64 protein-coding genes (2 of these 64 cut by a window edge) are annotated in these 55626 nt (G+C 49.4%); 37 read left to right on the top strand and 27 right to left on the bottom strand.

Annotated features, from left to right (window positions below):
- Positions 1-459, bottom strand: the 5' end (the start) of a protein-coding gene (pckA, locus tag CCE91_RS01600; RefSeq protein ID WP_086433514.1) for a phosphoenolpyruvate carboxykinase (ATP). It extends 1143 nt beyond the left edge of the window; only the first 459 of its 1602 coding nucleotides appear in the window; its start codon is at positions 457-459; the stop codon falls past the left edge of the window.
- A gap of 202 nt (positions 460-661) precedes the next feature.
- Between pckA and CCE91_RS01595 the strand changes: the two genes are divergently transcribed.
- A complete protein-coding gene (locus CCE91_RS01595) occupies positions 662-2002 on the top strand; it encodes a sodium-dependent transporter (RefSeq protein ID WP_198677993.1) in 1341 nt (446 codons plus the stop codon).
- A 14-nt stretch (positions 2003-2016) separates the two neighbouring features.
- On the opposite strand, the gene coaD is transcribed toward CCE91_RS01595, so the two are convergent.
- Complete coding sequence (gene coaD / locus CCE91_RS01590) at positions 2017-2502, bottom strand: pantetheine-phosphate adenylyltransferase (RefSeq protein WP_086433512.1); 486 nt, start codon at positions 2500-2502, stop codon at positions 2017-2019.
- 101 nt (positions 2503-2603) lie between these two features.
- On the opposite strand from coaD, the gene CCE91_RS01585 reads away from it, so the two are divergent.
- Genes CCE91_RS01585 through CCE91_RS01570 form a run of 4 tightly spaced genes read left to right on the top strand, consistent with a single transcriptional unit; the run spans position 2604 to position 6023 of the window.
- Positions 2604-3797 (top strand): glycine C-acetyltransferase, encoded by a 1194-nt coding sequence (locus CCE91_RS01585; RefSeq protein WP_086433511.1) that lies wholly within the window; start codon positions 2604-2606, stop codon positions 3795-3797.
- 32 nt (positions 3798-3829) lie between these two features.
- Positions 3830-4861, top strand: a complete 1032-nt coding sequence (gene tdh, locus CCE91_RS01580) for an L-threonine 3-dehydrogenase (protein ID WP_086433510.1) — start codon at positions 3830-3832, stop codon at positions 4859-4861.
- Positions 4858-5181: a thiosulfate sulfurtransferase GlpE gene (glpE, locus tag CCE91_RS01575; RefSeq protein ID WP_086433509.1), complete on the top strand. Its 324-nt coding sequence runs from the start codon at positions 4858-4860 to the stop codon at positions 5179-5181. Before tdh ends, glpE begins: the two co-directional genes overlap by 4 nt.
- Positions 5181-6023: a rhomboid family intramembrane serine protease gene (locus CCE91_RS01570; RefSeq protein ID WP_086433508.1), complete on the top strand. Its 843-nt coding sequence runs from the start codon at positions 5181-5183 to the stop codon at positions 6021-6023. Before glpE ends, CCE91_RS01570 begins: the two co-directional genes overlap by 1 nt.
- Positions 6024-6042: 19 nt before the next feature.
- Here the strand turns inward: CCE91_RS01570 and CCE91_RS01565 are convergent, their stop codons facing one another.
- A complete protein-coding gene (locus CCE91_RS01565) occupies positions 6043-6456 on the bottom strand; it encodes a flagellar basal body-associated protein FliL (RefSeq protein WP_234996233.1) in 414 nt (137 codons plus the stop codon).
- 174 nt (positions 6457-6630) lie between these two features.
- Between CCE91_RS01565 and CCE91_RS01560 the strand changes: the two genes are divergently transcribed.
- Complete coding sequence (locus tag CCE91_RS01560) at positions 6631-7197, top strand: chorismate--pyruvate lyase family protein (RefSeq protein WP_086433506.1); 567 nt, start codon at positions 6631-6633, stop codon at positions 7195-7197.
- A 5-nt stretch (positions 7198-7202) separates the two neighbouring features.
- Complete coding sequence (gene ubiA / locus CCE91_RS01555; protein ID WP_086433505.1) at positions 7203-8057, top strand: 4-hydroxybenzoate octaprenyltransferase; 855 nt, start codon at positions 7203-7205, stop codon at positions 8055-8057.
- A gap of 15 nt (positions 8058-8072) precedes the next feature.
- Here the strand turns inward: ubiA and plsB are convergent, their stop codons facing one another.
- Positions 8073-10508 carry a glycerol-3-phosphate 1-O-acyltransferase PlsB gene (gene plsB, locus CCE91_RS01550; RefSeq protein ID WP_198677994.1) on the bottom strand — a complete coding sequence of 812 codons (2436 nt, stop codon included), beginning with the start codon at positions 10506-10508 and terminating at the stop codon, positions 8073-8075.
- A gap of 160 nt (positions 10509-10668) precedes the next feature.
- On the opposite strand from plsB, the gene lexA reads away from it, so the two are divergent.
- The 6 genes from lexA (at position 10669) to CCE91_RS01520 (ending at position 16242) form a co-directional block, all read left to right on the top strand.
- Positions 10669-11286, top strand: a complete 618-nt coding sequence (gene lexA / locus CCE91_RS01545; RefSeq protein ID WP_086433504.1) for a transcriptional repressor LexA — start codon at positions 10669-10671, stop codon at positions 11284-11286.
- Positions 11283-11696 (top strand): hypothetical protein, encoded by a 414-nt coding sequence (locus CCE91_RS01540; RefSeq protein ID WP_086433503.1) that lies wholly within the window; start codon positions 11283-11285, stop codon positions 11694-11696. Before lexA ends, CCE91_RS01540 begins: the two co-directional genes overlap by 4 nt.
- A 325-nt stretch (positions 11697-12021) precedes the next feature.
- Positions 12022-13143, top strand: a complete 1122-nt coding sequence (coxB, locus tag CCE91_RS01535) for a cytochrome c oxidase subunit II (protein WP_086433502.1) — start codon at positions 12022-12024, stop codon at positions 13141-13143.
- A gap of 12 nt (positions 13144-13155) precedes the next feature.
- Positions 13156-14754: a cytochrome c oxidase subunit I gene (gene ctaD, locus CCE91_RS01530; protein WP_126797184.1), complete on the top strand. Its 1599-nt coding sequence runs from the start codon at positions 13156-13158 to the stop codon at positions 14752-14754.
- 21 nt (positions 14755-14775) lie between these two features.
- Positions 14776-15354, top strand: a complete 579-nt coding sequence (locus tag CCE91_RS01525; protein ID WP_086433501.1) for a cytochrome c oxidase assembly protein — start codon at positions 14776-14778, stop codon at positions 15352-15354.
- A 9-nt stretch (positions 15355-15363) separates the two neighbouring features.
- Complete coding sequence (locus CCE91_RS01520) at positions 15364-16242, top strand: cytochrome c oxidase subunit 3 (protein ID WP_086433500.1); 879 nt, start codon at positions 15364-15366, stop codon at positions 16240-16242.
- A 35-nt stretch (positions 16243-16277) separates the two neighbouring features.
- Here the strand turns inward: CCE91_RS01520 and CCE91_RS01515 are convergent, their stop codons facing one another.
- Positions 16278-16493 (bottom strand): DUF2909 domain-containing protein, encoded by a 216-nt coding sequence (locus CCE91_RS01515; RefSeq protein WP_086433499.1) that lies wholly within the window; start codon positions 16491-16493, stop codon positions 16278-16280.
- A gap of 14 nt (positions 16494-16507) precedes the next feature.
- Here CCE91_RS01515 and CCE91_RS01510 point away from each other — a divergent pair, with 14 nt between their 5' ends.
- Genes CCE91_RS01510 through CCE91_RS01490 form a run of 5 tightly spaced genes read left to right on the top strand, consistent with a single transcriptional unit; the run spans position 16508 to position 20394 of the window.
- Positions 16508-17248 carry an SURF1 family protein gene (locus CCE91_RS01510; protein WP_086433498.1) on the top strand — a complete coding sequence of 247 codons (741 nt, stop codon included), beginning with the start codon at positions 16508-16510 and terminating at the stop codon, positions 17246-17248.
- Between the two features lie 2 nt (positions 17249-17250).
- Complete coding sequence (locus CCE91_RS01505; RefSeq protein ID WP_086433497.1) at positions 17251-17796, top strand: hypothetical protein; 546 nt, start codon at positions 17251-17253, stop codon at positions 17794-17796.
- Positions 17797-17804: 8 nt separating this feature from the next.
- Positions 17805-18788, top strand: coding sequence for a COX15/CtaA family protein (locus CCE91_RS01500; protein WP_086433496.1), 984 nt, complete (start codon positions 17805-17807; stop codon positions 18786-18788).
- A gap of 20 nt (positions 18789-18808) precedes the next feature.
- Positions 18809-19729 carry a heme o synthase gene (gene cyoE, locus CCE91_RS01495; protein WP_086433495.1) on the top strand — a complete coding sequence of 307 codons (921 nt, stop codon included), beginning with the start codon at positions 18809-18811 and terminating at the stop codon, positions 19727-19729.
- A 35-nt stretch (positions 19730-19764) separates the two neighbouring features.
- Entirely contained in the window at positions 19765-20394 is a 630-nt protein-coding gene (locus CCE91_RS01490) for an SCO family protein (RefSeq protein ID WP_086433494.1), read from the top strand.
- Here the strand turns inward: CCE91_RS01490 and CCE91_RS01485 are convergent.
- Positions 20391-21467 (bottom strand): polysaccharide deacetylase family protein, encoded by a 1077-nt coding sequence (locus CCE91_RS01485; protein ID WP_086433493.1) that lies wholly within the window; start codon positions 21465-21467, stop codon positions 20391-20393. The genes CCE91_RS01490 and CCE91_RS01485 overlap by 4 nt on opposite strands.
- A 45-nt stretch (positions 21468-21512) precedes the next feature.
- Here CCE91_RS01485 and CCE91_RS01480 point away from each other — a divergent pair, with 45 nt between their 5' ends.
- Positions 21513-22817 carry an MATE family efflux transporter gene (locus CCE91_RS01480; RefSeq protein ID WP_086433492.1) on the top strand — a complete coding sequence of 435 codons (1305 nt, stop codon included), beginning with the start codon at positions 21513-21515 and terminating at the stop codon, positions 22815-22817.
- A gap of 26 nt (positions 22818-22843) precedes the next feature.
- On the opposite strand, the gene nfuA is transcribed toward CCE91_RS01480, so the two are convergent.
- Positions 22844-23422 carry a Fe-S biogenesis protein NfuA gene (gene nfuA / locus CCE91_RS01475; RefSeq protein WP_086433491.1) on the bottom strand — a complete coding sequence of 193 codons (579 nt, stop codon included), beginning with the start codon at positions 23420-23422 and terminating at the stop codon, positions 22844-22846.
- A gap of 139 nt (positions 23423-23561) precedes the next feature.
- On the opposite strand from nfuA, the gene CCE91_RS01470 reads away from it, so the two are divergent.
- Positions 23562-26183, top strand: coding sequence for a M14 family zinc carboxypeptidase (locus CCE91_RS01470; protein WP_086433490.1), 2622 nt, complete (start codon positions 23562-23564; stop codon positions 26181-26183).
- A 3-nt stretch (positions 26184-26186) separates the two neighbouring features.
- Here the strand turns inward: CCE91_RS01470 and CCE91_RS01465 are convergent, their stop codons facing one another.
- Entirely contained in the window at positions 26187-26894 is a 708-nt protein-coding gene (locus tag CCE91_RS01465; protein WP_086433489.1) for a ComF family protein, read from the bottom strand.
- A gap of 31 nt (positions 26895-26925) precedes the next feature.
- On the opposite strand from CCE91_RS01465, the gene bioH reads away from it, so the two are divergent.
- Complete coding sequence (bioH, locus tag CCE91_RS01460) at positions 26926-27702, top strand: pimeloyl-ACP methyl ester esterase BioH (protein ID WP_086433488.1); 777 nt, start codon at positions 26926-26928, stop codon at positions 27700-27702.
- A 9-nt stretch (positions 27703-27711) separates the two neighbouring features.
- Here bioH and mutM read toward each other — a convergent pair whose 3' ends face one another.
- Both mutM and CCE91_RS01450 read right to left on the bottom strand, forming a co-directional pair.
- Positions 27712-28527 carry a bifunctional DNA-formamidopyrimidine glycosylase/DNA-(apurinic or apyrimidinic site) lyase gene (gene mutM, locus CCE91_RS01455; RefSeq protein WP_086433487.1) on the bottom strand — a complete coding sequence of 272 codons (816 nt, stop codon included), beginning with the start codon at positions 28525-28527 and terminating at the stop codon, positions 27712-27714.
- Positions 28528-28558: 31 nt separating this feature from the next.
- Positions 28559-29143 (bottom strand): hypothetical protein, encoded by a 585-nt coding sequence (locus tag CCE91_RS01450; protein WP_086433486.1) that lies wholly within the window; start codon positions 29141-29143, stop codon positions 28559-28561.
- 75 nt (positions 29144-29218) lie between these two features.
- On the opposite strand from CCE91_RS01450, the gene CCE91_RS01445 reads away from it, so the two are divergent.
- Complete coding sequence (locus CCE91_RS01445) at positions 29219-29878, top strand: 2OG-Fe(II) oxygenase (protein WP_086433485.1); 660 nt, start codon at positions 29219-29221, stop codon at positions 29876-29878.
- 89 nt (positions 29879-29967) lie between these two features.
- On the opposite strand, the gene rpmG is transcribed toward CCE91_RS01445, so the two are convergent.
- The 3 genes from rpmG to radC form a co-directional block, all read right to left on the bottom strand.
- Positions 29968-30123, bottom strand: a complete 156-nt coding sequence (gene rpmG / locus CCE91_RS01440; protein WP_086433484.1) for a 50S ribosomal protein L33 — start codon at positions 30121-30123, stop codon at positions 29968-29970.
- Positions 30124-30134: 11 nt separating this feature from the next.
- Positions 30135-30371 carry a 50S ribosomal protein L28 gene (gene rpmB, locus CCE91_RS01435; RefSeq protein WP_086433483.1) on the bottom strand — a complete coding sequence of 79 codons (237 nt, stop codon included), beginning with the start codon at positions 30369-30371 and terminating at the stop codon, positions 30135-30137.
- Between the two features lie 346 nt (positions 30372-30717).
- Complete coding sequence (gene radC, locus CCE91_RS01430; RefSeq protein ID WP_086433482.1) at positions 30718-31425, bottom strand: RadC family protein; 708 nt, start codon at positions 31423-31425, stop codon at positions 30718-30720.
- 213 nt (positions 31426-31638) lie between these two features.
- Between radC and coaBC the strand changes: the two genes are divergently transcribed.
- Genes coaBC through slmA form a run of 3 tightly spaced genes read left to right on the top strand, consistent with a single transcriptional unit; the run spans position 31639 to position 34006 of the window.
- A complete protein-coding gene (gene coaBC, locus CCE91_RS01425) occupies positions 31639-32901 on the top strand; it encodes a bifunctional phosphopantothenoylcysteine decarboxylase/phosphopantothenate--cysteine ligase CoaBC (protein WP_086433481.1) in 1263 nt (420 codons plus the stop codon).
- A gap of 44 nt (positions 32902-32945) precedes the next feature.
- Positions 32946-33401: a dUTP diphosphatase gene (gene dut / locus CCE91_RS01420; RefSeq protein WP_086433480.1), complete on the top strand. Its 456-nt coding sequence runs from the start codon at positions 32946-32948 to the stop codon at positions 33399-33401.
- A gap of 17 nt (positions 33402-33418) precedes the next feature.
- Entirely contained in the window at positions 33419-34006 is a 588-nt protein-coding gene (slmA, locus tag CCE91_RS01415; RefSeq protein ID WP_086433479.1) for a nucleoid occlusion factor SlmA, read from the top strand.
- A gap of 59 nt (positions 34007-34065) precedes the next feature.
- On the opposite strand, the gene gpsA is transcribed toward slmA, so the two are convergent.
- From gpsA to CCE91_RS01400, 3 genes are read right to left on the bottom strand one after another with little or no spacing between them, the layout of a single operon-like run.
- Positions 34066-35067 carry an NAD(P)H-dependent glycerol-3-phosphate dehydrogenase gene (gpsA, locus tag CCE91_RS01410; protein ID WP_086433478.1) on the bottom strand — a complete coding sequence of 334 codons (1002 nt, stop codon included), beginning with the start codon at positions 35065-35067 and terminating at the stop codon, positions 34066-34068.
- Positions 35068-35086: 19 nt separating this feature from the next.
- Complete coding sequence (gene secB, locus CCE91_RS01405; RefSeq protein WP_086433477.1) at positions 35087-35584, bottom strand: protein-export chaperone SecB; 498 nt, start codon at positions 35582-35584, stop codon at positions 35087-35089.
- A 25-nt stretch (positions 35585-35609) separates the two neighbouring features.
- Positions 35610-36038, bottom strand: coding sequence for a rhodanese-like domain-containing protein (locus CCE91_RS01400; RefSeq protein WP_086433476.1), 429 nt, complete (start codon positions 36036-36038; stop codon positions 35610-35612).
- A 198-nt stretch (positions 36039-36236) separates the two neighbouring features.
- Here CCE91_RS01400 and gpmI point away from each other — a divergent pair, with 198 nt between their 5' ends.
- Genes gpmI through CCE91_RS01385 form a run of 3 tightly spaced genes read left to right on the top strand, consistent with a single transcriptional unit; the run spans position 36237 to position 39735 of the window.
- Positions 36237-37784, top strand: a complete 1548-nt coding sequence (gene gpmI, locus CCE91_RS01395) for a 2,3-bisphosphoglycerate-independent phosphoglycerate mutase (protein WP_086433475.1) — start codon at positions 36237-36239, stop codon at positions 37782-37784.
- Between the two features lie 2 nt (positions 37785-37786).
- Positions 37787-38944 carry a murein hydrolase activator EnvC family protein gene (locus CCE91_RS01390; RefSeq protein ID WP_234996232.1) on the top strand — a complete coding sequence of 386 codons (1158 nt, stop codon included), beginning with the start codon at positions 37787-37789 and terminating at the stop codon, positions 38942-38944.
- Complete coding sequence (locus CCE91_RS01385; protein WP_086433473.1) at positions 38944-39735, top strand: divergent polysaccharide deacetylase family protein; 792 nt, start codon at positions 38944-38946, stop codon at positions 39733-39735. The genes CCE91_RS01390 and CCE91_RS01385 overlap by 1 nt, the downstream gene beginning before the upstream one ends.
- On the opposite strand, the gene CCE91_RS01380 is transcribed toward CCE91_RS01385, so the two are convergent.
- From CCE91_RS01380 to ftsY, 5 genes are all read right to left on the bottom strand, one after another.
- The gene (locus tag CCE91_RS01380) at positions 39707-39958 is read right to left on the bottom strand and encodes a YkgJ family cysteine cluster protein (protein ID WP_086433472.1); all 252 of its coding nucleotides are present in this window, start codon (positions 39956-39958) and stop codon (positions 39707-39709) included. The two genes, CCE91_RS01385 and CCE91_RS01380, sit on opposite strands and share 29 nt — an antisense overlap.
- Complete coding sequence (rpoH, locus tag CCE91_RS01375; RefSeq protein WP_086433471.1) at positions 39958-40821, bottom strand: RNA polymerase sigma factor RpoH; 864 nt, start codon at positions 40819-40821, stop codon at positions 39958-39960. Before rpoH ends, CCE91_RS01380 begins: the two co-directional genes overlap by 1 nt.
- A 163-nt stretch (positions 40822-40984) precedes the next feature.
- The gene (ftsX, locus tag CCE91_RS01370) at positions 40985-41983 is read right to left on the bottom strand and encodes a permease-like cell division protein FtsX (protein ID WP_086433470.1); all 999 of its coding nucleotides are present in this window, start codon (positions 41981-41983) and stop codon (positions 40985-40987) included.
- Positions 41980-42657, bottom strand: coding sequence for a cell division ATP-binding protein FtsE (gene ftsE / locus CCE91_RS01365; RefSeq protein ID WP_086433469.1), 678 nt, complete (start codon positions 42655-42657; stop codon positions 41980-41982). The genes ftsX and ftsE overlap by 4 nt, the downstream gene beginning before the upstream one ends.
- A 27-nt stretch (positions 42658-42684) precedes the next feature.
- Entirely contained in the window at positions 42685-43962 is a 1278-nt protein-coding gene (gene ftsY, locus CCE91_RS01360) for a signal recognition particle-docking protein FtsY (RefSeq protein ID WP_086433468.1), read from the bottom strand.
- 125 nt (positions 43963-44087) lie between these two features.
- On the opposite strand from ftsY, the gene rsmD reads away from it, so the two are divergent.
- Complete coding sequence (gene rsmD / locus CCE91_RS01355; protein WP_086433467.1) at positions 44088-44663, top strand: 16S rRNA (guanine(966)-N(2))-methyltransferase RsmD; 576 nt, start codon at positions 44088-44090, stop codon at positions 44661-44663.
- A 7-nt stretch (positions 44664-44670) separates the two neighbouring features.
- A complete protein-coding gene (locus CCE91_RS01350) occupies positions 44671-44940 on the top strand; it encodes a DUF1145 domain-containing protein (protein WP_086433466.1) in 270 nt (89 codons plus the stop codon).
- A gap of 10 nt (positions 44941-44950) precedes the next feature.
- Here CCE91_RS01350 and CCE91_RS01345 read toward each other — a convergent pair whose 3' ends face one another.
- Complete coding sequence (locus CCE91_RS01345) at positions 44951-45595, bottom strand: YjaG family protein (protein ID WP_086433465.1); 645 nt, start codon at positions 45593-45595, stop codon at positions 44951-44953.
- A gap of 159 nt (positions 45596-45754) precedes the next feature.
- Between CCE91_RS01345 and CCE91_RS01340 the strand changes: the two genes are divergently transcribed.
- Entirely contained in the window at positions 45755-46717 is a 963-nt protein-coding gene (locus CCE91_RS01340) for a threonine ammonia-lyase (RefSeq protein WP_086433464.1), read from the top strand.
- Here the strand turns inward: CCE91_RS01340 and CCE91_RS01335 are convergent.
- From CCE91_RS01335 to CCE91_RS01320, 4 genes are all read right to left on the bottom strand, one after another.
- Positions 46694-47119 (bottom strand): VOC family protein, encoded by a 426-nt coding sequence (locus tag CCE91_RS01335; RefSeq protein WP_086433463.1) that lies wholly within the window; start codon positions 47117-47119, stop codon positions 46694-46696. The genes CCE91_RS01340 and CCE91_RS01335 overlap by 24 nt on opposite strands.
- Positions 47120-47143: 24 nt before the next feature.
- Positions 47144-47353 (bottom strand): hypothetical protein, encoded by a 210-nt coding sequence (locus tag CCE91_RS01330; RefSeq protein WP_086433462.1) that lies wholly within the window; start codon positions 47351-47353, stop codon positions 47144-47146.
- 93 nt (positions 47354-47446) lie between these two features.
- Complete coding sequence (locus CCE91_RS01325) at positions 47447-48610, bottom strand: cystathionine gamma-synthase (protein WP_086433461.1); 1164 nt, start codon at positions 48608-48610, stop codon at positions 47447-47449.
- 3 nt (positions 48611-48613) lie between these two features.
- Positions 48614-49588 carry a PLP-dependent cysteine synthase family protein gene (locus CCE91_RS01320; RefSeq protein ID WP_086433460.1) on the bottom strand — a complete coding sequence of 325 codons (975 nt, stop codon included), beginning with the start codon at positions 49586-49588 and terminating at the stop codon, positions 48614-48616.
- Positions 49589-49784: 196 nt separating this feature from the next.
- On the opposite strand from CCE91_RS01320, the gene CCE91_RS01315 reads away from it, so the two are divergent.
- The 3 genes from CCE91_RS01315 (at position 49785) to CCE91_RS01305 (ending at position 51867) form a co-directional block, all read left to right on the top strand.
- Positions 49785-50417 carry a hypothetical protein gene (locus tag CCE91_RS01315; RefSeq protein WP_086434793.1) on the top strand — a complete coding sequence of 211 codons (633 nt, stop codon included), beginning with the start codon at positions 49785-49787 and terminating at the stop codon, positions 50415-50417.
- Positions 50398-51453, top strand: a complete 1056-nt coding sequence (ltaE, locus tag CCE91_RS01310; protein WP_234996231.1) for a low-specificity L-threonine aldolase — start codon at positions 50398-50400, stop codon at positions 51451-51453. Before CCE91_RS01315 ends, ltaE begins: the two co-directional genes overlap by 20 nt.
- A gap of 99 nt (positions 51454-51552) precedes the next feature.
- Entirely contained in the window at positions 51553-51867 is a 315-nt protein-coding gene (locus CCE91_RS01305) for a hypothetical protein (RefSeq protein ID WP_086433458.1), read from the top strand.
- A gap of 11 nt (positions 51868-51878) precedes the next feature.
- Here CCE91_RS01305 and CCE91_RS01300 read toward each other — a convergent pair whose 3' ends face one another.
- Positions 51879-52562 carry an ATP-binding protein gene (locus tag CCE91_RS01300; RefSeq protein WP_234996230.1) on the bottom strand — a complete coding sequence of 228 codons (684 nt, stop codon included), beginning with the start codon at positions 52560-52562 and terminating at the stop codon, positions 51879-51881.
- A 251-nt stretch (positions 52563-52813) separates the two neighbouring features.
- On the opposite strand from CCE91_RS01300, the gene CCE91_RS01295 reads away from it, so the two are divergent.
- The 3 genes in view from CCE91_RS01295 to CCE91_RS01285 are tightly spaced (at most 6 nt apart) and all read left to right on the top strand, a layout consistent with a single transcriptional unit that may run on beyond the window.
- A complete protein-coding gene (locus tag CCE91_RS01295) occupies positions 52814-53359 on the top strand; it encodes a TnsA endonuclease N-terminal domain-containing protein (protein ID WP_086433456.1) in 546 nt (181 codons plus the stop codon).
- Positions 53352-55268: a Mu transposase C-terminal domain-containing protein gene (locus CCE91_RS01290; RefSeq protein ID WP_086433455.1), complete on the top strand. Its 1917-nt coding sequence runs from the start codon at positions 53352-53354 to the stop codon at positions 55266-55268. The genes CCE91_RS01295 and CCE91_RS01290 overlap by 8 nt, the downstream gene beginning before the upstream one ends.
- A 6-nt stretch (positions 55269-55274) precedes the next feature.
- Positions 55275-55626, top strand: the beginning of a protein-coding gene (locus CCE91_RS01285) for a TniB family NTP-binding protein (protein ID WP_086433454.1). It continues 539 nt past the right edge of the window; only the first 352 of its 891 coding nucleotides appear in the window; the start codon lies at positions 55275-55277; its stop codon lies off the right edge, out of view.

The raw sequence follows: 55626 nt of genomic DNA, 5'->3' as shown, positions 1-55626 counted from the left end.
TTGCAGTTCTTCGTCGCTTGGACGAATAAACATATTTTTTACGAAATGCGCTTGCCACGCCACTTCGGTAATGAAACGCACAGCCAGACGAGTATCTGCATTAGCACCACAAAAAGTATCAACCACAAACAAACGTTTGCCGGATAACTGCTTAGTCACCAGGCCTTTTAAATCAGACCATACTGCTGGTGAAATCGCTTTGTTGTCGTTTTTCCCTTGATCAGACCACCACAGTGTATCTTCGGTGGTTTCATCACGAACGATGTATTTATCTTTCGGAGAACGACCAGTGAAAATACCGGTATCAACCGCAACTGCACCCAGGTCGGTCACAGTTCCTTTTTCATACCCTTCCAGCTCAGGACGAGTTTCTTCCTCAAACAACTGCTCATAAGATGGGTTATGAACAACTTCGGCGACGTCTGTGATGCCATATTGGCGCAGATCCAGATCAGTCATACTATTGACTCCTGCGGGTCTTCTCGGTGCGTATAAGGCGCTAACAACAAAGTAGCAACTATGAAATTTGGGCGGCGATAATAACTCGAAATCCTCGAAAAAGATAGAGTTTCGGGGCTTACATCGGCTAAAATGCGCGCACTTTTTTCGACTGCGAAAAGCCGGCTCCAAGCAGGTACTTCGCCACCAACAAAGCGACTGAGTGATTCCTATGCGTGATTCGTTTCGTACCCGACTGGGTTTTATTCTTGCTGCTGCAGGCTCGGCCGTTGGCCTGGGCAACATTTGGGGCTTTCCAACGCAGGTTGCCAACCATGGTGGTGCCGCGTTTTTAATGGTGTATTTGGTAGTCGTCGTGATTTTGGCTATTCCTGCGCTCTATACCGAACTGAGCATTGGTCATCAGGCTCAGGCCAACCCGGTAGCAGCACTGGGTAAGCTTGCGCAGCGTCCGCATCGTGTTGGTGCCGGTTTAGGGAAAAGTGTCGGCTTGCTCAATGTTGGCGGCGCCGTGTTAATGCTCAGTTTCTATCACATCATTGCCGGCTGGATGTTAGCTCATGCCTTGGGTTCGTTAGCCTTGGCGATGCAGTGGCCAGAAGCGCATTTGGCGTTAACAACAAGCTCATTGTGGCGTGATCTGGTGTTTGTAGCAGTATTCTTAGTTGGCACCGGCACTATTGTTGTGCGTGGCGTCAGCAATGGTATTGAAGTGTGGTCGCGGCGGTTAATGCCGTTGCTGGTGGTGTTGCTGGTGGTACTGATTGGCTACATAGCCATGCAACCGGGGGCCGGCGCTGGTTTCGCCAGGTATCTACAGCCCAGCTTTGCCGGCTTTAGCGACCCGAACCTGGTGGTTGCCGCCATGGGGCAAGCTTTTTTCTCATTGTCTATCGGTCTTGGTGGCATGATGATTTACGGCTCTTATTTAGACCGCAATGCTAACATTGGCCAGCTCGCAGTGTCCGTTGCCGCGCTGGATACCCTGATTGCATTTCTGGCCGGACTGTTAATTATTCCTGCGCTTTACGTAGCCATGGGGCAAGGCATGCAGGTATCCGAAAATGGTCAGCTCATTGGCGAAGCCCAGCTTATTTTCAATGTATTACCGGAATTATTTGAACGCATGGGCGCCGCTGGCCCCTGGCTTGGATTTTTCTTCTTTATGTTACTGAGCATTGCCGCCTTAACCAGCACCATCTCACTAGCAGAAGTACCCATTGCCTATTTGTTGGAATCGCGCCAACACAGCCGCCGCCGGGCTACTACTCTGGTTATTGCCGTGATTGCGGTATTTGCGTTAGCGCTGGTGATTTGGTTTGTCCCGCTATTCGCCTGGACGGTGGCCTACGTAACCAAATTCCAATTACCATTGTCCGGCCTGTTCTACTTTATCGTGCTGGGCTGGTTGTGGAGTCGCAGTAACAAGCTAAAAGAGAAAGCGCGTGAGCAGTGGCGCTTTCGTTTGTTGTTCTGGCATTTGCGATTAGTGTGCCCACTCTTATTACTGTGGGTATTTGTTGATGTGGCTTTCGCCGGCTAAGCGGCGCTAAGTAGTTAGCGCCCGGCCAATTTATTTTGCAATGCCTGGGCAACTCGCGCATCACAGAACTGGCGTACGTCGCCGTTATGTAGCGCAACTTCTTTTACCAGCGTTGACGAAATAAAGGAGTTTTCCTCTGCCGGCGTTAAGAATACGCTCTCAAGGCCGGGGTGCAGCCGACGATTCATGTTAGCCAGCTGGAACTCATACTCAAAGTCAGATACCGCGCGCAGGCCACGAATTAACACCGTGGCTTGCTGATCTTTTGCAAAATCAACCAGCAGCCCTTCAAACCCCACTACCCGCACATTGTCTAAACCTTCGGTAACCTGCTGTACTAAAGCCACTCGCTCTTCCAGGGTAAACAAAGGTTTTTTACTGGGGCTGGCGGCAACGCCTACAATAATTTCAGTGAATAAGTTTGATGCCCGCTCGATTAAGTCGGCATGACCGTTGGTAATAGGGTCAAAGGTACCCGGGTATATGGCAAATTTATGCATATCAGACTCCGCTGCGAGCAAGACAAATCAGAATGGGGGTGCGTATTACCCCCTGAATCAGGTAAAATACCTTCATTAAGCTTATTGGCTCGGAGAATTACATGACGAACGCATTTTATCAACAGCTCAATGAACAGCTGGAAGACGTAAAAAACGAAGGTTTGTACAAAAAAGAACGCATTATTCTGGGCGAGCAAAGCTCGGAAATTCAAGTGGGTAGCGGGAAACCGGTACTTAACTTCTGTGCGAACAATTATTTGGGTTTAGCGAATCATCCGGATTTGATTGCGGCGGCTAAAGCCGGTTTGGACAGTCACGGCTTCGGTACTGCCTCAGTGCGCTTTATTTGTGGTACGCAAGATATTCACAAACAGCTAGAGAAGAAGCTGAGCGACTTTTTAGGCACCGAAGACACTATTCTTTACTCTTCTTGCTTTGATGCCAACGGCGGTTTATTCGAAACGCTGATGGGTCCGGAAGATGCCATTATTAGTGATGAACTGAACCATGCGAGCATTATTGACGGTATTCGCTTAAGCAAATCTAAGCGCTATCGTTACAAGAACAACGATATGGCTGACTTGGAAGCTCAGTTAAAACAAGCCAAAGCTGACAACGCCCGCCATATTCTCATTGCCACCGATGGTGTGTTTTCAATGGACGGCGTTATTGCCAACTTGAAAGGCATTTGTGACCTGGCCGACCAATATGGTGCCTTAGTGATGATGGATGACTGTCATGCTACCGGTTTCCTGGGTGCGAAAGGCCGTGGTACGCACGAGTACTGTGACGTTTTAGGTCGCGTAGATATTATTACCGGTACTTTAGGTAAGGCACTTGGTGGTGCTTCCGGTGGTTATACCTCGGGTAAGAAAGAAGTCGTTGATTGGTTACGTCAGCGCTCACGCCCGTACTTATTCTCAAATTCCGTAGCGCCGGCTATTGTGCAGGCCTCTATTAAAGTGCTGGATATGCTGGCCGAAGGCGATGAGCTACGTCAGCAGTTATGGGACAACGCCAGTTACTTCCGTAATAAAATGACCGACGCCGGCTTTACCTTAAGTGGCGCCGATCACGCGATTATTCCAGTGATGATTGGGGATGCCAAAAAAGCCTCTGAAATGTCAGACCGTCTGCTTGAAGCAGGCATTTATGTGGTCGGCTTTTCGTTCCCGGTGGTACCAAAAGGCAAAGCACGAATTCGTACACAAATGTCAGCCGCTCATACTCGCGAACAACTGGATAAAACCATTGACGCGTTTACCCGTATAGGAAAAGAGCTGGGCGTTATTTAAGTCACCTCACGCAACGCAGAGGATTAGTGACAATGAAAGCATTAGCGAAGTTACATTCAGAACCCGGCATTTGGATGACAGATGCTGAGATGCCTGAATATGGCTACAACGATTTATTAATTAAAATTCGCAAAACCGCCATTTGTGGCACCGACGTGCACATTTATAAGTGGGACGAATGGTCACAGAAAACCATTCCGGTACCTATGGTTGTTGGCCACGAATACGTGGGCGAAGTAGCCGCTATGGGTGAAGGTGTGCGTGGTTTTGAAAAAGGTGACCGGGTTTCTGGTGAAGGCCACATTACTTGTGGTCATTGCCGTAACTGCCGTGCCGGCCGACGCCACCTGTGTCGTAACACCGTAGGCGTAGGCGTAAACCGCCCGGGTGCTTTTGCCGAATATCTGGTCATTCCAGCCGACAACGCCTTTAAGTTACCTGATGATATTACCGACGAAATGGCCGCTATTTTTGACCCCTTCGGTAACGCCGTACACACCGCACTTGCCTTTGATTTGGTTGGTGAAGACGTGCTTATCACTGGTGCCGGACCTATAGGTATTATGGCGGCAGCAGTAGCGCGACATGTTGGCGCTCGCCACGTGGTAATTACCGACGTAAACCCTTACCGACTAGAACTTGCCGTAAAAATGGGTGCCACCCGCGCGGTAGACGTAAGCAAAGAAAACCTTCGTGATGTAATGACCGAACTGGGTATGAAAGAAGGCTTTGACGTCGGTTTGGAAATGTCGGGCGTACCTTCGGCCTTCCGGCAAATGCTGGACACCATTAATCATGGCGGCAAAATCGCCATGCTGGGCATACCGCCGGAAAGCGTTGCCATAGACTGGAATCAGGTAATATTTAAAGGCCTGACCATTAAAGGTATTTACGGCCGCGAAATGTTCGAAACCTGGTACAAAATGGCTAGCCTGTTGCAATCCGGTTTAGATTTAAGCCCGATTCTGACGCATCAGTTACCTATTGATAAATTTCAGGAAGGCTTCGACATTATGTGCTCCGGTGAATCGGGCAAAGTAGTATTGGACTGGACCAGCAAATGAGTGAGTTCAAGCGCATTCCGTTACACGACGCGCACCAACAGTGGGCCGCGGGTTCTGCCAAAGTGGCAGACATTCGCGACCCACAGGCTTTTGCTATGGGTCACATTCCCGGTGCCTTTCATTTAACCGATGCCAGCCTGAATGATTTTTTACAGCAAGTAGAAGATGATGATGCGGTATTGGTGGTATGTTATCACGGCATAAGTAGCCAGGGCGCCGCCCAGTACTTGCTGCAACAAGGGCTTACCAATGTTGCCAGCATGGACGGTGGCTTTACCGCCTGGGCCCACGAATTTCCTGACGCAATAGAGCACAGCTGATGAAAAAAATGTTCACCACGCGTAAGCCCGAAACCATGGCCTCCCTGCACAGTTTCTTAACCCAGCAGGGAATACCAGTTACGGTAAACGAGCGCGGTGAACAACTTGAGCTCTGGGTAACTCAAACCAGCTACTATGCCATTGCCAAACAGCAAATTGATGTATTTAAAGACAACCCGGAGCTGGCTGCGCAAGCGCAAGCCGAGCAGCAAGTTCAGCAGCCTTCCCGGCAAAGTAACTCGATTAAACCACTACTGCACAAAATCAGAGCTCAAGCCGGTAATTTTACTGTTGCCGTAGCCATTTTGGTTACGCTTGTTTATTTGCTGCTACAGACGCCGTTGCAAGAGTTCATTTTTGCCAGCTTGCGCATTGGTGACTACTTCGCTGAAATGCCAGGCATACAAGCCTGGCGGTTTGTCACTCCGGTGCTGTTGCACTTTAGCCTCATGCATTTTGTGTTTAACTTGTTCTGGTGGTGGTATCTGGGTGGGCGTATTGAGTTATCCATCGGCTGGCCTGTGCTGCTAGCACTGTTCATTGGTAGTGCCGTAGTTTCAAATCTGGCTCAGCTTTACAGCACCGGCCCCTACTTTGGCGGGTTGTCTGGCGTGGTGTATGCTCTCTTTGGTTTCTGCGCGGTGCTCAGCTTTAACAAACCACGGCATCCACTGTACCTGCCACCGGGGCTACTGGTGTTTATGATTGGCTGGTTGCTGCTAGGGTATACCGATTTACTCTGGGTGGCGGTTGCCAACGAGGCGCATTTGGCTGGTTTAGTCAGTGGTTTGGTGGGTGCAGCTTTATATCTGTTGGTACCAAAAGCGAAACGCCGTTTTTAAGCCACGGCGCAATTCAACTTTAATGATAAATATACTTGGTAAACAGCACATCTCGAATGATGGGTTCGCCAGTTTCCCGCCGCATTAAACGCTGCGCTTCTTCTAAGCATTGCATGCGCAAATCATCACGGCCCGTTAACGATTTAATTTGCTGCTCAGACGCTTTACTGAAAATTCGGATAAACGCATTTCGCAATAACGGTGCGTGGTACTCAATAGTACTCAAATCACCAGTGTCAGGAACCATCACCTCTACTGCCACACGTATGTAACCCATGCGAAAGTGGTCTTCGGTACGCACGTAGTTAGTCGTAATGTCGGGCTCAAAGCCGTAATAAGCGGGCTCCGACTGGGCATATGCAGGTTTTACCAGCACCAGCATAGCAGCCAGTAACACCGCTACTGACAGACCAGCGATTGATATATGATTCATTTTCATGTGTTCCATTGCCCTCATTCGCCGAGCCACGACACATCCGGTGTCGCCTCTTGTGTTAGTTATCGACCAATTACGCGAAACGTTTACCTAAATTCGGGTTCGTTAGATGCTGGTTACACTAATTTTTGCTATGCTCCAGCCATTATGACTCTTGTTTGAAACTAAATCATGCATGTTTTAACAAATACCATTGGCGAATTTCCACTGGGTTGCGCTGGCAACTGGCAAACCGCCGACCACTATAGTCTGACACCAGTTCAGAGCGATTGGTTGCTGGACCCGGAATCATTGACCGCGAAATTGAAAGCCCAGGCAACGCAGTTTCGAGTTAGCCTGTTGGGTCAGCAGCCCGCCCCTATTTTGCCCGACGAACAAAAATGGCTGGACGAACATGCCGCCGGAACCGTACGCGAAGTCATTCTATGGTGTGATCAAAAGCCGTGGGTATTCGCCCGCAGTGTATTCCCGCAACCCGCCCTGCACGATGAGCAATTAAATTTGAGCCACTTGGGCGAACGCCCGCTGGGTGAACACTTATTCCGGCAACCGGATTTAAGCCGCGGCCCTATTGAAATAGCCCAATTCGCACCCGACACCGTACTGGGGAATTTGCATCAGCAGTTGGGCTTTGCGTCGCAGCCACTGTGGGGGCGTCGCAGTTGTTTCCGAGCCGCCGGACAACAAGTACTGGTGGCTGAAGTATTTATTGGTGCCGCAGCTATTTATCAGGAGTGACCGTGATGCTCGATAAGCTAAAGCCATACTGGTTGTTGATGCGCGCCGACAAGCCTATTGGCACCTGGCTACTAGCCTGGCCCACCTTGTGGGCTTTGCTTATTGCCGGAGTTGGCGAGCCACCGCTGCGTATTGTCGTTATTTTTATGCTGGGAGTGTTTTTAATGCGCTCCGCCGGCTGCGTTATTAACGACTATGCCGATCGCAAGTTAGATGGGAAAGTAACCCGCACCCGCAACCGCCCGCTGGCAACTGGTGCGGTGCAACCCTGGCAAGCACTGACCCTGTTCGCGGCTCTGGTGCTGCTGGCTTTTCTACTGGTGCTGCAGCTAAATTTGCAAACCATATTGCTAAGTGTTGTCGCCGTAGCCGTTGCGGCGCTTTACCCATTTTGTAAACGCTTTACCCAACTGCCCCAACTAGTGCTTGGCGTAGCCTTTAGTATGGGTATGCTGATGGCGTTTACGGCACTGGAGCAAGGCCTGCCCTGGTATGCCTGGGTGTTATTTGCAGCCAATTTGCTGTGGACAGTTGCCTACGACACCGAATACGCCATGGCCGACCGTGCTGATGATCTGAAAGTAGGGATTAAATCTACCGCTATTCTATTCGGCAAATGGGATCGGCTTATTATAGGCTTGCTGCAGCTGGCTACGCTTGGCCTGCTCAGTTGGATAGGCGTGGCGTTGAATCTCAGCTTATGGTTTTTCGGAGCCTTAGTTCTAAGTGCCTTACTGTTTGTGTATCAGCACCGCGAAATTGCCGGCCGCGACCCACAGCGATGTTTTCATGCCTTTTTACATAATCATTATGTAGGTATGGCTATCACTGTTGGTCTGGCGGCCCATTTCTGGCTCTAACGCTTACTGAACACCTTAGTCCAGTAAGCGTCGCACTGACTGTCGGATGGTTTGCAACACGGCGGTGTCGAGCATTTCATCAACCTTGTCGCTCAGTATGCCAACCCGTTCGTCAGCGGCAAGATCACCCTCTTCGGTCACCACTATGTAGTCGAGCGCTTTTAAGGTCGCCACAAAAGTACTCAGCACTTTCTTGTCAAAGAACTCTGGCGCACTAATACCATGCATGTCGCTCAAACGTTCCGCTAATGTAGTCGAATGCTGCTCCAGGTCATGGCGGGAAATCGGCTGCGCCTGCTGTAATAACTCCAGTACAATGGCATAGCGTTGCAAGGTCTCACTACTACCTCGCGCCAGCAGTCGTAACTGGAAGTAGGCCCGGCTTTCGCGCTCAGCCACCTGCCAGCCGCCGCTATGCGCTTCAATTAATTGTTGCGCAGCAAACTCTTCAAGTAAGGCCGCTACCCACACTTGCACATCGTCTTGTTCGTGACTAATGAACAGCTCCGCTTTTAGCATAGGTAACAGTTCGGCAATAAAGTCAGCCGCTGCGGCGGTGGTAAAACGTTTATTCGCTATGGCAAAGCTAGCTACTAACGCGGGCACAATCATCATATGAATAATGTTGTTGCGGTAGTAGGTCATGGCAATAGCGTTGGCACCGTCAACGTGCACAACCTCGCCCATGCTGTCGCTTTTCACACTGAACTTATCTATGGTTTGCGCTAATTCCCACAAGCGCTCACCGTCACCTTCAAGCACTGTCGCGGTCTCGCTATATGGAACCTCACGTAACAAGCTGGTGTACAAACTAAGTTGCGCTACTAACTCTTCTTTTGTTAGCGCATGATGCTCGGCACTTAACAGTGCAAGCGCGGTTAAGTTCACGCTATTTAAGGCACCGGCATCGTTAATACGCTGCATAATGTGCTCTGCCAACACATTTACCGTAGGCGTTAGCCATTTCGGCCGCGCCGGCTCTTCGGCGCCGCGGGTCATACAATCGCGCCACTGCGGCTGAATTTGATCTAGCGCATCACCTAAGTTCAGTGGCTCACCGAAGTTAACGTAGCCATGCCCAAAGTTACGTAATTTACGCACCGTTTTCAGTACCTGGAACATTGACTCTTTTTCTTTGGTTTTACCCTGTAACTCTTTTAAGTAAGTGTTCACTTCCATTACGTGTTCGTAACCAAGGTACACCGGCACTATGGAAACCGGACGCTGCTGATCGCGCAGCATCCCCTGCACCGTCATGGCTATCATGCCGGTTTTCGGCTGCAACAAGCGGCCGGTGCGACTGCGGCCACCCTCGGTAAAGTACTTAACCGGGTAGCCTTTTTGGAATAATCGACACAGGTATTCGCGGAACACAGCGGAATAGAGTTTGTTGCCTCGGAAGCTACGCCGAATAAAGAAAGCGCCACCACGGCGGAACAGGCTTCCTACCGGGAAGAAATTCAGGTTTACGCCGGCTGCAATGTGCGGCGGTACCAACCCTTCTTTATAGATCACGTAACTAAGCAGCAAGTAGTCCATGTGGCTACGATGACAGGGAACGTAAATAACTTCATGACCAGCCTGCGCCAACTTGCGCAAGGTATCACCCCCGCTCACTTCAATACCGTTATAAATACGGCTCCACATCCAGGACATGAAGCGGTCGAGTACCCGCACCAGGGTTTCACTATAATTTGCGGCTATTTCGCGCAAGTATTTTTCAGCGGTTTTGGTTGCTTCTTGCTGACTCACTTTGCGGCTTTTCGCTTCTTCCCGAATGGCCTTCTGTAAAGCCGGAGTTGCCAGCAACTCTCGAATAACCTGATCGCGACCGGTTAGCTTAGGACCCGCAACGGCATGACGCATGCGACTAAAGTGCACGCGCGCAACCCGGGTAAGCTTTTGAGCAATGCGGCGGTCGCTGCCAAAATCGTCGGTCATACGACGCAAACTTACCGGGCGACTCACGCGGACCAGAATGTTGCGGCCGGAAAACAGAACTAAAAGGAATTTGCGCCACATGCCGGGGTTATCAACATCGGCAACCATGGTCTGGCCTTCGCGACGCTCCTGACCGGGCTTACGCCCCCAGAACAAACCTAGTGGTAGTACTTGAATATTGCAGTCAGGATGCTGGCGATGAAATTCAAGTAACTGATGGAACTCGTCTATGGCCTGCCGGGACGAATCTGGCTCGGCTTCGGCTAACAACATCACCCGGGGTAACTCGGTGTTGCCAATGCGCAGCGGTGACCTGGGGTCGGCGAGCCCTTTTTTCTCCAGTGCTCGTTGTGCCACTAATAAGTCGGCTACTGAGTTCGACCGCATGACATAAACAGTGTCAGTGGCCTTAGTTTCAGCATCTTCCGGAGCATCAACAATAACCTCAAATCGCGTTAACCACCGAACGGGCCAGCGCAATAGCGAATACCAGAACCCTCTCAAATTCATGTTGTTACCCTAAATCACAGACGGGTTCCTAGCATAGCACTGAGGCTTTGTTTTGTCCTCATTGTCCTGTCGTTGATCACTGCCGATGAAAAAAATATTTGTACATTTGAAATACCTGTATATACTCACAGTGTACTGTATAGATAAACAGGTATCTCAAATGAAGCCATTAACACCAAGACAGCAAGAAATTTTTGATTTAATCAAAGATAATATTGATGCGACCGGTATGCCGCCAACTCGCGCAGAAATTGCAAAGCGACTCGGTTTTCGTTCCGCCAACTCAGCGGAAGATCACTTGAAAGCGTTGGCCAAGAAGGGCGTCATTGAGATGCTACCAGGAATGTCACGCGGCATCCGTCTGGTTGGCGTTGAAGATCCTCTCCCGGAAGGCTTGCCCTTAATCGGTCGAGTAGCCGCAGGAGAACCTATTCTTGCGCAAGAGCACGTCGAGAGTCATTACCGTATCGATGAAAACCTATTTCACCCGCACGCCGACTTCCTCTTGCGGGTAAATGGCATGAGCATGAAGGATATCGGCATTCTAGACGGCGACTTGCTGGCTGTACATAAAACCATAGAAGCTCGCAATGGCCAGATTATAGTGGCTCGCGTTGATGAAGACGTGACCGTGAAACGCTTTGAAAAACAGGGCAGCAAAATTCTGCTGCATCCCGAAAACGATGAATTCTCCACCATTACCGTAGACCTTACGCAGCAATATTTCACGATTGAAGGGTTAGCGGTTGGTATTGTTCGAAATGGAGCATGGTTATGATGATTACAAATGTAGCAACAGAACAAAACCCAGCCTTGGTTACCAATCAAGTTGCAGATATACATGCAGACAGTACTCAAGATTTGGCTGCGGTATTACCTACAGTAGTTGCCCAGGCAATGAAAACTCACAAATGGGTAACGGTAATTGGCGCCAGCCGGGAGCAAATTGAAAGCCTGGCCGATCAAGGAATCAGTCGCGGCCGCATTCGCTGGATTCAGGGCAAAGACAACGATCAGCGCGAATGGGCTACTGAGCAAGCCATACTAGCTGGTACCAGTGGTGTTGTTATTAGTTGGCTGGAAGGTGTGTCGCCACGTACCCAACAACGCATAAAAATGGCCAGTCGGGTTAGCCAAACCACCAGCTTTATCTTTTCAGAATTGACTCTGCGTACCCCACTCCACTAATCCTCAGGCAGAGTCTTTTGTTCGAGGGCTGCCCTGCGCAGCCCTTTTTTTATACGATTAGTTGAAAAAATAGCTCGTAACCTCTTTCCAATTTTGTTAACTTTTGCGATGTCTTTTTCGTCAGCCCATGCTACATTGGCTGCGATTTTAACTGCTAACGCACTACTAACTATATTTTTATAACAATAACCATAACAAAGGGTTAGCGGGGAAAGCGATTTCTTGGGGAAAGTTGTTCCTTTTTCTGCTTACCTCTTTGTTCTTCAGACTCGCACTTCGGTGTATTCGTGGCTTGCCGCGTCAGAAGAATGAGAGGAGTTGTCGCGTGAAAACGAGACTAATACTAGCGTTAACAGCATTGTTCAGTTCATCTGCCCTTGCTGAATCGCAACTTAACCTTACCCGTGGGGTAACGGATATAAGTTCGCGTGTTTATGACCTGCACATGACGATTTTTTATATCTGTTGTGTGATAGGTGTTGTCGTATTTGGTGCCATGTTCTGGTCCATGTTCGTACACCGTCGTTCGAAAGGTGCTAAACCTGCTACTTTCCACGAGAATGTCAAAGTGGAAATTGTGTGGACCGTCGTTCCTTTCCTGATCCTTATTGGTATGGCTATTCCGGCCACCACTACCCTGATTGCAATGGAAGATACATCAGATGCTGATGTTACCGTTCAAGTCACGGGCTCGCAGTGGAAATGGCACTACAAATATTTCGACAACGAAGTTGAGTATTTCAGTCTGTTAGCCACGCGCCAGGATCAAATAAACAACCGTCTGGATAAAGGTGAAAACTACTTGCTGGAAGTTGACCGCCCGTTGGTGGTTCCTACCGGTCAGAAGATTCGCTTTTTGATTACCTCAGATGACGTTATTCACTCATGGTGGGTACCGGATTTTGCAGTGAAAAAAGACGCTAACCCTGGCTTTATAAACGAAGCCTGGACTCGCATTGATGAGCCTGGCATTTATCGTGGCCAATGTGCGGAGCTTTGCGGTAAAGATCATGGCTTCATGCCAGTGGTCGTTATTGCCAAAGAACCGGCTGAATACGAAGAATGGATTGCTGCTGAAGAAGAGCGCCAACTTAAAGCCAAAGAAGAAGAACAACGCCTGATGTCTATGGAAATGAGCATGGACGAGTTAATGGATCTTGGCGAAAGCGTTTATCTTGGTTCTTGTGCTGCTTGTCACCAGGCAAATGGTGAAGGTGTTCCGGGTGTATTCCCGGCTCTGAAAGGCAGTGACATGGCACTTAATGACATACCTGCGCATATTGATGTGGTCGTAAACGGCGCATCAGGTACTGCTATGCAAGCCTTTGGTAATCAGTTAAGCCTGCGTGAGCTCGCGGCGGTCATTACTTATGAGCGAAATGCTTGGGGTAACGACACCGGTGAGCGGGTTCAAGCCGCTGATGTTAACGAATATATGAATCAATAAGGGGAGCTAGCTATGAGTACTGCAGGCGAAGCTATTCAAGATCACGATCATGATCACGAGCATCATGATCACAAAGCCACCGGCGTAACCCGTTGGCTATTTACCACCAACCATAAAGATATTGGTTCCCTTTATTTGTGGTTCAGTTTCATTATGTTCTTGGTGGGCGGCGCAATGGCGATGGTTATTCGCGCTGAGCTATTTCAACCGGGTTTACAGTTAGTTGACCCGCATTTCTTTAACCAAATGACCACTGTTCATGGTCTTATCATGGTTTTCGGTGCTGTTATGCCAGCCTTTACCGGCTTGGCTAACTGGATGATTCCAATGATGATTGGTGCGCCGGATATGGCGCTGCCACGCATGAACAACTGGAGCTTCTGGATCTTACCTTTCGCTTTCGCGATTTTATTAGGTTCATTATTTATGGAAGGTGGCGGACCGGCATTCGGTTGGACTTTCTATGCTCCACTATCAACTACCTACAGCAGTGACTCCACCGCGTTGTTCGTGTTCTCGGTGCACATTATGGGTATTTCTTCCATTATGGGCGCTATCAACGTGATTGTGACCATTATGAACATGCGCGCACCTGGCATGAGTTATATGAAGATGCCACTGTTCGTTTGGACCTGGTTCATTACTGCGTTCCTGCTGATTGCCGTGATGCCGGTTCTGGCCGGTGCAGTAACCATGGTATTAACCGATAAGTACTTCGGCACCAGCTTCTTTGACGCCGCCGGTGGTGGTGACCCCGTTATGTTCCAGCATATATTCTGGTTCTTCGGTCACCCAGAGGTGTACATTATGATACTGCCTTCATTTGGTATCATTTCCGCCATCATTCCAGCCTTCACACGAAAACCTCTATTTGGTTATGCCTCTATGGTATACGCCACTGCTGCCATTGCCGTGTTGTCGTTCCTGGTTTGGGCACACCACATGTTCACCACAGGTATGCCGGTATTTGCTGAACTGTTCTTTATGTACTGCACCATGCTTATTGCAGTACCTACGGGCGTGAAGATATTTAACTGGGTTGCCACTATGTGGCGTGGCTCAATGACCTTTGAAACTCCAATGCTATTTGCCCTGGCGTTCGTCATTTTGTTCACCATTGGCGGGTTCTCCGGCTTAATGCTGGCAATTACCCCGGTTGACTTCCAATACCACGATACCTACTTCGTAGTGGCGCATTTCCACTATGTACTGGTAACAGGTGCTATCTTCTCCATTATGGCTGCCGCTTACTACTGGCTGCCGAAATGGACTGGCAACATGTACGACGAAACGCTGGCAAAATGGCACTTCTGGTTGTCCCTTATTTCGGTCAACGTGCTGTTCTTCCCAATGCATTTCGCAGGTTTAGCCGGTATGCCGCGCCGAATCCCTGATTACGCGTTGCAGTTTGCCGACATTAATCAAATCGTTAGTATCGGTGGCTTTGCCTTCGGTCTGACCCAGTTAATGTTCCTGTGGATTGTGATTAAGTGTTGTCGTGGCGGCGAGAAAGCCCTGGCGAAACCTTGGGACGGTGCTGAAGGTTTAGAATGGACAGTGCCTTCGCCTGCGCCATACCACACCTTTGAAACACCACCTGAAATCAAATAGTAGAGTTTGGAGGACATCGCGATGACCGAACAAAATACACAACGCCCTGATAATGGCCGCATCGTAAAACGGCTATTAGTTACCGTGGTCTGTATGTTCGCCTTTGGTTTCGCGCTGGTGCCACTTTACGACGTGTTTTGTGATATCACTGGCTTTAACGGTCGCACTAAAAACGAACAAGCGGTCGTTTCAGCTGGTGAAATCGATAAATCACGGGTGGTACGCGTCCAGTTCATTACCCGGAACAATAAAGGTATGCCGTGGGATTTTGGGCCTGAATTAAAAGAAGTAAAAGTACACCCGGGGGAAACTCGCGTGGTTAACTTTTTGGCCCATAACCGCACACCAAACAACATGGTTGCTCAGGCAATTCCTTCAGTAGCTCCAGGCGAAGCCGCGCTTTACCTGAATAAAACTGAGTGTTTTTGCTTTAATCAGCAGCCGTTGCAGGCGAATTCCGATACCGTCATGCCAATGCAGTTTTACTTAGATCCGGATATTCCTGAACACATTACGACCTTAACGTTGTCATATACGCTCTATGATATGACGGCTAATGCTACTGCAGACGTGCTGGCTCAAATGAGCAGCGCAGAATAAGGAATAGTTATGGCAGAACAACAACAAAAATATTACGTTCCGGCCTCCAGTCCATGGCCAATCGTTGGTGCTATAGGGCTTGGCCTTATCGCCTTTGGTGCCGGTCATGCGGTAATTGATATGAGCAAGGAACAAAGCGGCTTCGGCATGAACGTTCTGTTCGCTGGTATCGCCGTTATTCTGGTAATGCTATTTGGTTGGTTCCGTGACCAAATCAACGAATCCATGCAAGGCCTTTACAGCGATCAATTAGGCAACTCTTACCGTCAGGGTATGAGCTGGTTTATCTTCTCTGAAGTGATGTTCTTCGCAGCATTCTTCGGTGCGCTGTTTTACGCCCGCGTTATTGCCGTGGAATGGCTTGGTGGTGCGAGTAACAACGCCATGACCAATGAAGTTCTATGGCCTGATTTTAGTGCCATGTGGCCGCTCACCGAAACTCCGGGCGGTACCACAACGCAGGCCATGGGTTGGGCTGGTTTACCACTGTACAACACCATTTTATTGGTGCTGTCGTCGGTGACCTGTCATTTTGCTCACGTTGGCTTGGAAAAGAATAAGCGTGGCCAGTTAAAAGTCATGCTGGGTATTACCATTGTGCTGGGTCTTATCTTCCTGTATCTGCAAGGCGCTGAGTATGTTCACGCTTACAACGATTTAGGCTTGAAGCTGGATTCTGGTGTATACGGCAATACTTTCTATATGCTCACAGGCTTCCACGGAATGCACGTGACGCTAGGAACCATCATGTTAATTGTGATGTTCCTGCGCGTATTAAAAGGCCACTTCACGCCAGAGAGTCACTTTGCCTTTCAAGCAACAAGTTGGTACTGGCACTTTGTTGACGTAGTTTGGGTATGTCTATTCTTCGTAGTTTACGTATTCTAACTTCCCGATTCAGTGTTCGAACCCCGAGCCGTACGTTAGTACGGCCGCGGGTTTGGTTGCAGTACCCCGGTAGCCATTAGCACCAGCACTATAATAATAGCTAGTACTGATAAGCCTACCCGACGCCCAAGAAAATGTGACATTGAAGGTTTTGTAGGGTCATTGCGCAGCATTGCAAACAATGCTTTGAACAGATTCACTAAAGTAAATATCAGCAGTAGTGCTAGTATGATTTTAGCAACAAGTAACATGGGTCTTCCTTTTTATGAGTAAATACGAACTGAACTGGGGCCCGTTCTCGTTCAAGCTATTTCCGACCCTTGTCACTTTGCTGGCAATCACCTTATTGGTCAAGCTTGGTTTTTGGCAACTTGAACGCGCCGAACAAAAACAACAGCTATTTGACGATTTTGGTGGCAGCGAACAAGTACGTTTACAACCACTTCCGACGATACAAAACGATCAACTACCGCCACGGTACACTGAAGTTCAGGTACATGGTGAATTTGACCCTGAGCGTTACTTTTTACGCGACAATCAGATCTTTAATGGCGTGGTTGGCTACCACGTTATTGGTTTGCTCACGCATCCAGAGTTAGCTGACAAAGTTCCCGTCAATTTAGGTTGGGTTGCGGCGCCGGTAGATCGCAGTGAGCTGCCCGAGGTAAACCTGCCGAGTGGACAGCAAAACTTCAACGGACTTATTTATTATCCGGATCAGGCGGCGTTTCAACTGTCTGAACAAAGTTTTAGCAACATCAGTTGGCCGCTACGAGTACAACAATTTGAGTTTAAGCGCCTGGAAGCCGCTACAGGCATTCCACTGCAACCCTATATGGTGCTACTCTCTGAATCATCAGAACTGGGCTACCCACGGCAGTGGGAACCTCAGGTAATGGCCCCAACGAAACACCAGGCTTATGCCTTACAATGGTTTTCGCTGGCGCTGGCCTGCGCACTGGTATTCTTGTTCGCCAGTCGCACAACTAATAAATCAGAGGAGTGAGCATGAGCTCCCAATTCCGCGCTCGCATTGCCCTAGTGGCCGTTATTATAGCCTTCGCAATACCAGTAATTATTGCCAAAGTGGTGCTTGATAACCACTGGTACCAGGGCGGTGTTACCAATGAAGGCACTATGCTGGTACCGCCTATCGAACTTGGCGATACCCTGAATCAAACCCTGCCGGCGCAGTGGCGCATTGGCTACGTGGTTCACGGTAACTGCGAAGCACAGTGTCAGCAAGCACTGTACGCGCTAAATCAAACCGACATTGCACTTGGTCGCGAATCAGACCGCGTGCAACCGATTGTGGTGAGCAGTGGCGACATTGAGTTTTCACTTGAGCAAGTACCTATGGTGCAACATCTAACCAACGCCGAGCTTATTGACGCATTGGCCGACTTGCCGCCGCACCGCATATTTATTAGTGACCCGCTTGGAAACGTTATTCTTCATTACGAAACTTTTGCTGACGAGACAGCAATGCGCGCCGAAGCCAAGAGTATGCTGTCGGATTTACGTAAACTGCTTAAGCTTTCAAAAATTGGTTAGGTGACCCCATGCGTACGCTCGTCAAATTTAGTCTGATGTTTGCAGTGATTGTTATTGTTTTAGGTGCTTACACACGCCTTACGGATGCAGGCCTTGGGTGTCCAGACTGGCCTGGTTGTTACGGCTTCCTAAGTGTTCCACAAAGTGCAGAAAGTGTTGATATGGCTGCCAGCGCTTTTCCCGATGCGCCCTTTGAATCGGACAAAGCCTGGAATGAAATGGTACACAGGTATGCCGCAGGTATTCTGGGATTATTAATTCTGGCCATTGCGGTAGTTGCGTATCGGCAACGTCACGCGATTCCGCGCAAACCGCTGAAGCTACCCATATTATTGCTGGCGTTAGTGATATTTCAAGCCGCCCTGGGTATGTGGACAGTAACCATGAATTTACAACCGGTAGTGGTTATGGGCCATCTACTGGGCGGCTTTAGTACTATTTCATTGCTCTTTTTATTATCGCTACGACTTAACCGCCATCAGTTAATGGGCGTTGATACCGCCATGCGCCGCCTTGGTGGAATAGCGGCTTTTGCCCTTATCGTTGTTATTGGCCAAATTGCGTTAGGTGGCTGGGTAGCAGCTAATTATGCCGCGTTAGCCTGTACCGAACTGCCTATATGTGAAGGAAACTGGAGCGAACGGCTGGACATTTTAGGCGCGTTTTCGGTGCCTGCCGCAGACAGTTATCAATACGGCGCCCACGACTATGCTGAACGCATGACAATGCACGTTGCCCATCGCGTAGGTGCTATTGTTACCTTACTGGTAGTCGGCTATTTACTAATTAAAGGCTGGCGTAATGCGCAGTCACGATTAATGAAAGCCAATCTGAATATGATTGCGCTGTTACTAGTAGTGCAAATTGCATTAGGTATTAGTAATGTGGTGTTCATGTTACCGCTAGGAATTGCTGTTGCACACAATGCGGTTGGAGCACTATTGCTGCTGTCGCTGGTTGCATTAAATTATAATATCGCGCGAAAAGCGTGAAGCCCGGGGGAGAAGTAGTGATGTCAGATCCCACAACATCAACAGTTACAGAACATCAGTCGAACGAACATAAACGCCACGTAAGCTGGCGTGACTATTTGGAATTAACCAAACCGAGGGTGGTTGCCTTACTGCTACTGACCGCCGTAGTTGGCATGTGTTTGGCTACTCCAACGTTACCAAGCTGGTCCATTATCATTCCAGCCTTTATTGGTATTGGCTTAATGGCTGGGTCAGCCGCTGCCATTAACCATCTGGTTGATCGCCACATTGACGCGAAAATGGCGCGCACACTGCGCCGCCCGTTACCATCCGGAACCTTGTCACCGAAGCGAGTACTTACTTTCTCGGCAGCCATTGGTACTATTGGCTACATAGTTCTTGCGGTGTGGGTAAATACGCTCACCGCTGTATTAACCTTAGCCAGCCTGGTTGGCTACGCCATTATTTATACCATGTATTTGAAGCGGGCCACGCCGCAGAACATAGTAATTGGCGGCCTGGCCGGCGCTGCACCGCCATTACTGGGCTGGACAGCGGTAACCAATGAGCTGCATGCCCATGCGATATTGCTGGTCATGATTGTGTTCACCTGGACTCCACCACATTTTTGGGCGTTAGCCGTTCATCGCGCCAAAGACTACGCCAAAGCTGACATTCCGATGCTACCTGTTACCCATGGCGTGGCCTTCACCAAAACCTGTATTTTGCTTTATACCGTATTACTGGCTGTGGTGTGTATGCTGCCGTATCTGGTGGGCATGTCAGGCGTGATTTATCTGGTTGGCGTTACTATTTTAAACCTGACCTTTCTGGGTTACGCCTGGAAGCTAAAATTCGCCCCAACGAAAAAGACAGCTTATGCCATGTTTACCTTCTCGATTTGGCATCTTATGGTGTTGTTCGTGGTGTTATTGGCAGACCATTACATTAAGCTTTAATTAACATGCAGCAAGGCTGCTGCAGGAGTGCTGTGATGCAAAAATTTATTATCGCGGTAATAGCTATAGCAGCCGCTGCTATTGGAATTATTAGTTACCAGCAGTTTGGTGAGCAGGAGCCCACCACCGCGTTGGTATATGAACCACCTCGCGCACTTGCTGACTTCACGCTGGCAAGCACCGCCGCCGACCAGGTCGGTCCTGAGGATTTAAAAGGCCAATGGACCTTGTTGTTCACCGGCTACACCTTTTGCCCTGATATTTGCCCCACCACTATGGCGCAACTGCGTGATTTGCTGCCCAAACTTCAGGAAGTAGCCTCAGCACCGGTGAAAGTATGGTTAATTTCAGTAGACCCGCAGCGCGACGACATTAAACGCCTGACTGATTACACGGGATTTTTTGGTGAGGATTTTGAAGGTGTACGTGCAGAACACAAAGACTTGTTCCCCTTTGTGCGAGGCCTTGGCCTTATGTATTCAATTCCCGACGAAGGCGAGAGCGATTACTTAGTGAATCACAGTGCCGCTATTATTCTGGTTAACCCCGACGGTAACCGCCACGCCATCTTCAATGCTGAACATGTGCGCGGCGAAATTCCTACCGTAGATATGGATAGCCTGGAACGCGATTTCGCAATTTTAGCTGACCGCTACCAGGATTAATCCGGCCATCGCCCCTGCTCATTGGGGCGAACCCATGGCTGCGAATACCAATAATAACGTCCACCGGCCGAGATACTTGGCACCGTACAATTATAGCGTGAGCGGCCAATATTAATGGCTGCCGACGCTTGCACTGAAAAGGTTTTCCCATCCCACTCAGGTTTTACCACTTCACCACCAATAAAGCATTGCATGCTGCTACGGTAAAAATCGTCGGTACTGTCCACAGTTGCAGTTAGTTTAGGTTTGGTTTCCTGCGGATCAAGAATCATATTCTTGTTTGCTACTTCAGTAACCGGCAAGGGTAAGCTGGTAAGTTTTGCCCGCAGCCCTTCCACACTGGCGTAATTACCTGACGCTGGAAAACGTGGAACGCCAGTTAGCGGTGAGTGCTCACCCCATGGGCCAGAGTGCTGGCCGAAAGCAATATAGCCCAAGTCTTCCAGGATGGTTTCCAGAGCAGGATTGTATTCACCATAAGGATACGCAAATAGCCGTGGTTGCTCGCCAAGTTCTTTTTCCAATAGCTCCTGAGCACCCTCAATGTCGTTCATCATGCGTTGACGCCATTGGCTCTCTGATTCACCATCGCGCCGCCAGGTCATATGATCGTGGCTGTTCGAATGGTTCGCAATAGTTGCACCTTCAGCGGCAACTTCGCGCAGTTGGTCCCAGGTCATATACAATCGCGGTGTTTCTTCCATTAACGCCGGATTAACGAAAATGGTGTACGGCATATTAAACTCACGCAAAATCGGCACACCCTGCTCGTATACATTGCGCCAGCCATCATCAAAAGTCAGCACTACGGCTTTGTCTGGTAGCTCACCCTTGCCTTTAATAGCGGCCACTGCATCAGGCATACTTATGACCTGAAAGTTGTTGTCTTCCAGGTGCTGCAACTGGGCACGCAGCTCGTCTGCGGTTAACGAGGTTACTCGCGGGGTGTCGTCACCCACGTGGTGATATTGCAGAATAACCACACCTTTAGGTGCTGCATGCGCAGGTGCACTGGCAAACACAAAGCTGCCGATAAGCAAAAAAACCGTTACAATCACTGACATAGTACGCATTGCTAAAACCTCTTCGTCATCCAATCTGGACCCATGGAGTTCGCTGTGACAGCTTTGTTCGGCTTTTCACGACACAATCATATGCGTGTGTTCGCCATCGCTATACCCATGATTTTATCGAACATTGCAGCGCCGCTATTGGGCCTGGTCGATACCGCCATAATAGGCCATTTACCGCAATCCATCTACCTAAGTGCAGTAGCGCTGGGCGCAATGATTGTCAGCTTTATTTACTTGCTGGCGATATTTTTACGCATGACCACTACCGGCGTTATAGCGCAGGCATTTGGTGCTCGCGACCGGGCAGCGCAGCTACAACTTACCAATCATGCCATTTGGTTTGCTATTGGCCTTGGTATTGTCGTTATCGTGCTAAGTCCCTGGCTCATGGAGCTTGCCTGGTTCCTCACTACCCCTGGCGCTGAACTTAAGACCTTCGCCAACAGCTACATTCAAATTCGCCTTTATGCCGCCCCTGCTGCACTTATTAACCTGGTTGTACTCGGAGTGTTGCTGGGTTGTCAGCAGAGTCGCCTGGCCATGATTCTGGTGGTGTTTACCAATGCCGTGAATGTAGCCGCTGACCTCATACTTATAGTGGGCTTGGACATGAACGTTGCCGGTGCCGCCTGGGCTTCGGTGACCGCCGAAGTTTCAACCGCCGCACTTGGCCTTTATTTCCTGCACCGGGTGCTTGGCTATCGACTGCAATTTCGACTCGATAAACAGCTATTATTTCGATTAATGGGCATGAATCGGGACGTATTTATTCGCAGTCTGGTGCTGCAATTATGCCTGGCCACCATGACCGGCTATGCCACCCGCTATGGGCATACTGTGGTGGCTGCTAATGCGGTACTGATGCAGTTTTTGTTATTGATCTCGCTGGGATTAGACGGTATTGCCTACGCCATAGAGGCATTGGTGGGCGCCGCTAAGGGGCAAGGGCAACCACGCCGAATACGCTACTGGTGTAACTTAACCTTACTCTGGTCCGTGCTATTTGCTTGTGTTTATAGCTTGGTATTTGCGTTATTTGGTAGCCAAATTATTGGGCTGTTAACCGATTTACCCGAAGTCATTCGTACCGCTGAAGCCTATTTACCCTGGCTCATTGTGCTGCCTTTGCTAGCGCATTGGAGCTACTTCTATGATGGCATTTTTATTGGGCTAGGCTTAACTGCGGCCATGCGCAACACTATGCTGGCGGCGGCCGTGCTGGTGTTTGTGCCGTTGTGGTGGATTGGACAAAGTTACGCCAACCACGGGCTGTGGTTGGCGTTAGCAGGGTTCTTAACTGCCCGCGGCGTGGCGCAGGCAGTTTGGTTGCGGATATATAAACCCTACTGACCTCAACCTGAACTATGTTTTATTTATTAATAGTACGAATGTTCGCCAGGTTGATGTTCAGTCACATCACGCACACCACTTAATTCTTCCGGGAAGTGCGACAACAACTGCTTTTCAATCCCTTCTTTAAGCGTTACATCTACCATGCTACAGCCATTGCAGCCACCGCCGAATTGCAATACCGCAAAACCGTCATCGGTTATTTGCGTTACTGACACCCGGCCACCGTGACTTGCTAGCTGCGGATTTATTTCAGCTTGTATAAGGTATTCAACACGTTCAATCAAAGGCGCATCATCAGCTACTTTGCGTGCTTTTGCGTTTGGCGCTTTCAAGGTCAACTGTGAGCCAAGCTCTTGCTGCTGAAAATCAATTTCAGCATCTTCTAAAAATGGCGCGCTACCAGAATCCACCACGGCGTCGAAGCCGCTAAATGGCAATATCTGGTCGTCGCTTTCAACGGCGTCTGGCGGGCAATAAGAAACCCCACATTCGGCACCGGCAGTACCCGGGTTCACAACAAACACCCGAATATTAGTGCCATCTGGCTGATCAGCCAGCAATTTACAAAAGTGCGCCTGCGCATTTTCAGTAATACGGATCATAACGAAATCACCTCAACGTTATACTTGAGTATTTTAGTAGGGTATATCTTATCGCAAATTATGCGCATTGCATAGTAATGCACTTGGGCGTGACTGTGCCTTTTGTTAGGCTGAAGAAAATTCAAATTGAGGATAACTTATGCTTCGTTCATTGATGATCGGTGTTCTACTGCCGCTGGTATGGCTTGCATCAGCCCTGCCGGCAAAAGCAGTTGAGCTTGAAGACTACTTGCCGCAAGACGTAACTTACAACCCTGACATTCCAACTCCCGAAGAAGTGTTGGGTTATCAGGTTGGCGAATGGCATGTGCGTCACGACCAGCTAGTGCGCTACATGGAAGTGTTAGCTCAACACAGTGACCGCTTCGAGCTGGAAGTTGCAGGCCGCACCCATGAGCAACGCCCGCTTCTGCTAGTACGTATCACTACACCAGAAAATCAAAAGAACATTGAGAACCTTCGTCAGGCTCACTTAGCCGTTGCCGATCCTAGTCAGAACGCTGACCCTGCTACTGCACCTTTAGTGTATTACATGGGCTACAGCATTCACGGTGACGAGCCAAGCGGCAGTAACGCCAGCTTGTTATTCGCCTACTATCTGGCGGCTGCACAAAGCGAGCAACTGGAGCAGGTACTGAACGACTCTATTATTCTGCTGGATCCAAGTTTGAATCCGGACGGTTTAGCCCGGTTTGCGCAATGGGCAAATCAGCATAAGTCACAAAATTTAGTAGCAGATCCACAGCATCGTGAACATGTTCAGGACATGCCGCGCGGCCGTGTTAACCATTACTGGTTCGACTTAAACCGCGACTGGTTATTGCTGCAACACCCAGAATCACGAGCGCGCATTGCCAACTTCCAAAAATGGAAGCCAAATGTGCTTACTGACTTTCACGAAATGGGTACCAACAGTACCTTCTTCTTCCAGCCAGGTATTCCAACGCGTCGGAACCCGCACACTCCGGAAGAAAACGTGACTTTAACTTCGGTTTTAGCTGAGCGTCACGCCAGCGCATTAGATGAACAAGGCCGCTTATATTTCACCGAAGAAGCTTTCGATGATTTTTATATCGGCAAAGGTTCTACCTATCCAGACGTGCACGGCGCTATCGGTATTTTGTTTGAACAAGCGTCAAGCCGAGGTCATTTGCAAGACTCTATTAATGGTGAAGTGAGCTTCCCGTTCACTATTCAGAACCAGTTAACCACCTCGCTCACTACTTTATATGGTACCCATGACAACAAAGAGCGCTTCTTAGACTACCAACAGCGTTTCTTTAAAGATGCCATGGCTGCCGCCGACGACGCTGACTTTGACGGCTACCTGCTACAGGAAACAAGTGATCCGGAACGTTTAAACGGTTTACTGAGTATTTTGCATCAGCACGGTATTAAAGCGTACCCATTAGAGCGCGACTTAGAAGCCAACGACACCGAGTATAAAGCTGGAAAAGCCTACTTTGTGCCATTAGCACAGCCTCAGTACACACTGATTCGGGCTATTTTCACCACTCGCCAGAACTTCCTGGATAACACCTTTTATGATGTGTCCGGCTGGACTCTGCCAATGGCCTTTAATGTACAATTCGATAGCTACAACGGTCGTAACCCACGCCTTGCCGATACGGCCTGGGAACCAGTGCCGTCAACGCGCATCGTGTTAACCGATGAAGCTTATGCGTACGCCTTCAGTTGGGATAATTACTTTGCCCCACGGGCATTGCAAGCCTTGCTGGAAGCAGACGTTCACGTGCGTCAGAGCTACGGCGAATTCACGGCTAAAACAACCGCCGGTGACACCAACTTTAAGCCGGGCGCCGTGGTAGTAACTAAAGCTTATCAGGAGCAGGACTGGGCTGAAGTTCAGCGCATTCTGGCGTCCGTTGCCAGTGACAACAGCCTGGAAGTTAGTGCTATTACTTCAGGCCTCACACCAAGCGGTATGGACTTAGGCAGCCGGAACTTACGCCCGGTAGATCCGGTGAAAGTACTGATGCTAGTTGGCCCCGGTGCAAGCATGTATGAAGCTGGTGAAGCTTGGTATTACCTGGATCGCCACGTAGGCATTCCAGTAAGTATGATTGATACTGACCGCCTGGCACGCTCAGATATTTCCCGTTACACCCATATTCTTATGGTTGACGGCAGCTTCTCACCCATGAAAAAAGGCGCTGCTAAGCGTCTGGATAAATGGGTTCGCGAAGGCGGCACTATTATTGGTCAACAAGGTGGAGCACGCTGGTTAGCCGAGCACGACATTCTTGCCGCAGACTTTATTGAGCAAGATGAGTTTGCTGAGAAGTTTGATACCAGCGCATTAACCTTTGACGATATGGACAGCCACTATGGTAAACGCCGCGTTGCGGGCGCTATTTTCGGTTTGGAACTAGACACTAGCCATCCATTGGCGTTTGGTTTTCCACGTCAGCAATTGCCTATCTTCAAAGATAGCCTAAATGCAATGCAGGTATCTGATACACCCTTTATTACTGCTGCACGTTACGCCGACACCCCGCTGCTAAGTGGCTATGCGGCCGAAGAAAACCGTGAAGTACTGGCCAGTAAAGCAGCTATTGTTGCGCATCGCCACGGCTCCGGTCGGGTGATTGGTTTTGCCGACAACGTAAACTTCAGAGCTTTCTTCTGGGGTTCAGCGAAACTATTAAGCAACGCTATTTTTGTAGCGCCAGCGATAACCCCAAGTGCCAGTGACGAAGAAAATGCAGCCGCAGAAGAAGCTGCTGCAGAAGCTCACTAAGCACTAATCCCGTTGCGGCGGCAAGGTATAAGCGAAGGTCCAGGCATCAACCTTCGCGGCACCTCGCCGCCGCAATGCTGTTGCTACCGCGGTAACTGAAGCTCCCGTGGTAAGTACGTCATCAACCACCGCAATAGTCTCGCCCTGTAATTGAACCGTACAATGCACCCCTGTTTCCAGGTTCTGCCAGCGCTGCTGCGCGGATGATTTATGCTGCTCACTCTGATGTTGCAACCGTCGTAACATACCGGGCCAATAGCTCACGGGTAGCAAGCTCGCCAGGTTAGCTGCCAATAACCCCGCCTGATTGTAGCCCCGGTTGCGCCAGCGGCTAGCGGTTTGCGGCATGGCCACAATGTAGTCCGGCAACGGCTGCTGGTGGTGCTGATAGCAACGCGTGACATGCGCCGCCAACAAAGGAGCCAGTACCTGAGCCAGTTCAGGCTGACGGGAGAATTTGAATTGCTGAATTAAATAGGTTGCTGAGCTATGCCAGGGTAAAGCGCAAAACCAATATCGGCAAGCATCAGTGCGTTCATCGGCCGGCGCCCAGTGGCGAATTGACTGCGGCGGCAAACGCGGTAAATCTGCCAAACAAACCGCACAGAAATGTACTTCGGCTACCGCTAACGGTAATTGGCATAAATAACAGCAGCCCGGCTGTATTTGCCCGGGCAAACTCTTGGCAAGCCCCCACAGCCAAGCTACCATAGCGCTATTCCCCGGTCACAAAGAGAACATAATGGTAACCAAGATCTGGCAGCAAAGCAGTGGCGCAGGCGCGGATTTAGTTGTACTCCATGGCTGGGGACTGAACGCCAGAGTATGGCAACCACTCTTACCTTTTTTAACCCCCCACTTTCGGGTGCATTGCATCGACTTACCAGGCTTTGGCGACTCGCCCTGGCCGGCTGAAACTGAAGTTTCCTTGGCCAACTACGTTAAGTTGCTCCTACCGGAATTACCGGATTCGTTTCACCTGCTGGGCTGGTCTATGGGCGGTTTAATTGCCACTGAGTTAGCGTTGCAGGCGCCGGACCGGGTGAAAACGCTTACCACTATGGCTACCTCACCGCGGTTTTTAGAAGATGACAATTGGCCGGGCATGAAGGCGTCGGTGTTAGGGTTATTCCAGCGCCAGTTGAAAGACGACTTTGAGCAAACCGTGGCGCGGTTTTTGGCCATTCAGGCCATGGGCAGCCCCAACGTCCGGGCCGACACCAAACTTATCAAAGAATTGGTATTTGAGAAGCCGTTGCCAGAGCTAGTTGCGCTACGCGGGGGGCTAAAGATTCTGGCCGACACTGATTTACGTAGTCGCTTACCGCACTTGCAGTGTCCGCTGTGGCGGGTATATGGCGAACGCGATACCTTAGTGCCGGTAAGCGCAGCTAAGGCCATTCAGCAGCTAGTGCCTGATTCACCCCAGTGGGTGGTGGAACAAGCCTCTCACGCGCCATTCATTGCGCATGGGCAAGAGCTTAGTGAACGCTTACTAACTTTTATAAACCAACACTAACCTACTGCTTTAACGTTGGCATTGTGGGCAATAAACGGTGCTGCGCTGGCCCAGCCTGATTTCCCGCAAGCGGGTTTTACAGGTCATGCACATTTTGCCGCCGCGCCCATAAACCAATAAGTGTTGCTTAAAGTAACCCGGTTGACCGTCTACCTGAGTAAAGTCCTGCAAAGTGGTGCCACCTTGTTCTATGGCTGCGAGCAGAGTTTCCTTAATCAGGGCAACCAAGCGTTGATATCTGGCTTTGCTGATTCTGCCGGCGGCGCGTTTCGGATGAATTCCGGCTTTAAACAAGGCTTCATTGGCATAAATGTTACCAACGCCAACCACCACATGATTATCCATAATGAAGGTTTTTACCGCCTGAGTTCGGCCTTTTGCCTGCTCAATCACATAGTCAGCATGAAAGGCTTCCGTTAATGGCTCTGGCCCCAGCTTATGCAGCAGCGGATGCTGCGCTAGCTCCTCACGCTGACTAAACAACACCGCGCCAAAACGACGCGGATCATTCAGCCGCAGGGTCTGACCATTCTGCAACTTCAGCTCCACATGGTCATGCTTCACCAAAGTGGTACTAGCCGGTACCACCCGCAGTTTACCGGACATACCCAAGTGCATAATCAGCACACCCTTAGTAGTGTCTATCAGCAAATACTTTGCACGCCGTTCAACCCTGTTTATTAAGGCGCCCGCTAACTGCTGAACCGTGTCGGGCACTGGCCAGCGCAGCCGTGAATCATGCACCACAACTTGGTTTATGTGCTGACCTTCAAGGTGCGGTGAAATTCCTAACCGGCTAACTTCAACTTCAGGTAATTCAGGCATAACTACTTAGTTCTCACGGCTGCTAGTGCGGTTAATTGGGGTCCGGCAGGCTTAAATTAGCCCCGGTTAACTGACTGTAAGTTATTTGATGTGCCCGGTAGCGGGTATCATCACCGGGTAGTTGAATAATTGGCACAGGTTGCTCATACAACGCCAATACTATAAGTGGCCGCCCGTCAGCCAAACGCACCATGATTTCCTTAGCAACACCTTGCGGTTGCTGCTCGGTCACGCTCACCTGAAGTGTTTGCCAGCGCTCAATTAAATGTTCCGCACCGGCCTGATCGGCCACTACTTGATCGTTATAAAGCCAACCCTGGTCGCTTTGCTCCAGCCTTAATACCGGCGTTGCTAATTCGACAATAGCAACATCAGGGAACAACGCCGTCGCGTTCGCGGCGGCATCCGATTCCAACACGCTCTCCGCCTCATTCTTCACCTCACTCTCATCTGCAACCGCAGTTGGCGCGTTAGTGGTATCGGCGTCCTCGTGCACCGGGAATACCTTCCAAAACAACAGGGCAATAGCCAGAATCACGTAAATAAGTACGTTATTCCAACCCCGGCGTGTTAAATTTATACCCAGAATGCCCTGTTTTTCATTGCGCTGAACCATAAGGTTCCCCTATATTTCGCGCTATAGTGATATAGCTGTAATTACCTGATAACCACTTCTACCTGAGGAATACTCATGGTGTCCCTTGTGGAGCCGATTAGCAAGCTAGAGAATCACCCTGTGGTTGATAACGCTATTGATGAACTAGCAAGCAAAGGCTATGCAATTGTACCTAACTTTATAAATCCAGAGAATGCGGATTACTTATACCGCTATGCGCTGGGTTTAAAGGATTCCGACTGGCAACAAGCCGGGGTTGGTCGCGCTGACAATTACACCACCAATACGCAGGTTCGACGTGACAGGATCCGTTGGTTGCAAGCCCAGGACGCGGTTGAGCGCGCTTATTTAGACACCATGGCCACCCTGCAGCAACAACTTAATCGCCAGTTATTTATGGGCTTATTCGATTATGAGTCACATTTGGCCCACTATCCACCCGGAGCCTTTTACCGCAAACATTTGGATGCCTTTAAAGGCCGCAGTAATCGCATTCTGACCACTGTGGTGTATTTAAATCCTGACTGGCAAGTGCACGATGGTGGCGAACTAGTGATGTATGACGACCAACATCAGGTGCTGCAAACAGTGCTACCTAAGGCCGGCACTCTGGTGTTGTTTTTAAGTGACACTTTTGTTCATGAGGTTCGGGAAGGACACCGCGATCGCTATAGTATTACCGGCTGGTTCCGCCACAACACCAGCATTAATGGCGTTATTGATCCCACCCGCTAGTTCCCCGGTATTTAGCCGAAAAACAGACAAAAAAACACCCACTCGAAGGCGGGTGTTTTTGTAGCAGTTAAACGGCTATTGCCATTTAATTACTTGATTTTAGCTTCTTTGAAAATCACGTGTTTACGAACCACTGGATCGAACTTTTTGATTTCCATTTTTTCAGGCATGGTGCGCTTGTTTTTATCTGTAGTATAGAAAAAACCAGTTCCTGCTGAAGATACTAAACGAATTTTATCGCGCATGATCTAGTTCCTTATACCTTAACGCCACGGCCGCGGAGATCCGCTAATACCGAGTCGATACCATTTTTATCGATAATGCGCATACCTTTAGTGGTGATACGCAGCTTAACCCAACGCTTCTCTGATTCTACCCAGAAACGGTGAGATTGCAGGTTCGGCAGGAAACGACGCTTGGTCGCATTGCGCGCGTGCGAACGGTTATTACCTGAAACCGGACGCTTTCCTGTAACTTGACATACTCGTGACATCGTTTTTACTCCAAAAATTGCTTCAAGCTCGCCTGTCGCCCATCGCGGCCTTGCCTTGAAATCCGAGGGCGCATTTTATACAGCAAATAGGCTCGGCAATCAAGTCATCACGGCGTTTTTTTGATCTTTATGATCATGCATATGAGTTATCTGATCCACGTTTAACCCTTGTCACACCAGCTTTGCAGCGATGCGAAACCAAGCAAATGGAAAAACCATTTGTGGTGCAGTCAAACAATGGTGCGCTACTATACAAGACAGAGCAATAAAGCGCCAGTGTTTCGGCCGATCATTTTGTACTTTGCGCGCATTTCAACCAACTGCGCATAGTGTTTTACACCAAGGCTCACAGCAAGCCTCGCTCAGCGAAGGACACGGGCTTGCCGGCACCAATCACAAAATGATCCAACAAACTCACATCGATCATCGTTAGCGCATTTTTTAGTCGTTCGGTAACCCGTTGGTCGGCCTGAGAGGGTTCCGCCACCCCTGACGGGTGATTATGCGCCAAAATTACCGCCGCTGCGTTATGCTCCAATACCAGTTTCACAATTTCACGCGGATATACCGGGGCCGCATTAATGGTGCCCTGAAACAGCTCACAGTATTTCAGTAACCGGTGCTGACTGTCTAACAACAACACCACAAAAACCTCGCGCGGCTGGTCACGTAATTTGGTGGTTAAATAGTCACGCACCATGGTTGGATCGGTAAAGCCGTCGCTACGGCTTAATTGCCAGGCCAGATAACGCCTGGCCAGCTCCATGACCACCAGCAACTGATTAGCACGCGCCGGCCCCACGCCTTTTTGCTGCAGTAACTTACTACGCGAGGCGGCGAACACCCCGCCGATACCTTCAAATGCGCCCAGTAAATCGCGTGCAAAAGACACTACGTCTTGCCCCCGGGCGCCGGTACCAAATAGAATTGCCAGTAGTTCAGCGTCGCTTAAGGCGCCGCTTCCCAGTTGCTGCAGCTTCTCGCGGGGCCGCTCATTGTGCGGCCATTGTTTAAACGACGACTTCGGTCTTTCAGATTGTTTTACCGCACTCACCAGCGCTTGCCTCCGGGCTCATGTAACAAGCCCATAGTTTAGCGCCGAACCAGTGCGCCGTATTGCCGGCCAAAGCTGATTCTGCTGTCGGTAATAAGCCATTGCTACAACTCGCCAAAGCCTTGCTGCTCATGCTATCTTTAGGGCATTAACATGGCTTTACAGTGGTCTGCTTTGGGCAGGCGCTGAACCCATAAGGATAGGTAACCGCTTATGTCCGCAGGACAAACTCAGGCTTCCTTAGCCAATAAGAATATTCTGCTTGGTGTTAGTGGCGGTATCGCCGCTTACAAAACACCAGATTTGGTGCGTCGATTGCGTGAGCAAGGTGCGAATGTGCGCGTGGTAATGACTCAGGGCGCAGTTGCCTTCATTACGCCGCTCACCCTGCAGGCCGTATCCGGTGAACCAGTGAGTCAGGACTTACTGGACCCCGCCGCCGAAGCCGCCATGGGTCACATTGAGCTGGCCAAGTGGGCCGATGCCATTTTAATTGCGCCAGCCAGTGCGAACACCATGGCCAGACTGGCGCATGGCTTCGCCGATGACTTACTCAGCACCTTATGTCTGGCCACAGCGGCGCCGCTAGCTATAGCACCTGCTATGAACCAACAAATGTGGGCGGCACCTGCGGTAACCGCCAACCTGGCGCTGTTACAGCAACGTGGTGTGGCTGTGTTCGGTCCGGGCAGTGGCAGTCAGGCTTGTGGTGATATTGGCGCAGGTCGCATGTTAGAGCCGCTGGAGCTGGTACAACAGTTAACTGAGCTGCTTGGCAATCAATCAGCAGCCACCACGACACCAGCGCTACTAAGCGGCAAACATATTTTAATTACCGCAGGCCCTACTCGCGAAGCTATTGACCCGGTTCGTTATTTGTCCAATGACAGCTCCGGAAAAATGGGCTTTGCCCTGGCTGGTCAGGCCGCGGCTATGGGCGCTCGCGTTACTTTAGTGGCAGGCCCTTGCCCACTGCCCACTCCGGCTGGAGTTGATCGCATTGATGTTGTTTCCACCAAAGACATGCACCAGGCGGTAATGCGTCAGGTAGCAGCGGCGGATATTTTTATTGGTTGCGCAGCGGTAGCCGATTATCGCCCTGCCGAAGTTGCTCATGAAAAGCTGAAGAAACAGCAACAAAACGAATTCACCCTGCAGTTGGTGCGCAACCCGGATATTCTTGCCGAAGTTGCAGCACTGGAAAATCCGCCGGTAACTATAGGTTTCGCCGCGGAAACCAACAATGTGGAAAGCTATGCGGTAGATAAATTGAAGCGCAAACAGCTGACCATGATTGCAGCCAACGATGTGAGTGATACAAGTATTGGCTTTAACAGCGACAATAATGCGGTAACTCTGTACTGGCACAATAGTAAACAACAGTTACAGCAACACGAGTTTACCAGTATGCCGAAAACGCAGCTGGCACAGGCAATGCTGGAGCGAATAGCCGGGCAGTTGCCAAACAATTCCTGATAGTTCTATCCATTTAATAATTCAAACTATGGACATGCAGCAACATGACAACCATTGATGTAAAAATTTTAGATGCTCGTGTGGGCGACACCATTGCCCTACCTGAATACGCCACCCCTGGTTCAGCCGGATTAGATTTACGCGCCTGCCTGGATGCCCCGTTAACTATCGAGCCGGGCGAGACCCACTTGCTCGGCACTGGCATAGCTATTCACATTGGCGATCCGGGTCTGGCCGCCACTATCCTACCCCGCTCTGGCCTTGGCCATAAACACGGTATTGTACTGGGTAATCTGGTGGGTCTGATTGATTCAGATTATCAGGGCGAGCTGAAAGTATCCTGCTGGAACCGTTCGACTACGGCCTTTACTATCGAGCCGGGCGACCGTATTGCGCAACTGGTAATTTTGCCGGTAGTGCAAGCGCAGTTTCAGGTGGTTGATAACTTCACCGAAAGCGATCGGGGTGAAGGCGGTTTCGGCCACTCAGGTAAACAGTAAAACAAGGATAGTTAACCATGACAGCACAAAAGCGTAATCGTCGCGAAGAGATTCTGCAAAGCCTGGCTACCATGTTACAAACCAGGCCTGGCCAGCGCATTACTACTGCACGTTTGGCTGCTGAATTAAGTGTTTCAGAAGCTGCGTTGTATCGTCATTTCCCTTCTAAAGCACGTATGTTTGAAGGGCTTATTGAGTTTACCGAAGACACTATTTTGTCGCGTATTAATCAGATTCTGGAAGTTGAGAAAGACACGCTCACCCGTTGTCAGGTAATTTTGAAGCTGGTGCTAACCTTTGCTGAACGCAACCCGGGCATTAGCCGTATTCTGACCGGTGACGCACTGATGGGCGAGCACGAACGCCTGCGCACCCGCGTAGAACTTTTATTTGAGAAAATAGAAAGTCAGGTAAAACAAGCACTGCGCGAACGCAAACTGCGTGAACAGGCCAGTTTCAGTTTAGATGAGGGCGTACTGGCGAACTTATTACTGGCCTATGTTGACGGCAAAGTCAGTCAATTTGTACGGTCAGATTTCAAACGCTTACCCACCACCCACTTTGATGAGCAGTGGCAGGCGATTGAACAACAGCTACTAAGCTAAACAAAAAACGCCGGTTAGGATTAAACCTAACCGGCGTTTTCAAATGATTCTGGTTGAAATTACTCTGAGGTACGAGCGCGACTAAGCAGGTTAATAGCGGCTTGCTGAGGCGTGGTGTCACCGTATAAAACATCGTACAGCTGTTCGCAAATCGGCATTTCAACGTCGTTCCGACGCGCCAGCGCAACCACTTCTTTGGTGTTGCGATAACCTTCTACCGCCTGACCAATAGATTGCATAGCTTCATCAACCGACTTGCCTTTGCCCAACGCCAAGCCGAACCGTCGGTTACGTGACTGGTTGTCGGTACAGGTAAGAATTAAATCACCAAGCCCGGCCATACCAGTAAAGGTTTCCGGTTTCGCACCTAGCTTCAAACCCAGACGGGTGAGTTCGGCTAAACCACGAGTGATTAACGCCGTACGCGCATTCGCACCAAAACCGATACCGTCGGCCATGCCAGCGCCAATGGCGATAACATTTTTCACCGCACCACCTAACTGCACACCAATAAAGTCGTCGTTGGTATACACCCGGAAGCTGCGATCACAATGCAACATATCGGACAATTCGGTGACAAACTCGGGATCGTTTGACGACATTGAAATAGCGGTAGGAAGACCTTTCGCCATTTCCAGCGCAAAGGTTGGCCCCGACAGCACTGCCAGCGAACGGCTTTCACCCAGAATGTCTTTGGCTACATCCAGTAACAGGCGGCCAGTGTCTGGCTCAAGCCCTTTGGTGGCCCAGGCAATACGAGCATTCTTTTGAAGTAATGGGCTAGCCTCAGCCAGTACTGACGAAAATGCACTACTGGGTACCACCACAACAACATTGCGCGCATCTTTTAAGGTAGCGGCAAGATCACTGGTAGCAGTTAAACAATCGGGGAATTTACAATCAGGCAGATAGCGCTGGTTCTCGCGCTCGCGTTGCATAGTGGCCATATGCTCAGCATTACGACCCCAGAGCAGGGTTTCAACGCCTTTGCGGGCAAAGCATAAAGCAAGGGCGGTCCCGTAAGATCCCGCCCCCAGAATTGTGACTTTTTGGTCACTCATATTAGTGCAGCTGTGCTTTTCAGGCGTCAGCTTGTTCTTGCGCACGCTTCTGTTGCTGTTCCATGTGCTGTGCGAAAACAGCATCAAAGTTCACTGGAGCCAGGTTCAGTTGCGGGAAGGTTGCACGGCCTACCAGGCTTGATACAACTTCACGAGCGTACGGGAACAAGATGTTTGGACAGAATGCGGCCAGCATGTGAGCGCGTTGACCTTCTTCCACCTGATCACCAATAGTGAAAATACCAGCCTGCTGCACTTCACATAAGAAAGCTACGTCGTCATCAATTTTGCTGGTAACGGTAAGCTTCAATACAACTTCGTACAGGTTGTCTTCGATTTTTTCATTCTTAACGTTTAAGTCAAGATTCAAATCAGACTTCCATTCTCTACGGAAGATTTGCGGCGAATTCGGTGCTTCAAAAGAAACATCTTTGGTGTAAACACGTTGAATTGCGAATGCTTGTTGTTGCTGTTCTTGCTCTGCGGCAGCGCCGTTTGCTTGCTGTTCTTCAGCCATGCGAAAAATTCCTATATTGATACGTTTATTTTTTAGTCATTGGGAAACTGGCACTTTGCCACGCTGATATCCCGCCTTGCATTACTGCAGCCTGACTAAACCCTGCTTTCTGTAATTGTGCTGCTACAGCTTTTGAGGTTAATCCGGTTGCACATACCACCACGATGGGGGCATCTTTAAATTTTTCAAGGCTAGCGGTGTCGTTATTCTTAACGCGTTCCGCTGTCAGGTGGATAGCACCTTGTATGTGCGCCTTCCGATATTCCTCTACTGAACGAATATCCAGAAACGCGCCGTCTTGACGATTAACCAGTAACGTAGCTTGTTGCGGCGTGTAAGTTTTTACATTTGATAACTTCGACTGCACCAAAGTGACAACCAAAGCTAATAGCAAACCTACCCACAACAGCGACATCAGGTAATGATCACCGGCAAACTCAATGAGTTGCTCCATACTGCTAAAACTCCTGTTGCTGCAGCTTAAAAACAGGCCACAGAGTATACCGATTAAGCATCGAGTTGCCAGCAAAATATGGTGCTTTCGTTATCTTCGGTCATTCCATCGGAATGTAGCCGCTAAAGATGCGTTCTTGGCTAAGATCACTTAAAATGGGTTTAACTTTTTGATTCTATTTAAAACACTGAGGTTGCCATGACGACGAATCGGACACCATTGGCCCTGTTAATTTTAGACGGTTGGGGCCACCGTGAAGCGGCTCCCGACAATGCTATTACCGCAGCCAACACCCCTAATCTGGATGCACTGTGGGATAAATACCCACACACGCTGGTGAATGGTTCCGGCGAAGCTGTTGGCTTACCAGACGGGCAAATGGGTAACTCTGAAGTTGGTCATGTGAACCTTGGTGCCGGGCGCGTGGTGTACCAAGATTTAACGCGTATTAGTAAAGCGATTGCCGACGGCGAGTTCCGCAACAACCCAGTGTTAACTGACGCTGTTGACGCTGCTATTAGTAACGACAAGGCCATTCATATTATGGGCTTGCTGTCGCCAGGCGGCGTGCACAGTCACGAAGATCATATTCTGGCCATGGTTGATTTGGCCGCTGAAAAAGGCGCCAAAACCATTTATGTGCATGGTTTCTTAGATGGCCGCGACACCCCGCCGCGCTCAGCCAAGCCAACTCTGGAGCGTTTTGAAAATCGTTTTGCTCAAGCCGGTACCGGACGCTTTGCCAGTATTTGTGGCCGTTATTTTGCGATGGACAGAGACCAACGCTGGGATCGCATTGAACAAGCCTGGCAACTGCTGGTTGACGGCAAAGGTAAACATCAGTACGACTCATCAGAAGATGCACTTGCCAATGCCTACGAGCGGGGCGAACGCGATGAATTTGTAGCGCCTACAATAATTGGCGACGCCGCACCTATTAATGATGGCGATGCGGTGTTCTTTATGAATTTCCGGGCCGACCGCGCACGTCAGCTTAGTCACGCATTTTTAGACGAAAACTTTGACGGGTTTAAACGGAACCGCAAGCCAAAGCTAAGCCAGTTCGTTATGTTGACTGAATACGATGCCCAGTTAACCGGCGGCGCGGTTGCCTATGCAGCGGAAAGTTTAAACAACGTGCTGGGCGAATGGCTGGCCAAGCATGACAAAACCCAGTTACGCATTTCGGAAACCGAGAAGTATGCACACGTTACCTTTTTCTTCAGCGGTGGTCGTGAACAAGAATTCAAAGGCGAGAAGCGTGTACTAGTGCCCTCCCCTGACGTTGCTACCTATGATTTAAAGCCAGAAATGAGTTCGGAAGAGTTAACCGACAAGCTGGTAGATGCCATTCAAAGTGGCAGCTTCGACGTGATTGTTTGTAACTATCCGAACGGTGATATGGTTGGCCACACAGGTAATTTCGATGCGGCGGTGAAAGCCTGTGAGGCCGTTGATAAAAGTGTTGGTCGCGTGGTGGAAGCCCTGCAGAAAGTTGGCGGTGAATGCCTGATTACCGCAGACCATGGTAATGCCGAACAAATGAATGACGACCATACCGGGCAGTCGCACACGGCTCATACCAGCCAGCCGGTACCCTTTATTTATGTCGGTCGGGATGCTACAGCGCGTGACGGAGCGCGGTTGTCAGATGTTGCGCCAACCATGCTGCATTTACTGGGAATGGAACAGCCGCAAGAAATGACCGGCACGCCCATTATGAAACTAAAAAACGGAGCTAAATAGCAGTGACAAAAAGCCGGCTCAGCCCAGTACTGCTTCTGTTTGTTACGCTTGCCACCCTGGCACTGCCGACAGTACAGGCACAAAGCTCCGACGCCGAAGCTGAGCGGGCCGCCACTGAAGCCCAACTTGAGGCAATTCAGCAGGAGCTGGAGAAGCGCCAGGCCGACATGGGCGAGCGTGAGCGCCGCCTGTCGCGTACCGAGCGACAGTTGCAACAAATGGAAGCGCAAATCAGTGCCGTTGCCACCGAACTAAACGACACCGAAAACGCTTTGCGTGATATCCAATTACGCTTAGATGAGCTAGCCACCCAGCTGCAACAGCTTCAAGCACAGGAAAAGCGCCAACTGGAATTACTTGAGAAACAAGTAGATACCGCTTATCGCGGTGGCCAGCATGATTTCTTGAAAATGGTATTGAATCAAAATGACCCGGCGCGGGTAGAACGTATGCTCACGTATTATCAGTATTTAAACGAAGCCCGCATTGAAGAAATTGAAGCGGTACTGGCTACCCGTGCTGAAATTGAGCAAGTGCGTGAACAGGTTGCGGCGCAGGAACAACAATTGGCTAAGCGCCAGCAGCAACAGCAACGTCAGCAAACGGTACTGCGCGAACAGCAAAGCGAGCAACAGCAATTGGTTGCCAAGTTGCAACGTGAATTGGTTTCCGACACCCAGCGCATTGAACAGCTGCGACAAGATCAGGCAGAGCTTGAGAACGTTCTTGATGCCATTATTGCGGCTTTACGCGAAGATGTTCAGCTAAACGGCTTGAGTAAGCAAAAAGGCTCATTGCGCTGGCCAACCGAAGGCCGGGTACAACGCTTGTTCGCAACGTCACGCAGTGGCTCGGTCGACTGGAAAGGGGTTTTGATTAACGGCGACTCGGGTCAAGCCGTAGTCAGCATTGCCGACGGCCGGGTGCTTTACGCCAACTGGATGCGTGGCTTTGGTTTATTACTGATCATTGACCATGGTGATGGTTACATGAGTCTGTATGGGCACAACCAAACCATACTGCCGCAAGTCGGCAGCAAAGTGCGCACCGGCGAAACTGTTGCCTTAATGGGCCAAAGTGGTGGTCGTTCTGAGCCGGCACTCTATTTCGAAATACGCGTGCGTGGTAACGCGGTGAACCCAACCCAGTGGTGTCGTTAATGTTTAAGCGGCTGCAGGTGATACCGGTAGCACTGTGCCTGGCTTTGCTCAGCATGGCTCATGCGGCAGCAGCTGCAGATAAGCCTAAGGCTCGCGTGGCGGTTATTATTGACGACGTGGGCAACAGCCGTCAGGACAGCTCGGTATTAACCATTAATAGCCCGTTAACTCTGGCTATTTTGCCGCATACGCCGCAAGCAGCGAAAATCGCCACAGCAGCAGGTCATGCAAACAAAGAAGTGATAGCCCACCTGCCCATGCAGGCACACAGTGGCAACAAGCTCGGTCCGGGCGGGCTTACCCTGGCAATGAGTCAAACGGAGTTTCAGGCAACCGTTGCTGAAGCTCTGGCATCGTTACCAACCGCCGTAGGCGTTAATAATCACATGGGTAGCCTGCTTACCGAGCAACAGCAGCCCATGCAATGGTTAATGCAGGAACTCAGTGCTCGTAAACTCTATTTTGTGGACAGCCGCACCAGCCTTGCCACGGTTGCCGAACAAACTGCGCTGGCGGCTGGTATTCCAACCTCCCGTCGCCATGTATTTCTGGATAACAGTGCTTCCGAGGAAAACCTGAACGGTCAATTCGACCAACTCATTCGGTATGCACTTAAGCACGGTGAGGCCATTGCTATTGGACATCCACACCCAGCTACCATAACCATGTTGAAACAACGGTTACCTGAGCTTGCCCGGTTAGGAATTGAAGTAGTTCCGATGTCTGAATTGCTAGTACAACAAAAGCTATTACCGCAAACAATCAGCTCGTCTGCTGCTCAAGATCAGTAAGCAAAATTAAAGCTTCGTCACGGCTACTGCCACAGCTATCCAAACTAGCAGAGAACTGATCACACACAGGCGGTCGCTCCGGTTGCCCAAATAAGCCACACAAAAAGTTATCAGTTAAGTGAATACAGCGAACCCCGGCGGGTTTCCCCTGGGGCATGCCTGGTATTGGGGAAGAGATAGATGGTGCGATGCAGCAAGCACCGCACCCTTTGCGACAATCCATTAAGCCATCGCGTTGCGTAATTTCTTCATCGCATTTTGTTCAAGTTGGCGCACACGCTCGGCTGACACTTCATATTTATTTGCCAGTTCCTGCAAAGTGCTCTTGTTGTTGTCGTCTAACCAACGCGCCCGCACTATGTCCTGACTACGTTCATCAAGCGTTTTAATAGCCGAGAACAAACGCTTCTGGGTATGCGCTTCCCAGTCTTCGTTTTCTACTTCAGTAGCCAAATCAGAGCGTTTGTCTTCCAGATACTGAGCCGGCGAATAGTTAGTGCTCTCACGCGCATCGTCATCGTCTGAACTTAACTCGAACGCCTGATCGTGGGCGCTCATACGAGCTTCCATTTCCATTACCTCTGAGGTGCTTACACCCAGAGTTTCAGCCACAGTATTTACTTCGTCTTGCGTGAACCAACCCAGACGCTTCTTCATTTTGCGTAAATTGAAGAATAATTTACGTTGTGCCTTGGTGGTAGCTACTTTCACTACACGCCAGTTACGCAATACATATTCATGAATTTCAGCTTTAATCCAATGCACCGCAAAAGACACCAGGCGAACCCCAAACGACGGGTCAAAACGTTTTACCGCTTTCATTAAACCGATATTACCTTCCTGAATCAGGTCGGCTTGTGCCAAACCATAACCGGAATAGCTACGCGCCACGTGCACCACAAAGCGCAAGTGCGACATAATAAGTTGGCGTGCGGCCTGTAAATCTTCTTCAGCAACCAAGCGTTCGGCAAGCTCTTGCTCTTCCTCTGCGCTTAGCATAGGAATGCGATTGACTGACTGAATATAGCTTTCCAGGCTCCCGCTTTGGGGAACCGCTAACGCCATTTTTGTAAGTTCAGTACTCATTCAATTACATCCTCTTTGGCAGCTTCACTTGCTGCCTCAATTGACCATTTTTTTGCTAAAAAGTTCACTGGACCAGTTATTCTAGCAAAGTGGAAGCGAAGCGCAATATTCACATCCGTTATGTTTGCTCTACATCATTATACGATTAAATATGGGGAGTGGATTACCGGGGTTCAATAGCACTTACGTGTTTTCTTACCGCTAAATAAGAGCCAATAAGCCCTAATGCTATTGCCACTGCCCATAGAATAAGCATTTCAATGCCCGTTAATCCGGCTAATTCAAACTGGCCTTCATACAGTTCTGTAATTCGCATTACAGCGCCGTCTATCCACCACAGCAGAATGAAGGTTGCCAGCCAGGCAATTACTCCACCCACAATACCGTACCACAAGCCGGTGTATAAAAATGGCCGTTGAATGTAACCATCTGTTGCACCCACCAGCTTCATTACAACAATTTCGTCGCGCTTACTTAGGATATTCAGGCGAATAGTGTTACCTACAATCAGCACCACCGACACGCATAATAAAAATGCCAAAGCGCCAAAACTATCGCGCACTAAATCCAGTAATGACTGCAAGCGGTTCAGCCATTGCACATCTAATTTACCAAAATCAACTTCGCGTTCGCGCTCAAACCGCTGCAGCAATGATTGCGCCGCTGCCGCCGAGCGCATGGATTCGGCCGGGGTTACCAACAACACATCTGGTAACGGATTATTATTCAGATAATCCAGGGCCTCGCCGAAGCCCGAGTATTCTTTAAACTCTTCCAGGGCTTCTGCTTTTGGAATCAGTTTTACACTGGCGACTTCTTTGTCTAAGCCCACCCGGCGCGTAAAGGTTTCTACTTCACGTTCATTTAAACCTTTTTGCAAAAACAAGGTTAGCTCGGAAGCTTCCTGCCACTGTGCGCCCACGGTTTGAGTATTTTTTACCACCACATAAAGCGTTGCTGGCAAGGTTAAACTTAATCCCAATACCGCCATAGTCATCATTGAGGCAAAGGGATAACGAGCCAGTTCGCCCAAACTACCGACCGCTTGTTGAGCATTGTGCACGAAGAACATGACAAAACGGCGAAAGCCGGAAATTTTTACTTTCCTGGCGCCTTGGGGGTTGCCTTTTGACGTGCTGCGATTGCGAAATAATAAACTCATGCTGACGGCTCCTGCAGGCCATCATCAATCATCTTACCCTCGCGCAGCGTGAGCGTGCGATAGCGCATACGGGCAATTAGGCCTAAGTCGTGCGTGGCAATTAACACCGCAACACCAACCTGATTAAAGGCTTCGAACAAACGGATAATATCCATTGAAAGTTTCGGATCCAGATTACCGGTAGGCTCATCGGCCAGCAGTAACGGCGGCTTGTTTACTACCGCCCGGGCAATACCCACCCGTTGCTGTTCACCACCGGACAGCATCATAGGGTAATGCCGAACTTTATCTGCCAATCCAACTTTATCGAGCGCGGCATGCACACGCTTGCGCGCTTCCTGAATGCTGTAACCTTCAATAAGCAACGGCAAAGCCACGTTATCGAATACGGTTTTGTCCATTAGCAGCCGGTGGTCCTGGAAAATCATGCCAATGTCGCGACGCACAAAAGGCACCTGACGGCGTGGAATTTTGCTCAGATCGTGATCGTTTATAAGCACCCGACCAGCCGTTGGCCGCTCCATAATGCTAATTAATTTCAGCAAGGTACTTTTGCCCGCACCCGAATGTCCGGTCAGAAATGCCATTTCACCTTTTTGTAGGTGAAAGTCGACATGGCTAAGCGCCTGGAAGCCGCCCGGATAGGTTTTACTGACCTGCTCAAATTTAATCATTGCCTGCTTCCCGTTGGCACATTTAATTTACTGTTGCTGCTGGTCGCGACGAAACAGCGCATTCACGAATTCCTTGGCTACAAATGGACGTAAATCTTCTAACCCCTCACCAACCCCAATATACCGAATTGGAATAGCAAATTGGTCGGCAATTGCAAAAATAATTCCGCCTTTGGCGGTGCCGTCGAGTTTAGTTAACGTAATACCTGTAATACCAACCGCTTCAGTAAAGAGCTTGGTTTGACTAATAGCATTCTGACCCGTGCCCGCATCCAGAGTTAGCATAACCTCGTGTGGTGCGTTTACGTCCAGTTTTTTCATCACCCTTACAACTTTTTTCAGCTCGTCCATCAGGTGTGCTTTGTTCTGTAAACGTCCGGCCGTGTCGGCAATCAGTACGTCAACGTTTCGCGCTTTGGCCGCTTCCACCGCATCATAAATAACCGACGCACTGTCAGCACCTGTGTGCTGCGCTATAACCGGAATGTCGTTGCGCTCACCCCACACCTGCAGTTGCTCCACAGCTGCGGCACGGAAGGTGTCGCCTGCCGCCAGCATCACTGACTTGCCTTCGCGCTTAAATTGTTGCGCCAGCTTGCCAATAGTGGTGGTTTTACCAACGCCATTTACGCCAACCATTAAAATAACGAAAGGCCCGTCCTGAGTTGGAATCACGAGAGGTCTGTCTACCGGCGCCAGAATTTCGGCCATGTCTTCTTGCAGCAATTCATATAAAGCTTCGGCGTCTTTCAATTGCTTGCGATTGGCTTGTTGCGTTAAGCGCTTCACAATTCGGGTAGTGGTAGGCACACCCAAATCCGCAGTTAACAACTGGGTTTCTAAATCTTCAAATAGCTCGTCATCAATTTGTTTGTCGCGGAATAATCCAAACAGACCTTCGCCGATAGAATCTGAGGTTTTGCGTAAACCGTCGGTTAAGCGCGACCACAAGCCCTTGCGGGTAGGTCGCTTGGCTGGTGCTTCGCGGGCAGCCACTTCGGCGGTAACCTGGGCGCACACTTCAGCAGCGTCGGGGGCAAGTGCGGCAGCTACGGATTCTGGTTCTTGCTCTGGTTGTGGATCTGACTCTGGCGGAGTTTCGGCCTCAGTCGGTTTTGGCTGCGACTGTTGTGGCTCTGACTGCGGCTGCTCGGGCTCAACCTGCTTAGTTTCAGCTGGCGCACTTGCCTGTTCTTCTTCATTTTGTTTCGCCTTGTCGTCAGCTTTTTCTTCCGCTTCCGGTTTCGACTCTTGGTTAGATTTAGGCTTCGACCCAAATAATCCGAAGAAAGACCCTTTTGCCATGTTTTGGAACCCCGTTTACAATACCTGCCAGATGGAAGTCAGTTTACCATGAGCAACCGCTGCTGACGACTGCTTCACGAGGCAATGCCCAAGCATTGCCCGTCACTATAGGATGTTACTTTCGCATGGCAAAATCTTCCGCCAAAAACGTCGGCAACATACGCATTATTGGTGGCCGCTGGCGTGGCCGTAAACTGGCGGTTCCCCATGCCGAAGGCTTACGTCCAACCACAGATCGCGTACGCGAAACGGTATTTAACTGGTTGCAGTTTGAATTACATGACGCCCGCGTACTGGACTTATTTGCCGGCACTGGCGCCTTGGCATTTGAAGCGCTATCACGCGGTGCCGCTCATGCGCTGATGGTAGAACAACACGCTCCCGCCGCACGTTGTCTTAGCGAAAACATAAAAACATTAAATGCAGCCGGGCAAGTACTGCAAGCCGATGCATTGAAAGTTCTGCTAACGCCACCGGAGGCGCCGTTCGATGTGGTGTTTATTGACCCACCATTTCGACAACAGTTGCTACCACAGGTTGTTAGTGCGCTGCAGCAAGGCGGCTGGCTGGCTGACAACGCCTGGATTTACGTAGAAACAGAAACCGAATTGAACGCCCAGTGGCCCGCCAACTGGCAGCTGCACCGCGAGAAGCAGGCCGGGCAAGTAAGCTATCGATTATTTCAAAAGCGAGGAAGTTAAGGTGGTCATGAAACTAGGAATTTGGCTGGGCCGGTTTATTTTCGCCATTATCTGGGCAGTATTGCTGGCTAACGTGGTATGGCCTTTTCAAGGCAGTGCCTACGGAGTATTCCTGTTGTTGCTGGGCATACTGGTAATTATGCATTTGCTGCAACTAGGCATGTTTGTAGCCACCTATAAGCACGTAATTAACTGGCGCCGGGGCGACTACTGGCAAGTGTTTATATTCGGCATTATCGGTTGGCTGGCCATTATGCATCGCCAGCGCAACCAATAGTAATCGGCAGCTATTCGGCGCCGCGAGCCTGAGCGGCAGACGGCGCCTCAATATCAACACCGATATTGGAAATACCCTCTTCCTGCACCATCGCCCGAATTTGCTGTACCAGCTCCTTCGAGGGTTTAGGCTGAGTACCATACAAAGATTCTAAGAAATGCAGCATGGCCTGCTGAATTTCAATTTCATAACCAGTGAGTTCGTGCTCCCGCAACATCTTTTCCCGATCAGGGGCATCCAAGTGCTCGCCCTCGGTGAGTTCCAGAAATTTTTGCACACTGGCCTGAGAGATTTTTGCCACATCAAGCATGTCGCTGCCATTGTTATCAATTAACCCCTGCAACAAAGTGCTGATAGCGGTACAGGCATCCATGGCCGGATAAACCCCCAGCATGTCATGCCCGTGCTCACTTGGCGCAACATCTTCAACCTTTTCCTGCCAACGGCTGAAGTTTACTTTTACCTGCTTCGGCTGCCACACCCAGTCCCAGCATGCGTTCAATGCGCTATTTAATGGCTTAGGATCGCCAAAGCCGGTTACCTGATGAAACAGCTCGTAATTCGGCAGCATGCGCTGGCACAGATAAAGCGCCATAATGGTTTGATATTCAAAGGAAAGTGCGCGTATTCGTTCAAATGTATTTAAACTAGCCATGTCGATTCCGTGCCTTCAATGGTATAAATAAGAGGTCGCGTTGCTGCAAAAGGCCGCCGGCCAGAACTGTCGCGCACTTGCGCTACGTCTGGTGTAACCTGCGCAAAGGGTCAAATTTAAGTGACCAACAGTTAGTTAATTAAATGACCGAGGGTTCTAATGTCAAAAAGCATTGATATTGCTAACTATTATCCGGCAATACAAATTGCCGCCGATATGATCGCACCCTATGCGGTCAAAACGCCTGTTCTTTGTAACGAACAGCTTAATGCGCTGACGTCTGCCAGATTATACTTTAAATGCGAAAATTTGCAGCGCACTGGTGCCTTTAAATTTCGTGGCGCCTGCCACGCGCTACTACAATTAACTTCTGACCAACGGCAAGCCGGCGTGTATACGGTGTCATCCGGTAACCACGGCGCGGCATTAGCCTGCGCAGGGCGATTGCTCGATATTGCGGTAACAGTTGCTGTTCCGCGCACTGCGCCTAAAGTAAAGCAAGAGAATATCGCCCGTTATCAGGCCAATATCATCATGATTGAGCCTGGTATGGAAGCACGCGAAGCCTTTGTGGCGCAGCAACAAGCCGATAATGGCGAGCAAACCTTTATTCCACCCTACGACCACCCACATATTATTCAGGGCCAGGGCACCGCAGCTCTGGAACTGGTTCAGCAACACCCTGAGCTAACACGGCTGCTTACCCCGCTTGGTGGTGGTGGCTTGCTTAGTGGCAGCACAGTAGTGGCGCGCCAGCATGGTATTGATGCCGTTTATGGTGCTGAACCTGCTAACGCCGACGATGCCCATGAATCACTAGCGAAGGGACATATTCAACCGGCGCGCAAACCTGTGAGTATTTGTGACGGTCTGCTCACCAGCTTGGGTAAACATACCTTTGGTATTCTGAGTGAACATCTGGATCAGGTGTTGTTAGTAGAAGATACCGACACACGCAAAGCACAGCAGCTGATTTGGCAGCATTTAAAGGTAATTGTAGAACCATCGGCAGCTATTACACTGGCAGCCGTTATTAATCATCCTGAGTTATTTAAGCACCAGGATGTAGGCATTATTTTAAGTGGTGGGAATGTCGCCTTAGCTGGCGAACAGTTTGCCTAAGTCGTGAAAGGCTTTGAACTCAAGCGCGTTGCCTGAGTAATCGTAAAAGAACATGGTGGCCTGCTCGCCGGGCTGCCCTTCAAATCGAATATGCGGCTCAATCGCAAACTTAACATCGGCTTGCTGCACACGTTCGGCAAGCGCTTTCCAGTCATCCATAGTCAGCACCACACCGAAGTGCGGAACCGGCACCGAATGCCCGTCGACAGAATTATGATGAAGTTTGGCTACCTGATCGGGTGCCAGGTGCGTTACAAACTGATGTCCGTAGAAGTTCCAGTCTACCCACTGTTCAGAACTGCGACCTTCCTGCAGTCCCAACACATCGCCATAAAAAGCACGGGCTTTGGCAATATCATCCACCGGTATGGCTAAATGAAATGGACGTAATTCTGATGCCATACTAACGACTTCTCCGGATTTAGTTTAGTGCTTGGCAGGTACCATTGAAGGACTGCGGCGCCACATACGAACACCCACAGCAACCAATAATAAACACCAGTTTAGCGGCGGTACAAAACCACTGATTAAAACAGCAAGCATATTCCACAATGGCTGACGCTGATATTGCCCGGCCAGCACGTAGAACAACAGCGCCGCCACTAACCCTTGTAATAATAGGAGGCTAAGTAGCATAGTTGTATTCCTTTATTGTTCTGTATTTTTATTGTGGAATAAGCCTACTAGTTTTTTAATCTATTGTAAAAGAATGTAAATAGCCTTGCCAGATCAGGCGCTTAACGCCCGATCCAGGTCTGCCATAAGGTCTTCTAAGTCTTCAATACCCACCGAAATGCGTACAAAGTTGTCGAGAATTCCAAGTTTTTCACGGTTTTCTTTCGGAATTGAGGCATGCGTCATAATGGCCGGATGCTCAATCAAACTTTCCACGCCACCAAGGCTTTCAGCCAGCGCAAAAATCTCTACCGATTCAAGAAAACGTCGAGCTTTTTCAATGTCGCCTTTCAGCAAAATTGAAATCATGCCACCGAAGCCACTCATTTGGCGTTTGGCCAATTCGTGCTGCGGGTGACTGGCAAGCCCTGGATAAATAACTTTCTCAACTTGCGGATGCTGCTCCAGCCACTCAGCCAGCTGCATGGCAGCCTGGTTGTGGTGCTGCATACGTAGCGCCAGCGTTTTCACGCCGCGCAGCGCCAGGTAACTGTCGAACGGACCCGCAACTGCGCCAACTGAGTTTTGCAAAAACAGCATTCTTTCCACTAAGTCGTCGTTATCGCCAACTACGGCAATACCGCCAACCATGTCAGAGTGACCGTTTAAGTATTTAGTAGCTGAGTGCATCACAATGTCAGCACCCATTTCCAGCGGGCGCTGGTTATATGGCGTGGCAAAGGTGTTGTCTACGACCACTAACAAGTCGTGCTTTTTACCCAGCTTCACAATGGCTTCAATATCAACCAATTTCAGCATTGGGTTACTTGGCGTTTCTACCCAAATCATGCGGGTTTTGTCGTTAATAGCGCCTTCAATAGCGCTAATGTCCGCTAAATCCACATAATCAAATTTAAGCCCGGCAGAACGACCACGAACTTTATCAAACAGGCGGAAAGTTCCACCGTAAAGGTCGTCCATAGCAATCACGTGATCGCCGCTGTCCAGCAATTCCATAATGGTTGAGGTGGCTGCCATGCCAGAGGCAAACGCCAGACCTTGCTTACCACCTTCCAAATTGGCAACAGAGCGCTCCCAGGCAAACCGCGTTGGGTTGTGTGAACGCGAGTATTCAAAGCCTTTGTGTACACCCGGGCTCTCCTGAATATAGGTAGAGCTGGTTACAATTGGAGGCATTACCGCACCGGTAACTGGTTCAGGCGATTGACCGCCGTGAATGGTGCGCGTAGCAAATTTCAAATTCTTGTTGTCGGACATGCTTTATTCTCCGTCTAATAAATTGTTGTCACGCATCCAGTCATTATTGTAGAGCTTGGACAAATAACGATTCCCGGTATCACAGGCTAAGGTTACTACGCGCTTTGGCTCAGTTTGATCACGACAGTAGCGTAGCGCCGCGGCTATCAGAGTACCGCTGGAGGATCCCACCATAATGCCTTCTTTCACCAGCACTTCGCGTGCGGTGTTAAAGGCCTCTTTGTCGGTAATAGCGTAGGCTTTGTTGGCCAGCTCGATATCACAGGTATCAGGGACGAAATCTTCACCAATACCTTCCGCCAGCCAACTGCCGGCTTCAACCACTTCACCGCGATTCACCATAGGTTCTAAGATACTGCCGGCAGGATCGGCCAGCACTAAATCTACTTTGGCATTCTTTTCACGTAAGAATTTACCAACACCACTTAAGGTGCCACCTGAGCCTACGCCACATACGAAGGCATCCAGCTTACCGTCCATTTGTTCCCACAACTCTGGTCCGGTAGTACGATAATGCGCGTCTACGTTGGCCTGATTAGTAAACTGGTTTACGTAAAAGTAGCCATGCTCTTCGGCTAGCCGTGCAGCCATGTCCTGGTAATACTCAGGGTGACCTTTCTGCACGTCAGAACGGGTCATAGTGACCTGTGCGCCCATTGCCTTCAGGTTGTTTACTTTTTCCTGACTCATTTTGTCGGGCATAATGATTTGCAGTGGGTAGCCTTTACTAGCCGCTACTAATGCCAGGCCCAGGCCAGTGTTACCGGCGGTGGCTTCAATAATGGTGTCACCCGGCTTAAGCTTGCCGTCTTTTTCGGCCGCTTCAATCATGCTCACCGCAATGCGGTCTTTAATAGAGCCACCTGGGTTCATTAGCTCAAGTTTTAAATAGAGCTCGCACGGCCCGGTATCCATGTTGCTTACCTTCAGCATTGGCGTTTTGCCAATCATATCCAGTACGTTCGTGAAAACTTTCATGCGTTGTCCCTTTTGTGTTGGGCGAATTAACTTTGCCTCGGGTTCGTTCAATTACCGCTGCAAAGCATGCGCGAAATATGCTCGCTATTATCCATGAAGCAGACCCGTTATGCCAATGTCCCAAGGCAATTCTGTTCATGCTTTTTGGTATAAGTTATGGCAAAGTGTAGGTTCGAATTTTCAAGAGGCAAGTATCATGACCAAAGCACGTGCAGTTCGTTTTCTCCCAATTACTCTGGCATCTGTACTGTTCCTCAGTGCTTGTGATCAAACTACCGAGCCTGGTTCAGCAGCAGTTGCGTCCGAAGATGTTCAGCAGCAGTTTATAGCGAATATCACTGCGCATTGCGGTAAAGCTTTTGAAGGCGAAGTGGTAAGCGACGATACCGACGACAGCGTGTGGCAACAACGGCTGGTCATGCACATTCGCGACTGTGCTGTTGACGAAGTGAAAATTCCACTACATGTAGGTGAAGACCGCTCACGTACCTGGGTTATCAGCGAAACCGATACCGGCCTGCAACTGCAGCATATTCACCTGCATGAAGACGGCACGCCCGATGCCACCTCGCCTTATGGCGGTCACACCAATGAACCCGGCACCGCAAATCAACAAGCCTTCCCGGTTGACGAAGCTAGCAAAACTATTTTTGCTGCGAACAACTTAATTGCCTCTCAGCAAAACACCTGGACGATTACCTTTATTGATGACAACACTTTTAGTTATCAATTGTCGCGTCCGGGCCGCTTGTTCGAGGTTCATTTTGATTTAACCAAGCCAGTTGACGTACCACCGCCGGCGTGGGGATATGAGCCTGACGCTCAGTAAGGAACTTCCGAAGTTTATGCACTACATTGATTTACGTAGCGACACCGTTACCCGCCCTACCGCCGCTATGCGCGCCATTATGGCCGCTGCGCCGGTAGGCGATGATGTGTTCGGTGATGACCCAACCATAAATGCGCTGGAACAACGCGTTGCCAAATTTAGTGGCAAAGCCGACGCCATTTTGTGCAGCAGTGGTACCCAGAGTAATTTATTGGGTTTACTTAGCCATTGCCAGCGCGGCGAAGAATATCTGGTTGGCCAGGAATACCACACCTACAGATACGAAGCCGGTGGCGCCGCAGTTTTAGGTGGCATAGTACCGCAGCCGTTTGAAGTACAAAGTGACGGCACGCTTGATTTGAACCTGGTTGAACAGCGTATTAAGCCCGATGACCCACACTTTCCAATCACCCGTGTGCTGGCTCTGGAGAACACGCACACCGGGAAAGTCATTCCGCAGTCCTACATGCAAAAGGCGCGTGAACTGGTCAATCGCCACGGATTACAATTGCACTTAGACGGCGCCCGTATTGCCAATGCCGCAGTAGCAACAGGCTCCTCAGTAGCCGAATTAGGCCAGCCATTCGACAGTGTCTCTATTTGCTTTTCAAAAGGGCTTGGTGCCCCGGTGGGTTCACTACTTTGTGGCTCTGAGGCACTCATTGCCAAAGCGCGCCGGTGGCGCAAAATGCTGGGCGGCGGTATGCGCCAGGCCGGTATTCTAGCGGCAGCCATTGATCACAGCATTGAGCATCATGTGGAACGACTTGCTGAAGACCACGCCAATGCCGCGCAACTTGCCGACTTACTACAAGACATTGACGCCATTCGGGTAGAACCCCAGCACACCAATATGGTGTATCTGAACCTGCCCGACACTGACACCGCCAAAGCATTAGCCGACCATTTAATGGCTCAGCAGATTCGCGTACCTGCCAGCCAGCGCATGCGCTTAGTAACGCACTTAGACGTTACTGCTGGTGACATTGCCACGGTTAGTTCGGCTATTCATGAGTTTTTTGCCAGGCGCGGGTAGTTGAACGACAGCCAAATTTTGATTATTTGGTGGCTCGGATAGAGAACAACCTTTATAACTACTCCTGATGAGAAGCAACAAACAGCGGAGTATTTCAGAGTGAACGAATTTGGCATACTTTTAGTGATACTTCTAGTGTCGGTTCCAACTCTCGTTGCGTCTTATCTAGTCGGCGTGAAAAAGAAGATGAACATGCTCGCGGGATGGAACCCTGATAAATACAAAGAACATGACAAAATAGGTAGCATTTTTGGCCGTGCTTTGTTCGCTTTGTCCGTATTATCTTTTATTGGATGTGCCATGCTCTATCAAGACCCCTCATACGAACACCTATTTGGATTGATGCTATTGCTTGGTGTTGTTTTTATTATCGTCAGCGCTATTTATTGCAACCTTAAGTATCGAAAGAATTAAGAATCCGGAACCTATAAATCGCGGAGTTGTTGTAGCAACCGGTCCAGTGCGCGGTAGCTCAGTGCTTCGGCCAGGTGCTGGCGGCTTATAGTATTCACGCCTTCAAGATCGGCGATAGTACGGGCCAGTCGCAATAGGCGATGATAAGCGCGGTGCGATAGGCCAAACTTGTCGATTGCCTTTACCAGAAACCCGTGGTCTTCCTCAGTAAGTAAGCAATGCTTGGTTAGCTGCTTAGTGTTCAGTTCGCTGTTTAAGCACTGCTGGCGGTTATGTTGGCGTTCCCTTGCCTGCACCACTAATTTGCGCCAACTGTTGCTGAGCGGTTCATGAACGGGTTGTTGCTGTTGCAGTGCTTCTGGTTGCCGGGGAACGGATACTTGCATATCGATGCGATCGAGCAGAGGTCCCGACAACTTGTTTAGGTATTTTAGGATTTGATCCGGGGTGGCTCGGGCGCTACTTAAGTCGCCATCAAAATGACCGCAGGGCGAAGGATTAAGTGCACAAATAAGCTGGAATTTTGCCGGAAACGTAGTCTGTTGTGCGGCACGACTAATGGTCACGCATCCAGCTTCAAGGGGTTCGCGCAGGCAGTCTAATACGTGACGTGAAAACTCGGGTAATTCGTCTAAGAAAAGAACATTTTGATGCGCCAGCGAGATTTCTCCAGGTCGCGGCGGAGAACCTGTCAATTCCCACAATAAATGCTAACACTAAAACATAAGAATGCGGCCTATAGGCATTTATTTCCGAAATAAATACTATTGAAATTCCCATAATAGATGATAAATTGTCATAAATTCCCGAAATAGCTGCGAATAAATTGAAATATCAAACGCCCGTACGTAAAATTCCCACGAACCGTCGCAGCAGTAGAGGTTATTATGCGTTCAGGGGACAAGAAAGTATTCCTCACGAATCTACAGTGGAGCGTGACTTCATTATGCAAATGGAGTTTGACGCGAATGTTGCTAAGGTGGTCTCTCAGCCAATTGAACTGTCCTACATAGACATGAGCGGCAGGCGCCAACGTTACACGCCCGACTATTTAGTTTACTTCCGCTCATCAAACGTCAAACCATGGCTCGTTGAAGTAAAAGAGCGCGATGAAATTAAGAAAGACTTCGGAAAGCTAAGACTGAAATTTGCAGCAGGTTTTGCTGAAGCGAAAAAGCAAGGTTGGATTTTCAAAATATGTGATGATATGCGCATTCGAGGATTACGGCTTGAGAACATTCGAAAACTAAAAAATTTTTCATCACATAGCGTATCGGCCGAATTACGAGAAAAACTTCTGACATCCCTCGCCACCATTAATACACCGTCAACTGTCCAAGCATTTTTGGAAAGCTACACGAATAACCGAAATGACTACCTAACTAATATAAGTCGGATTTGGTGGTTGACTCTTCAACATGATATCGAACTTGATCTATCAACTCCTCTTTCTGAAAAAACTATCATCCTTAAGGTGAAGTCAAATGACTGACCTGCACAAGCTATCAAAATCGAAGGTACAGTTACGCCGAGGCTCATTGCTGAAGATGGATGATGGCGACTACTTACTTAAAGAGTTCCTAACGTCGTCAGAAGTATTGCTTCAAAAAGTAGACGATAAAGACGTAAAAGTCGCCAAACTACAAGACATTGTCACTGATGTTATTCAAGCAGCGCCGAGCGAACACTTAGCGTCTGACGAAATACTCGCCATTCCTCCCGATGAATTAAAAGCAGCCAAGCGGAAGTTTAAAGCCATAGAGCCTATTTTGGAGCTTGGACCTACTGCATCAGTGCAAGACATAAAGATACAAGCCGTGAAGTCTGGAGTTCATTACACAACACTATACCGGTGGCTTAATGCGTATTTAGCCACGAACTCACTGGTAAGCCTTATCAACCAAAAGCGCGGTTGGCAAAGAAAGAACATACGTACTAGTGACGACGTGAATAAGATAATCGAGCATTGCATAGCAAACTACTACCTCACTAAAGCTCGATTCACACCAAAGATGGTGTACGACCGAATTAAAGAGGCATGCAAGAGCGCTGGACTCAAAGCGCCGGCCCAATCAACCATCTATAGAAGAATTAACTTGGTACCTGAAGAGCGACGACTTCGCTCTCGCGGACATTTGGATCTTGCTAACAACCGCTTTTCGGCTCGGGCCGGGAGATTCCCAAATGTAGATTCAATATTAAGCGTTATTCAAGTCGATCACACACCCCTAGATATCATCATTGTTGATGATGAGCACCGTGAATCAATTAAACGTGTTTGGCTTACCATGGCGATTGATATCTATTCACGGATGGTAACTGGCTTTTATCTCTCATTAGATGCCCCCAGCACGACCTCGGTAGCCATGTGCTTATCACACTCGATACTACCTAAGCAGCAATGGCTTAAGCACTTAGATATAGCTCTTGATTGGTACGTATGGGGCATCCCTAAAAAAGTACACGTTGATAATGGTGCTGATTTTACTTCAGATGCCTTGCGAATAGGTTGCTTAGAGAACAACATAAACTTAGAGTTTCGCCCCGTTGCAAAGCCGCAATACGGTGGGCACATTGAACGACTTCTTGGCGCTTTTCAAAACCGACTAAAAGCGCTTGATGGTAAAACCTTTAATAGCCCCAAAGTACGCGGCTCTTACGACTCAGAAAAGAACGCAATATTTGACTTTAATTCACTTGAGCGTTGGCTAACTAACGCGATTATTGAGTATCACCATACAAACCACGAAAGTATCGGGGTGCCGCCAACGACCAAGTGGATGATGTCTGTTGAGGGCGAGCTTGAAGAGTTACCCCACGGTTGGCCGGACGTCCCAGCAGATCCACTATCAATTGAGATTAGCTTTTTACCCTACAAAGAACGTACGATCCGATCGCAGGGTGTCGTTTGGGATGGTATTTATTATTTCTCTGACAATATTCGGCATCTGATCGGCATCCGTGATCAAGAAACTCGCAAGCCTCGGAAATATGTTGTAAGGCGAGATCCCAGAAATATTCGATACGTTTGGGTGTACGATGAAGACATAAAGAGCTACCACAAAGTTGGGCTTGCAGACCCAACTCTCAATTTCACAAGCATTTGGGAACTCAACGAAGCGAAGCTTTATTTGAAGAAAAAGGGGCAATCTGAGTACAACCAGAACATGCTATCCCGAGCTGTAAATAATATGCGCGAAATAGAAGAGAAAGCTCGCAAAAAAACAAAAGACGCGCGACGCAAAACACAACGCAAGAAAAACCATCAAAAGACCATCACTCCCGCCCAGCATTTTGCTGCTAAAGAAGAATCAAACGCTATCTCAACCGAAATATCCCCCGAACAAGAGGTAGACGATTGGGACTCAGGCGATGAAATCGACATTTTCGATATTGAGTAACACACTATGGACCAGTTCAAACATCTATCACCCAAGTTTAAAGAAGTTGCCGCTCAATCTAATGAAAACAGAATTGAGTTTCTTAAGCAAAAACGATGGATTAGTTATCCAGTGGCCAACCGTGTGTTAGATGTGTTTGCAGAAACACTCAATCACCCCAAACAAGCTCGGATGCCATCAATCCTGTTTATTGGGGAGTCGAATAACGGTAAGACCTCAATGATCGAGCGGTTTTCCCACTTACACGGACAAAGCTATACCTGCGAAGAGACCGAACTGCTTATTAAGCCCGTTGTGGCGATTGAATTATCCGGTCCGAACATGCGTGATTTGTACTATACGATTCTTCAAGAGTTTT

The sequence above is a fragment of the Pseudidiomarina planktonica genome, from assembly GCF_900177775.1.
GTDB lineage: Bacteria > Pseudomonadota > Gammaproteobacteria > Enterobacterales > Alteromonadaceae > Pseudidiomarina > Pseudidiomarina planktonica.
The sequence above is the reverse complement of the archived record's forward strand: the minus strand, read 5'-3'. Positions and strand labels throughout refer to the sequence as shown.

Coding starts and splice junctions, on each gene's coding strand:
- coaBC (WP_086433481.1), top strand. CDS start 31,639: ATGTCCGCAGGACAAACTCAGGCTTCCTTAGCCAATAAGAATATTCTG.
- ftsY (WP_086433468.1), bottom strand. CDS start 43,962: ATGGCAAAAGGGTCTTTCTTCGGATTATTTGGGTCGAAGCCTAAATCT.
- ltaE (WP_234996231.1), top strand. CDS start 50,398: ATGAGCCTGACGCTCAGTAAGGAACTTCCGAAGTTTATGCACTACATT.
- CCE91_RS01570 (WP_086433508.1), top strand. CDS start 5,181: ATGAAAAAAATGTTCACCACGCGTAAGCCCGAAACCATGGCCTCCCTG.
- CCE91_RS01445 (WP_086433485.1), top strand. CDS start 29,219: ATGGTGTCCCTTGTGGAGCCGATTAGCAAGCTAGAGAATCACCCTGTG.
- CCE91_RS01290 (WP_086433455.1), top strand. CDS start 53,352: ATGACTGACCTGCACAAGCTATCAAAATCGAAGGTACAGTTACGCCGA.
- ftsE (WP_086433469.1), bottom strand. CDS start 42,657: ATGATTAAATTTGAGCAGGTCAGTAAAACCTATCCGGGCGGCTTCCAG.
- glpE (WP_086433509.1), top strand. CDS start 4,858: ATGAGTGAGTTCAAGCGCATTCCGTTACACGACGCGCACCAACAGTGG.
- mutM (WP_086433487.1), bottom strand. CDS start 28,527: ATGCCTGAATTACCTGAAGTTGAAGTTAGCCGGTTAGGAATTTCACCG.
- CCE91_RS01540 (WP_086433503.1), top strand. CDS start 11,283: ATGATGATTACAAATGTAGCAACAGAACAAAACCCAGCCTTGGTTACC.
- CCE91_RS01345 (WP_086433465.1), bottom strand. CDS start 45,595: ATGGCTAGTTTAAATACATTTGAACGAATACGCGCACTTTCCTTTGAA.
- coaD (WP_086433512.1), bottom strand. CDS start 2,502: ATGCATAAATTTGCCATATACCCGGGTACCTTTGACCCTATTACCAAC.
- CCE91_RS01450 (WP_086433486.1), bottom strand. CDS start 29,143: ATGGTTCAGCGCAATGAAAAACAGGGCATTCTGGGTATAAATTTAACA.
- CCE91_RS01385 (WP_086433473.1), top strand. CDS start 38,944: ATGTTTAAGCGGCTGCAGGTGATACCGGTAGCACTGTGCCTGGCTTTG.
- dut (WP_086433480.1), top strand. CDS start 32,946: ATGACAACCATTGATGTAAAAATTTTAGATGCTCGTGTGGGCGACACC.
- CCE91_RS01520 (WP_086433500.1), top strand. CDS start 15,364: ATGGCAGAACAACAACAAAAATATTACGTTCCGGCCTCCAGTCCATGG.
- CCE91_RS01295 (WP_086433456.1), top strand. CDS start 52,814: ATGCAAATGGAGTTTGACGCGAATGTTGCTAAGGTGGTCTCTCAGCCA.
- gpmI (WP_086433475.1), top strand. CDS start 36,237: ATGACGACGAATCGGACACCATTGGCCCTGTTAATTTTAGACGGTTGG.
- CCE91_RS01400 (WP_086433476.1), bottom strand. CDS start 36,038: ATGGAGCAACTCATTGAGTTTGCCGGTGATCATTACCTGATGTCGCTG.
- ctaD (WP_126797184.1), top strand. CDS start 13,156: ATGAGTACTGCAGGCGAAGCTATTCAAGATCACGATCATGATCACGAG.
- nfuA (WP_086433491.1), bottom strand. CDS start 23,422: ATGATCCGTATTACTGAAAATGCGCAGGCGCACTTTTGTAAATTGCTG.
- CCE91_RS01505 (WP_086433497.1), top strand. CDS start 17,251: ATGAGCTCCCAATTCCGCGCTCGCATTGCCCTAGTGGCCGTTATTATA.
- CCE91_RS01325 (WP_086433461.1), bottom strand. CDS start 48,610: ATGTCCGACAACAAGAATTTGAAATTTGCTACGCGCACCATTCACGGC.
- rsmD (WP_086433467.1), top strand. CDS start 44,088: ATGGCAAAATCTTCCGCCAAAAACGTCGGCAACATACGCATTATTGGT.
- plsB (WP_198677994.1), bottom strand. CDS start 10,508: ATGAATTTGAGAGGGTTCTGGTATTCGCTATTGCGCTGGCCCGTTCGG.
- CCE91_RS01330 (WP_086433462.1), bottom strand. CDS start 47,353: ATGCTACTTAGCCTCCTATTATTACAAGGGTTAGTGGCGGCGCTGTTG.
- CCE91_RS01500 (WP_086433496.1), top strand. CDS start 17,805: ATGCGTACGCTCGTCAAATTTAGTCTGATGTTTGCAGTGATTGTTATT.
- CCE91_RS01350 (WP_086433466.1), top strand. CDS start 44,671: ATGAAACTAGGAATTTGGCTGGGCCGGTTTATTTTCGCCATTATCTGG.
- CCE91_RS01470 (WP_086433490.1), top strand. CDS start 23,562: ATGCTTCGTTCATTGATGATCGGTGTTCTACTGCCGCTGGTATGGCTT.
- CCE91_RS01335 (WP_086433463.1), bottom strand. CDS start 47,119: ATGGCATCAGAATTACGTCCATTTCATTTAGCCATACCGGTGGATGAT.
- CCE91_RS01490 (WP_086433494.1), top strand. CDS start 19,765: ATGCAAAAATTTATTATCGCGGTAATAGCTATAGCAGCCGCTGCTATT.
- rpmB (WP_086433483.1), bottom strand. CDS start 30,371: ATGTCACGAGTATGTCAAGTTACAGGAAAGCGTCCGGTTTCAGGTAAT.
- ubiA (WP_086433505.1), top strand. CDS start 7,203: ATGCTCGATAAGCTAAAGCCATACTGGTTGTTGATGCGCGCCGACAAG.
- CCE91_RS01485 (WP_086433493.1), bottom strand. CDS start 21,467: ATGCGTACTATGTCAGTGATTGTAACGGTTTTTTTGCTTATCGGCAGC.
- cyoE (WP_086433495.1), top strand. CDS start 18,809: ATGTCAGATCCCACAACATCAACAGTTACAGAACATCAGTCGAACGAA.
- rpoH (WP_086433471.1), bottom strand. CDS start 40,821: ATGAGTACTGAACTTACAAAAATGGCGTTAGCGGTTCCCCAAAGCGGG.
- CCE91_RS01315 (WP_086434793.1), top strand. CDS start 49,785: ATGACCAAAGCACGTGCAGTTCGTTTTCTCCCAATTACTCTGGCATCT.
- CCE91_RS01560 (WP_086433506.1), top strand. CDS start 6,631: ATGCATGTTTTAACAAATACCATTGGCGAATTTCCACTGGGTTGCGCT.
- tdh (WP_086433510.1), top strand. CDS start 3,830: ATGAAAGCATTAGCGAAGTTACATTCAGAACCCGGCATTTGGATGACA.
- CCE91_RS01340 (WP_086433464.1), top strand. CDS start 45,755: ATGTCAAAAAGCATTGATATTGCTAACTATTATCCGGCAATACAAATT.
- CCE91_RS01380 (WP_086433472.1), bottom strand. CDS start 39,958: ATGGATTGTCGCAAAGGGTGCGGTGCTTGCTGCATCGCACCATCTATC.
- CCE91_RS01565 (WP_234996233.1), bottom strand. CDS start 6,456: ATGAATCATATATCAATCGCTGGTCTGTCAGTAGCGGTGTTACTGGCT.
- lexA (WP_086433504.1), top strand. CDS start 10,669: ATGAAGCCATTAACACCAAGACAGCAAGAAATTTTTGATTTAATCAAA.
- CCE91_RS01515 (WP_086433499.1), bottom strand. CDS start 16,493: ATGTTACTTGTTGCTAAAATCATACTAGCACTACTGCTGATATTTACT.
- CCE91_RS01585 (WP_086433511.1), top strand. CDS start 2,604: ATGACGAACGCATTTTATCAACAGCTCAATGAACAGCTGGAAGACGTA.
- CCE91_RS01525 (WP_086433501.1), top strand. CDS start 14,776: ATGACCGAACAAAATACACAACGCCCTGATAATGGCCGCATCGTAAAA.
- CCE91_RS01320 (WP_086433460.1), bottom strand. CDS start 49,588: ATGAAAGTTTTCACGAACGTACTGGATATGATTGGCAAAACGCCAATG.
- gpsA (WP_086433478.1), bottom strand. CDS start 35,067: ATGAGTGACCAAAAAGTCACAATTCTGGGGGCGGGATCTTACGGGACC.
- ftsX (WP_086433470.1), bottom strand. CDS start 41,983: ATGAGTTTATTATTTCGCAATCGCAGCACGTCAAAAGGCAACCCCCAA.
- CCE91_RS01510 (WP_086433498.1), top strand. CDS start 16,508: ATGAGTAAATACGAACTGAACTGGGGCCCGTTCTCGTTCAAGCTATTT.
- slmA (WP_086433479.1), top strand. CDS start 33,419: ATGACAGCACAAAAGCGTAATCGTCGCGAAGAGATTCTGCAAAGCCTG.
- bioH (WP_086433488.1), top strand. CDS start 26,926: ATGGTAACCAAGATCTGGCAGCAAAGCAGTGGCGCAGGCGCGGATTTA.
- rpmG (WP_086433484.1), bottom strand. CDS start 30,123: ATGCGCGATAAAATTCGTTTAGTATCTTCAGCAGGAACTGGTTTTTTC.
- CCE91_RS01465 (WP_086433489.1), bottom strand. CDS start 26,894: ATGGTAGCTTGGCTGTGGGGGCTTGCCAAGAGTTTGCCCGGGCAAATA.
- secB (WP_086433477.1), bottom strand. CDS start 35,584: ATGGCTGAAGAACAGCAAGCAAACGGCGCTGCCGCAGAGCAAGAACAG.